This is a genomic window from Pseudomonas sp. PAMC25584, assembly GCF_058135675.1.
On record NZ_CM176870.1, the window covers coordinates 1876006 to 1929090 of the forward strand.

59 protein-coding genes and 2 pseudogenes (2 of these 61 cut by a window edge) are annotated in these 53085 nt (G+C 60.6%); 32 read left to right on the plus strand and 29 right to left on the minus strand.

All coding sequences use genetic code 11. The features are described 5' to 3' along the window. Both ACS5Q8_RS08685 and ACS5Q8_RS08690 read right to left on the minus strand, forming a co-directional pair. Window positions 1–337, minus strand: the beginning of a protein-coding gene (locus ACS5Q8_RS08685; protein ID WP_276197168.1) for an ABC transporter permease. The gene continues 2174 nt to the left of window position 1, outside the view; 337 of the gene's 2511 nt are visible here — the first part of the coding sequence; it begins with the start codon at window positions 335–337; its stop codon lies beyond the left edge, outside the window. After that, a complete protein-coding gene (locus ACS5Q8_RS08690; RefSeq protein WP_010176179.1) occupies window positions 337–1020 on the minus strand; it encodes an ABC transporter ATP-binding protein in 684 nt (227 codons plus the stop codon). The genes ACS5Q8_RS08685 and ACS5Q8_RS08690 overlap by 1 nt, the downstream gene beginning before the upstream one ends. A 10-nt stretch (window positions 1021–1030) precedes the next feature. Between ACS5Q8_RS08690 and ACS5Q8_RS08695 the strand changes: the two genes are divergently transcribed. From ACS5Q8_RS08695 to ACS5Q8_RS08705, 3 genes are all read left to right on the plus strand, one after another. Continuing rightward, the gene (locus ACS5Q8_RS08695) at window positions 1031–1636 is read left to right on the plus strand and encodes an arylesterase (protein WP_276197169.1); all 606 of its coding nucleotides are present in this window, start codon (window positions 1031–1033) and stop codon (window positions 1634–1636) included. A 58-nt stretch (window positions 1637–1694) separates the two neighbouring features. Next, complete coding sequence (locus ACS5Q8_RS08700; RefSeq protein WP_247401699.1) at window positions 1695–1988, plus strand: hypothetical protein; 294 nt, start codon at window positions 1695–1697, stop codon at window positions 1986–1988. An 86-nt stretch (window positions 1989–2074) separates the two neighbouring features. Further along, a complete protein-coding gene (locus ACS5Q8_RS08705) occupies window positions 2075–3043 on the plus strand; it encodes a L,D-transpeptidase family protein (protein ID WP_276197170.1) in 969 nt (322 codons plus the stop codon). A 139-nt stretch (window positions 3044–3182) separates the two neighbouring features. Here the strand turns inward: ACS5Q8_RS08705 and ACS5Q8_RS08710 are convergent, their stop codons facing one another. Beyond that, window positions 3183–3434, minus strand: coding sequence for an Lpp/OprI family alanine-zipper lipoprotein (locus ACS5Q8_RS08710; RefSeq protein WP_247401697.1), 252 nt, complete (start codon window positions 3432–3434; stop codon window positions 3183–3185). A 611-nt stretch (window positions 3435–4045) separates the two neighbouring features. Here ACS5Q8_RS08710 and ACS5Q8_RS08715 point away from each other — a divergent pair. Further along, window positions 4046–4327, plus strand: coding sequence for a GNAT family N-acetyltransferase (locus ACS5Q8_RS08715; protein ID WP_003189869.1), 282 nt, complete (start codon window positions 4046–4048; stop codon window positions 4325–4327). A 64-nt stretch (window positions 4328–4391) separates the two neighbouring features. Here the strand turns inward: ACS5Q8_RS08715 and ACS5Q8_RS08720 are convergent, their stop codons facing one another. Beyond that, window positions 4392–5468 carry a 3-deoxy-7-phosphoheptulonate synthase gene (locus ACS5Q8_RS08720; protein WP_247401696.1) on the minus strand — a complete coding sequence of 359 codons (1077 nt, stop codon included), beginning with the start codon at window positions 5466–5468 and terminating at the stop codon, window positions 4392–4394. A gap of 131 nt (window positions 5469–5599) precedes the next feature. After that, window positions 5600–6034: a PilZ domain-containing protein gene (locus tag ACS5Q8_RS08725; protein ID WP_247401694.1), complete on the minus strand. Its 435-nt coding sequence runs from the start codon at window positions 6032–6034 to the stop codon at window positions 5600–5602. On the opposite strand from ACS5Q8_RS08725, the gene ACS5Q8_RS08730 reads away from it, so the two are divergent. From ACS5Q8_RS08730 to cysB, 5 genes are all read left to right on the plus strand, one after another. After that, the gene (locus ACS5Q8_RS08730; protein WP_247401692.1) at window positions 6033–6419 is read left to right on the plus strand and encodes a YbbN family protein; all 387 of its coding nucleotides are present in this window, start codon (window positions 6033–6035) and stop codon (window positions 6417–6419) included. The genes ACS5Q8_RS08725 and ACS5Q8_RS08730 overlap by 2 nt on opposite strands. Further along, on the plus strand, window positions 6416–7369 hold the full coding sequence (locus tag ACS5Q8_RS08735) for a putative 2-dehydropantoate 2-reductase (RefSeq protein WP_276197172.1): 954 nt from the start codon (window positions 6416–6418) through the stop codon (window positions 7367–7369). The genes ACS5Q8_RS08730 and ACS5Q8_RS08735 overlap by 4 nt, the downstream gene beginning before the upstream one ends. A gap of 15 nt (window positions 7370–7384) precedes the next feature. After that, window positions 7385–8302 carry a 5'-nucleotidase gene (locus ACS5Q8_RS08740; RefSeq protein ID WP_276197173.1) on the plus strand — a complete coding sequence of 306 codons (918 nt, stop codon included), beginning with the start codon at window positions 7385–7387 and terminating at the stop codon, window positions 8300–8302. Between the two features lie 70 nt (window positions 8303–8372). Then, a complete protein-coding gene (locus ACS5Q8_RS08745) occupies window positions 8373–8873 on the plus strand; it encodes a universal stress protein (protein ID WP_276197174.1) in 501 nt (166 codons plus the stop codon). Between the two features lie 103 nt (window positions 8874–8976). Further along, complete coding sequence (cysB, locus tag ACS5Q8_RS08750; RefSeq protein ID WP_017849520.1) at window positions 8977–9951, plus strand: HTH-type transcriptional regulator CysB; 975 nt, start codon at window positions 8977–8979, stop codon at window positions 9949–9951. Window positions 9952–9956: 5 nt separating this feature from the next. Here the strand turns inward: cysB and ACS5Q8_RS08755 are convergent, their stop codons facing one another. Together ACS5Q8_RS08755 and ACS5Q8_RS08760 are read right to left on the minus strand one after the other, a co-directional pair. Then, entirely contained in the window at window positions 9957–10445 is a 489-nt protein-coding gene (locus ACS5Q8_RS08755) for a GreA/GreB family elongation factor (RefSeq protein WP_276197175.1), read from the minus strand. Between the two features lie 12 nt (window positions 10446–10457). After that, a complete protein-coding gene (locus ACS5Q8_RS08760) occupies window positions 10458–10826 on the minus strand; it encodes a hypothetical protein (protein ID WP_276197176.1) in 369 nt (122 codons plus the stop codon). Between the two features lie 132 nt (window positions 10827–10958). On the opposite strand from ACS5Q8_RS08760, the gene earP reads away from it, so the two are divergent. After that, window positions 10959–12092 (plus strand): elongation factor P maturation arginine rhamnosyltransferase EarP, encoded by a 1134-nt coding sequence (gene earP, locus ACS5Q8_RS08765; protein ID WP_465160079.1) that lies wholly within the window; start codon window positions 10959–10961, stop codon window positions 12090–12092. A gap of 49 nt (window positions 12093–12141) precedes the next feature. After that, window positions 12142–12714 carry an elongation factor P gene (locus tag ACS5Q8_RS08770; RefSeq protein WP_017849516.1) on the plus strand — a complete coding sequence of 191 codons (573 nt, stop codon included), beginning with the start codon at window positions 12142–12144 and terminating at the stop codon, window positions 12712–12714. 211 nt (window positions 12715–12925) lie between these two features. Here ACS5Q8_RS08770 and ACS5Q8_RS08775 read toward each other — a convergent pair. Both ACS5Q8_RS08775 and ACS5Q8_RS08780 read right to left on the minus strand, forming a co-directional pair. Then, a pseudogene (locus ACS5Q8_RS08775) lies at window positions 12926–13080 on the minus strand (MarR family transcriptional regulator); the annotation flags it as partial. Beyond that, window positions 13071–14021, minus strand: a complete 951-nt coding sequence (locus ACS5Q8_RS08780) for a LysR family transcriptional regulator (protein ID WP_253394318.1) — start codon at window positions 14019–14021, stop codon at window positions 13071–13073. The gene ACS5Q8_RS08780 and the pseudogene ACS5Q8_RS08775, both read right to left, overlap by 10 nt. A 108-nt stretch (window positions 14022–14129) precedes the next feature. On the opposite strand from ACS5Q8_RS08780, the gene ACS5Q8_RS08785 reads away from it, so the two are divergent. Continuing rightward, window positions 14130–14879, plus strand: a complete 750-nt coding sequence (locus tag ACS5Q8_RS08785; protein ID WP_276197917.1) for a sulfite exporter TauE/SafE family protein — start codon at window positions 14130–14132, stop codon at window positions 14877–14879. On the opposite strand, the gene ACS5Q8_RS08790 is transcribed toward ACS5Q8_RS08785, so the two are convergent. Beyond that, window positions 14869–15723: a LysR family transcriptional regulator gene (locus tag ACS5Q8_RS08790; protein ID WP_276197178.1), complete on the minus strand. Its 855-nt coding sequence runs from the start codon at window positions 15721–15723 to the stop codon at window positions 14869–14871. The two genes, ACS5Q8_RS08785 and ACS5Q8_RS08790, sit on opposite strands and share 11 nt — an antisense overlap. 97 nt (window positions 15724–15820) lie before the next feature. On the opposite strand from ACS5Q8_RS08790, the gene ACS5Q8_RS08795 reads away from it, so the two are divergent. Together ACS5Q8_RS08795 and ACS5Q8_RS08800 are read left to right on the plus strand one after the other, a co-directional pair. Beyond that, complete coding sequence (locus tag ACS5Q8_RS08795; RefSeq protein WP_276197179.1) at window positions 15821–16027, plus strand: DUF1127 domain-containing protein; 207 nt, start codon at window positions 15821–15823, stop codon at window positions 16025–16027. A gap of 45 nt (window positions 16028–16072) precedes the next feature. After that, window positions 16073–17296, plus strand: a complete 1224-nt coding sequence (locus tag ACS5Q8_RS08800; protein ID WP_465160080.1) for a winged helix-turn-helix domain-containing protein — start codon at window positions 16073–16075, stop codon at window positions 17294–17296. A gap of 31 nt (window positions 17297–17327) precedes the next feature. Here the strand turns inward: ACS5Q8_RS08800 and ACS5Q8_RS08805 are convergent, their stop codons facing one another. Continuing rightward, complete coding sequence (locus ACS5Q8_RS08805) at window positions 17328–18674, minus strand: class II 3-deoxy-7-phosphoheptulonate synthase (RefSeq protein WP_465160081.1); 1347 nt, start codon at window positions 18672–18674, stop codon at window positions 17328–17330. 125 nt (window positions 18675–18799) lie between these two features. On the opposite strand from ACS5Q8_RS08805, the gene ACS5Q8_RS08810 reads away from it, so the two are divergent. Next, window positions 18800–19555 carry a spermidine synthase gene (locus ACS5Q8_RS08810; protein WP_247406229.1) on the plus strand — a complete coding sequence of 252 codons (756 nt, stop codon included), beginning with the start codon at window positions 18800–18802 and terminating at the stop codon, window positions 19553–19555. Window positions 19556–19672: 117 nt separating this feature from the next. Here the strand turns inward: ACS5Q8_RS08810 and ACS5Q8_RS08815 are convergent, their stop codons facing one another. Further along, window positions 19673–20464 carry a crotonase/enoyl-CoA hydratase family protein gene (locus tag ACS5Q8_RS08815; protein ID WP_276197182.1) on the minus strand — a complete coding sequence of 264 codons (792 nt, stop codon included), beginning with the start codon at window positions 20462–20464 and terminating at the stop codon, window positions 19673–19675. A gap of 423 nt (window positions 20465–20887) precedes the next feature. Between ACS5Q8_RS08815 and ACS5Q8_RS08820 the strand changes: the two genes are divergently transcribed. Then, window positions 20888–22561 carry a DEAD/DEAH box helicase gene (locus tag ACS5Q8_RS08820; RefSeq protein ID WP_276197183.1) on the plus strand — a complete coding sequence of 558 codons (1674 nt, stop codon included), beginning with the start codon at window positions 20888–20890 and terminating at the stop codon, window positions 22559–22561. A gap of 71 nt (window positions 22562–22632) precedes the next feature. Here ACS5Q8_RS08820 and ACS5Q8_RS08825 read toward each other — a convergent pair whose 3' ends face one another. Next, on the minus strand, window positions 22633–23400 hold the full coding sequence (locus ACS5Q8_RS08825; protein ID WP_465160082.1) for a DODA-type extradiol aromatic ring-opening family dioxygenase: 768 nt from the start codon (window positions 23398–23400) through the stop codon (window positions 22633–22635). A 102-nt stretch (window positions 23401–23502) separates the two neighbouring features. On the opposite strand from ACS5Q8_RS08825, the gene ACS5Q8_RS08830 reads away from it, so the two are divergent. Further along, window positions 23503–24159 (plus strand): thiopurine S-methyltransferase, encoded by a 657-nt coding sequence (locus ACS5Q8_RS08830; protein WP_465160083.1) that lies wholly within the window; start codon window positions 23503–23505, stop codon window positions 24157–24159. Window positions 24160–24230: 71 nt separating this feature from the next. On the opposite strand, the gene htpX is transcribed toward ACS5Q8_RS08830, so the two are convergent. Together htpX and ACS5Q8_RS08840 are read right to left on the minus strand one after the other, a co-directional pair. After that, window positions 24231–25118, minus strand: a complete 888-nt coding sequence (gene htpX / locus ACS5Q8_RS08835) for a protease HtpX (protein WP_017849408.1) — start codon at window positions 25116–25118, stop codon at window positions 24231–24233. A gap of 304 nt (window positions 25119–25422) precedes the next feature. Further along, the gene (locus tag ACS5Q8_RS08840) at window positions 25423–26634 is read right to left on the minus strand and encodes a pyridoxal phosphate-dependent aminotransferase (protein ID WP_017849409.1); all 1212 of its coding nucleotides are present in this window, start codon (window positions 26632–26634) and stop codon (window positions 25423–25425) included. Between the two features lie 202 nt (window positions 26635–26836). Here ACS5Q8_RS08840 and msrB point away from each other — a divergent pair, with 202 nt between their 5' ends. The 3 genes from msrB (at window position 26837) to ACS5Q8_RS08855 (ending at window position 28303) form a co-directional block, all read left to right on the plus strand. After that, window positions 26837–27229: a peptide-methionine (R)-S-oxide reductase MsrB gene (msrB, locus tag ACS5Q8_RS08845; protein ID WP_426099420.1), complete on the plus strand. Its 393-nt coding sequence runs from the start codon at window positions 26837–26839 to the stop codon at window positions 27227–27229. A gap of 127 nt (window positions 27230–27356) precedes the next feature. Further along, entirely contained in the window at window positions 27357–27842 is a 486-nt protein-coding gene (locus tag ACS5Q8_RS08850; RefSeq protein ID WP_276197186.1) for a glutathione peroxidase, read from the plus strand. Beyond that, complete coding sequence (locus tag ACS5Q8_RS08855; RefSeq protein ID WP_443694776.1) at window positions 27839–28303, plus strand: MarR family winged helix-turn-helix transcriptional regulator; 465 nt, start codon at window positions 27839–27841, stop codon at window positions 28301–28303. Before ACS5Q8_RS08850 ends, ACS5Q8_RS08855 begins: the two co-directional genes overlap by 4 nt. On the opposite strand, the gene ACS5Q8_RS08860 is transcribed toward ACS5Q8_RS08855, so the two are convergent. After that, a complete protein-coding gene (locus ACS5Q8_RS08860; protein ID WP_443694777.1) occupies window positions 28284–30593 on the minus strand; it encodes a response regulator in 2310 nt (769 codons plus the stop codon). The genes ACS5Q8_RS08855 and ACS5Q8_RS08860 overlap by 20 nt on opposite strands. A 170-nt stretch (window positions 30594–30763) precedes the next feature. Here ACS5Q8_RS08860 and ACS5Q8_RS08865 point away from each other — a divergent pair, with 170 nt between their 5' ends. Together ACS5Q8_RS08865 and ACS5Q8_RS08870 are read left to right on the plus strand one after the other, a co-directional pair. Further along, the gene (locus tag ACS5Q8_RS08865; protein WP_253394336.1) at window positions 30764–31654 is read left to right on the plus strand and encodes an ATP-binding protein; all 891 of its coding nucleotides are present in this window, start codon (window positions 30764–30766) and stop codon (window positions 31652–31654) included. Next, on the plus strand, window positions 31651–32133 hold the full coding sequence (locus tag ACS5Q8_RS08870; protein ID WP_247398444.1) for a GAF domain-containing protein: 483 nt from the start codon (window positions 31651–31653) through the stop codon (window positions 32131–32133). Before ACS5Q8_RS08865 ends, ACS5Q8_RS08870 begins: the two co-directional genes overlap by 4 nt. Before the next feature lie 40 nt (window positions 32134–32173). Here ACS5Q8_RS08870 and ACS5Q8_RS08875 read toward each other — a convergent pair whose 3' ends face one another. From ACS5Q8_RS08875 to ACS5Q8_RS08890, 4 genes and pseudogenes are all read right to left on the minus strand, one after another. Then, the gene (locus ACS5Q8_RS08875; protein WP_443694091.1) at window positions 32174–35809 is read right to left on the minus strand and encodes a transporter substrate-binding domain-containing protein; all 3636 of its coding nucleotides are present in this window, start codon (window positions 35807–35809) and stop codon (window positions 32174–32176) included. A gap of 8 nt (window positions 35810–35817) precedes the next feature. After that, complete coding sequence (locus ACS5Q8_RS08880) at window positions 35818–36441, minus strand: response regulator transcription factor (RefSeq protein WP_247398450.1); 624 nt, start codon at window positions 36439–36441, stop codon at window positions 35818–35820. A 249-nt stretch (window positions 36442–36690) separates the two neighbouring features. Then, entirely contained in the window at window positions 36691–37083 is a 393-nt protein-coding gene (locus ACS5Q8_RS08885; RefSeq protein WP_276197191.1) for a response regulator, read from the minus strand. Between the two features lie 194 nt (window positions 37084–37277). After that, a pseudogene (locus ACS5Q8_RS08890) lies at window positions 37278–37411 on the minus strand (hypothetical protein); the annotation flags it as partial. A 228-nt stretch (window positions 37412–37639) separates the two neighbouring features. Between ACS5Q8_RS08890 and ACS5Q8_RS08895 the strand changes: the two are divergent. Next, window positions 37640–38992, plus strand: coding sequence for a deoxyguanosinetriphosphate triphosphohydrolase (locus ACS5Q8_RS08895; protein ID WP_465160358.1), 1353 nt, complete (start codon window positions 37640–37642; stop codon window positions 38990–38992). Between the two features lie 167 nt (window positions 38993–39159). On the opposite strand, the gene ACS5Q8_RS08900 is transcribed toward ACS5Q8_RS08895, so the two are convergent. The 4 genes from ACS5Q8_RS08900 to ACS5Q8_RS08915 all read right to left on the minus strand — a co-directional run bounded on the left by ACS5Q8_RS08900 (window position 39160) and on the right by ACS5Q8_RS08915 (window position 41461). Then, window positions 39160–40323 (minus strand): EAL domain-containing protein, encoded by a 1164-nt coding sequence (locus tag ACS5Q8_RS08900; RefSeq protein WP_276197192.1) that lies wholly within the window; start codon window positions 40321–40323, stop codon window positions 39160–39162. A 91-nt stretch (window positions 40324–40414) separates the two neighbouring features. Further along, window positions 40415–40756, minus strand: coding sequence for a hypothetical protein (locus ACS5Q8_RS08905; protein WP_247407241.1), 342 nt, complete (start codon window positions 40754–40756; stop codon window positions 40415–40417). Next, the gene (locus ACS5Q8_RS08910; protein WP_276197193.1) at window positions 40753–41142 is read right to left on the minus strand and encodes a phage holin family protein; all 390 of its coding nucleotides are present in this window, start codon (window positions 41140–41142) and stop codon (window positions 40753–40755) included. Before ACS5Q8_RS08910 ends, ACS5Q8_RS08905 begins: the two co-directional genes overlap by 4 nt. A gap of 4 nt (window positions 41143–41146) precedes the next feature. After that, window positions 41147–41461, minus strand: coding sequence for an ElaB/YgaM/YqjD family protein (locus tag ACS5Q8_RS08915; protein ID WP_276197194.1), 315 nt, complete (start codon window positions 41459–41461; stop codon window positions 41147–41149). A 346-nt stretch (window positions 41462–41807) separates the two neighbouring features. Between ACS5Q8_RS08915 and ACS5Q8_RS08920 the strand changes: the two genes are divergently transcribed. Continuing rightward, window positions 41808–43016 carry an ammonium transporter gene (locus ACS5Q8_RS08920; protein ID WP_465160084.1) on the plus strand — a complete coding sequence of 403 codons (1209 nt, stop codon included), beginning with the start codon at window positions 41808–41810 and terminating at the stop codon, window positions 43014–43016. Here the strand turns inward: ACS5Q8_RS08920 and ACS5Q8_RS08925 are convergent. Next, window positions 43003–44739 (minus strand): cation:proton antiporter, encoded by a 1737-nt coding sequence (locus ACS5Q8_RS08925; protein WP_443697144.1) that lies wholly within the window; start codon window positions 44737–44739, stop codon window positions 43003–43005. The two genes, ACS5Q8_RS08920 and ACS5Q8_RS08925, sit on opposite strands and share 14 nt — an antisense overlap. 145 nt (window positions 44740–44884) lie before the next feature. On the opposite strand from ACS5Q8_RS08925, the gene ACS5Q8_RS08930 reads away from it, so the two are divergent. From ACS5Q8_RS08930 to ACS5Q8_RS08940, 3 genes are all read left to right on the plus strand, one after another. Then, window positions 44885–45121 (plus strand): glutaredoxin family protein, encoded by a 237-nt coding sequence (locus tag ACS5Q8_RS08930; RefSeq protein ID WP_247397298.1) that lies wholly within the window; start codon window positions 44885–44887, stop codon window positions 45119–45121. A 74-nt stretch (window positions 45122–45195) separates the two neighbouring features. Then, on the plus strand, window positions 45196–45531 hold the full coding sequence (locus ACS5Q8_RS08935) for a transcriptional regulator (protein WP_247397301.1): 336 nt from the start codon (window positions 45196–45198) through the stop codon (window positions 45529–45531). A 71-nt stretch (window positions 45532–45602) separates the two neighbouring features. Next, window positions 45603–46493, plus strand: coding sequence for a pseudouridine synthase (locus tag ACS5Q8_RS08940; protein ID WP_247397304.1), 891 nt, complete (start codon window positions 45603–45605; stop codon window positions 46491–46493). Window positions 46494–46547: 54 nt separating this feature from the next. On the opposite strand, the gene ACS5Q8_RS08945 is transcribed toward ACS5Q8_RS08940, so the two are convergent. Further along, on the minus strand, window positions 46548–46769 hold the full coding sequence (locus ACS5Q8_RS08945) for a YgdI/YgdR family lipoprotein (RefSeq protein WP_247397306.1): 222 nt from the start codon (window positions 46767–46769) through the stop codon (window positions 46548–46550). A 79-nt stretch (window positions 46770–46848) separates the two neighbouring features. Beyond that, window positions 46849–47451 carry a molybdenum cofactor guanylyltransferase MobA gene (gene mobA, locus ACS5Q8_RS08950; RefSeq protein ID WP_276197197.1) on the minus strand — a complete coding sequence of 201 codons (603 nt, stop codon included), beginning with the start codon at window positions 47449–47451 and terminating at the stop codon, window positions 46849–46851. Window positions 47452–47527: 76 nt separating this feature from the next. On the opposite strand from mobA, the gene moaB reads away from it, so the two are divergent. Both moaB and ACS5Q8_RS08960 read left to right on the plus strand, forming a co-directional pair. After that, complete coding sequence (moaB, locus tag ACS5Q8_RS08955; RefSeq protein WP_276197198.1) at window positions 47528–48067, plus strand: molybdenum cofactor biosynthesis protein B; 540 nt, start codon at window positions 47528–47530, stop codon at window positions 48065–48067. Next, window positions 48051–49277 (plus strand): molybdopterin molybdotransferase MoeA, encoded by a 1227-nt coding sequence (locus ACS5Q8_RS08960; protein WP_426099415.1) that lies wholly within the window; start codon window positions 48051–48053, stop codon window positions 49275–49277. Before moaB ends, ACS5Q8_RS08960 begins: the two co-directional genes overlap by 17 nt. Before the next feature lie 129 nt (window positions 49278–49406). Here the strand turns inward: ACS5Q8_RS08960 and ACS5Q8_RS08965 are convergent, their stop codons facing one another. Further along, window positions 49407–49736, minus strand: a complete 330-nt coding sequence (locus tag ACS5Q8_RS08965; protein WP_276197200.1) for an EscU/YscU/HrcU family type III secretion system export apparatus switch protein — start codon at window positions 49734–49736, stop codon at window positions 49407–49409. Next, window positions 49733–51316, minus strand: a complete 1584-nt coding sequence (gene fliK / locus ACS5Q8_RS08970; RefSeq protein WP_426099413.1) for a flagellar hook-length control protein FliK — start codon at window positions 51314–51316, stop codon at window positions 49733–49735. The genes ACS5Q8_RS08965 and fliK overlap by 4 nt, the downstream gene beginning before the upstream one ends. A gap of 200 nt (window positions 51317–51516) precedes the next feature. Here fliK and ccmA point away from each other — a divergent pair, with 200 nt between their 5' ends. The 3 genes from ccmA to ACS5Q8_RS08985 form a co-directional block, all read left to right on the plus strand. After that, window positions 51517–52152 (plus strand): cytochrome c biogenesis heme-transporting ATPase CcmA, encoded by a 636-nt coding sequence (ccmA, locus tag ACS5Q8_RS08975; protein ID WP_253394355.1) that lies wholly within the window; start codon window positions 51517–51519, stop codon window positions 52150–52152. Then, the gene (ccmB, locus tag ACS5Q8_RS08980; RefSeq protein ID WP_017849435.1) at window positions 52149–52817 is read left to right on the plus strand and encodes a heme exporter protein CcmB; all 669 of its coding nucleotides are present in this window, start codon (window positions 52149–52151) and stop codon (window positions 52815–52817) included. Before ccmA ends, ccmB begins: the two co-directional genes overlap by 4 nt. 90 nt (window positions 52818–52907) lie before the next feature. Then, window positions 52908–53085 carry the 5' end (the start) of a heme ABC transporter permease gene (locus tag ACS5Q8_RS08985; protein ID WP_276197203.1) on the plus strand. The gene runs 578 nt beyond the window's last position, so the window shows 178 of its 756 coding nt (coding positions 1–178); its start codon is at window positions 52908–52910; its stop codon lies off the right edge, out of view.

A 53085-nucleotide genomic window follows, 5' to 3' on the forward strand; every position in this document is an offset into this window, starting at 1 on the left:
CCGCCTTGATGCTGGACAGCTGGATGCCGTTATCGGTGGCGATAACGCTGGAGAACTCGACGACGCGCGCGTGATCCAGGCCCAGTTCGGTCCCGGACCTGATTTGCTCGGGGCGCGCGGGTGAGCTGCCCTCGAGCACCAGGTCGGCGCCGAGAAACTCGGTGGCGCGCAACAGCATGGCGCCATTCAGGCGCGCGCCGAAGTAGCCGATGGCGGTGCTGGAGGCGACGGCCACTAGCAGGGCGAAGAACAACACGCGCAATTCGCCGGCGCGGGCATCGCGCAGCAATTGGCGCATGGCAAGGCTGAACAGGCGCAGCAGCGGCAAACGTGCCATCAAGGCTCCAGGGGCGCGACCATCAGGCCGGCTTCAAGGCGGATCAGGCGTCGGCAACGGTGGGCCAGGCGCTCATCGTGAGTGACCAGGACCAGTGTCGTGCCGCTTTCTTTATTCAGTTCAAACAGCAGGTCGCTGATGCGCTCGCCGGTATGGCTGTCGAGGTTGCCGGTGGGTTCATCGGCAAACAGCACGTCAGGTTCGGCGGCAAATGCGCGGGCGATCGCCACCCGCTGTTGCTCACCCCCGGAGAGTTGGCGTGGCGAGTGGGTCAGGCGTTGGCCCAGGCCGACCCGTTCGAGCAGGTGCCTGGCACGTTCGCGGGCGTCTTTGCGGCCGTCCAGTTCCAGCGGCAGCATGACGTTTTCCAGCGCGTTGAGGCTGTCGAGCAGTTGGAATGACTGGAAGACGAAGCCCACGTGTTCGGCGCGTATGCGTGCGCGCTGGTCTTCGTCGAGGGTGCTCAGGGCTTGCCCCGCGAGCGTGACTTCGCCACTGCTGGGCAGGTCGAGGCCGGCCAACAGGCCAAGGAGGGTGGATTTACCGGAACCGGAGGCACCGACGATAGCCAGGCTATCGCCCTTGTTCAGTTCCAGGCTCAGTTCGTGCAGGATAGTCAGTTCACCTTCCGCGCTGGGAACCACTTTGCTAAGGTTCCGCGCGGTGAGAATGCTTGCGCCCATGGAGAATCCGATGCGAATGTGGTTTTTGAGTGCTGGCCTGGCCTTGATGTGCATGGCCCAGAACGCAGCGGCGGGTACGGTCCTGATCGTTGGCGATAGTATCAGTGCCGGTTTCGGACTGGATACCAGTAAAGGGTGGGTAGCCTTGCTGGGACAACGGCTCAAGCACGAAGGTTTCGACGATGAAGTGGTCAACGCGTCCATCAGTGGCGACACCAGTGCCGGAGGCCTCGCGCGACTGCCGGCGGCGCTTGCAGAGCATAAGCCAGTCCTGGTGATTATCGAGCTGGGCGGCAATGACGGCCTGCGCGGACAGCCGCCGGCGCAATTGAAACAAAATCTTGCGTCGATGATCGAGCAGTCCCAGGCGGTCGGCGCCAAGGTGTTGCTGCTGGGCATGCAGTTGCCGCCTAACTACGGTCCGAAATACACCACGGCGTTTACCGGGGTCTACGCGGCGCTGGCCAAGGAGAAGAGCGTGCCGTTGGTGCCGTTTTTTCTCGAAGGCGTGGGCGGTCATCCCGAGCTGATGCAGGCCGATCAACTGCATCCTGCGGTCGGCGCCCAGGGCAAGTTGCTGGAAAATGTCTGGCCGACGCTAAAACCGCTGTTATGACGCTTTTCTACCGGCAGGCTTTCGGCTAAGGTGGCGCCCCCCCGATTTGGAGCCCTCGATGTCGCGTCCTGCCTGGTCCCTGTTTAATTACCAACTGATCGAGCCGGACGAACAGCTGGATCTGTTCGCCTGCCAGGAAGTCCGGGTGCATTTGGTCACGCGTCAATTGGAGCTGGGCGGCACGATCGATCGCACGCTCTGTGGCACGTTGTTGCCGGCTCAGCCACGCTGGTCGGCGGTGGACCGCTCGATCTTCCAGGACCAGCGCCTGTGCCCCCTGTGCCGTGCCATTCTGGAGTCGCAAAAGCGTGGCACGCCGCCGATCTGGCCGGAACTGCGCTTCGAGTTGTAAGGGGGGCTAAGAGCTTGCAGCTAGAAGTCCACTTCACGTATACAATCGTTTTTTACCTACACGTTGTTCTGCGAAGGATTTTCCGGATGTTGTCGCGCCTTTCCGTCGTCACCTGCTGCCTGTCTCTTGCCGCCCTGTGTGCGGCGGGTTCCGCAGCAGCCTTGCAGTTGCCCTTGCCGCCACCGGGTGAAGACATCGTTGGCCAGGTCCAGGTGATCAAGGCCAAGTACGAAGATACTTTTGCCGACCTGGGCAGCACCTACGACCTGGGCTACTCGGAGATGGTCGCCGCCAACCCGGGCGTCGATGCCTGGTTGCCGGGCGCTGGCACCGAGATCGTTTTGCCGACGCGGTTTATCCTGCCACCGGGCCCCCGCGAAGGCATCGTGATCAACCTTGCCGAGTACCGGCTCTACTATTTCCCCAAGGGCCAGAACGTGGTCTACACCTTCCCGCTGGGGATTGGTCGTGAGGGCTGGGGTTCGCCGGTCGCCCATACCACCATTGTCGCAAAAACGCCGAACCCGACCTGGACCCCGCCAGCCTCGATCAAGGCTGAGCATGCCGCTGAGGGCGACCCGTTGCCTAATGTCGTCCCTGCTGGCCCGGACAACCCTTTGGGCCCGTTCAAGTTCTCGTTGGGCACGCCGGGTTACCTGATCCACGGTTCCAACAAGAAGTTCGGTATTGGCACGCGTACCAGCCACGGCTGCTTCCGCATGTTCAACAATAACGTGCTGGAAATGGCCAGTATGGTGCCGGTGGGGACGTCGGTGCGGATCATCAACGATGCCTACAAGTTCGGTAACAGTGGTGGCAAGGTTTACCTGGAAGCGCATACGCCTCTGAACGATGACGGCACCCCCTCGGTGGTCGACAAGCACACGGCAGTGATCAACGCCCTGCTCAAGCGTGAAGACCTGGCCAATCATCTGCGGGTGAATTGGGATCAGGTGCGTGATGTGGTGGCTGCCGAAGATGGCCTGCCGACTGAAATCGGTATGCCGGGCCCGGCGCCGATGGTGTCGAGTACGCCGATCGACCTGCAGCAGTAAGCCTGCTTGGTCCAAAGCCCGCCTCGGCCTTGCGCCGCGGCGGGTTTTTTATTGCCTGCCGCCGCAGGGCTCGCGAAATTCCGGCAATAAAAAAGCCGATCCAAAAATGGATCGGCTTGATAACAACCCCGAAGGATTATTACTTCTTGCTAGCTTTTTCAAGCATGCGCAGAGCGCGCTCGTTAGCTTCGTCAGCAGTCTGTTGTGCTTTTTGAGCAGCAGCCAGAGCTTCATCAGCTTTACGGTAGGCTTCGTCTGCACGAGCCTGGGAGCGAGCTGCTGCGTCTTCAGTTGCAGTCAGACGAGCTTCGGTTTCTTTGGAGACGCTGCTGCAACCGGTAGCCAGAACTGCGGCCAGGGCGATAGCAGAGAATTTCAGAACGTTGTTCATCGTGTTCCCCTTCAAGGAATTTCAATTAGATAGCTACTATCTCAGAGTGAGCTAATAGCCGGCGTACATACTACTCATTACTTGTAGTAAGTAAACTGACCTAGCGCAAGAAGCAAAAAAAAATGCCGTGCCGAATCTACTTTAGCTAATCTTTTGGAGGATTGTATAAAAAGTGTTCGGTTTTTTGCAGTCTGCTGAAGATTGGACCCCGCCTGAAAGGGCCGGCCCGCATGTGTCAAGCCTCCTAAATAGATGAAAATCTATATATCGGGGCTAACACTTTTGTACAGGTTGACTTTGCCAAACCCTGCATCTTTTGCGCATGTAGAGGTGACTTTAACAGCGCCAGTTCGTCTCAAGCTTCAACTGCCGGCAATGTTCAGGCTTTCGGTCACCGATTGATCGAGGCCCTTTCTATATCCGCCAGCGCCCGGGAGGACGAGTGCGTCTTGAGCAATTTCAGGATTGCTGCCTACTATTCTCTACGTGCTGGTTGTAAGCGCTCAAGGTTTTCTCGTTGTCGAAACCGGCACGGGGTGGCGTAGATGTTCCTTCGCCGGAAAAACATCGGTAAGGTAGGGGTCAGAATCCAAGACCCGCGAGGAGTAGTGATGAGCGAGGCGTTGTCCATCCACCATGACCAGGCTGGTCATCAGTTCGAGACCAATGTGGACGGTCATCGTGCCTACCTGACGTATATGGACCTCGGGAAACAAACCTTGGACATCTACCGGACTTTCGTGCCCAACGCACTGCGAGGCCGTGGCATTGCGGCCGCATTGACCGAGGAAGCCTTGAAGTTTGCCGAAGAGGCCGGCTACACGGTGATCCCGTCGTGCTCTTACGTCGAACGCTACATGGAGCGCCACCAGCGCCATGCCGCCAAGCTGTAAGGCATCAACCGCAGCATAAAAAACGCCGGGCTTAGCCCGGCGTTTTTGTATGCCCAGATCAGACTCAGGTACGTTTGCGTAGGGGCAATACGTCCTTGAGCTTGGCGTGCATGCTGCGCAGAGTGGTCTCGGTGGTCGACCAGTCGATGCAGGCATCGGTGATCGACACACCGTACTGCAAATCGGCCAGGTTTTTTGGAATCGCCTGGCAGCCCCAGTTCAGGTGGCTCTCGACCATCAGGCCGATGATCGACTGGTTGCCTTCCAGGATCTGGTTGGCGACGTTTTCCATCACCAGCGGCTGCAGGGCCGGGTCCTTGTTGGAGTTGGCGTGGCTGCAGTCGACCATGATGTTTGGCTTGATCTTGGCCTTGTTCAGCGCCTGTTCGCACAGCGCAACGCTGACGGAGTCATAGTTGGGCTTGCCGTTGCCGCCGCGCAATACCACGTGACCGTAGGCATTGCCCTTGGTGGTGACGATGGAAACGCCGCCTTCCTGGTTGATACCCAGGAAGCGATGCGGGCTGGAGACTGATTGCAGCGCGTTGATCGCCACGGTCAGGCCGCCGTCTGTGCCGTTCTTGAAGCCCACGGCCGAGGACAAGCCCGACGCCATTTCGCGGTGGGTCTGGGATTCGGTGGTGCGCGCGCCGATGGCCGACCAACTGATCAGGTCCTGCAGGTACTGCGGGGAGATCGGATCAAGGGCTTCGGTGGCGGTGGGCAGGCCCATTTCGGCCAGGTCCAGCAGCAACTTGCGACCGATGTGCAAGCCGTCCTGGATCTTGAACGAGTCGTCCAGGTATGGATCGTTGATCAGGCCTTTCCAGCCGACGGTGGTGCGCGGCTTCTCGAAATAGACGCGCATGACCAAGTACAAGGTGTCGGACACTTCTTCGGCCAGCGCCTTGAGGCGCTCGGCGTATTCGTGGGCAGCCTTGAGGTCGTGGATCGAGCACGGCCCGATTACCACGAAGAGGCGGTGGTCGGTGCCGTCGAGAATGTCACGAATGACTTCGCGACCCTTGGTGACGGTCTGCAGTGCAGCGTCGCTCAGGGGTATTTCGCGCTTGAGCTGATCGGGCGTGATCAGGGTCTCGTTGGATTCGACGTTCAGGTCGTTGATCGGTAAATCAGCCATCGTGTTACTCGTCAGGGTCACGGGTGCCGGCCGCCAGCCATTCCCGTGCGGCGGAGCACAGCATGATTTGAATGCAGGGGGGAGGAACCTTAGCGCGTAATACCGGCCCGCGACAATGGGCAAGGCCCGCTTTAATCCAGCGCCGGCGCCACAAACGCCTCATGGGAGAACTCACCGGCGTGCCGCGCTACCCACTCGCGGGCCATGCTTTCGAACTGCTCGGGCGTCGACTCGGCGTCTTCGTGCTGGCGGCAGTAACGTTCTATCCGGCATGCTTGCTCACCCATGCGTGCGCCGAACAACGCATGTTCATCGGTGAACGAGATGCCGACACGATAGCCGTTTTCCACCTTGCGGCACCATGCCACATAGCCCGGATAGCGGGCCCCGGCGCCCAGGGATGGGATATGCAGATCAACCGCCGTACCCTTGCGCCAGGCACGCGGGCAATTGCAGGCGATGCCACCCAGGCCGATAGTGTGCAGGCGTTGGCGGGGAATGGGAGGGGAGGGACGTTGGATCAATAGGGCAGCGACATCATCAGGATGAGGTAAAAAACGACCCATGTACACGGACTCCGAGCACCGTCCAGTCGACGGCGGTGGCAGCAGTATAGTGAAGGAACAGGCATTGACCGACCTGGATATTGACCAGCAATTGCTGGGATTGCCAGGCATTTCGCTCGTGGTGTTCACCAGCGTGGGCTGTTCCAGTTGCCGTTGGGCGCATCAGCAACTACCGGGCTGGCATTTGCCGGTGGATCGGCTGTGCTGGGTGGATGCCGGGCACAACGGTGGTGCGGTGGAACGTTACCAGGTCTTTCATTTGCCGGCGTTGTTCGTGGTGTGCGAGGGTCAATTCCTTGGGCAAATACAGACACGCCTTACGCCTTCCGACCTTACCAACGCTATTCATCAAGCGCTTACCCGTACTCCAGAGGATTTGCCATGACCGCATTGTCACCACGCATTGGCATTATCGGCACCGGCGCCATCGGTGGTTTCTACGGCCTGATGCTGGCGCGAGCCGGCTTCGATGTGCATTTCCTGCTGCGCAGCGAATACGCAGCGGTCAGTGAGCGCGGCCTGCGTCTCAACAGCAGCGTGTATGGCACCTTGCACCTGAACCCCGTGCAGGCCTACGCCCGCGCCGCCGACATGCCGCCGTGCGACTGGCTGCTGGTGGGGACCAAGTCCACGGGCAATGTCGACCTGGCCCCGACCATCGCTCAGGTCGCGGCGCCCGACGCCAAGGTGGTGTTGCTGCAAAATGGCCTCGACGTCGAAGACAGCCTGCGTGAACACCTGCCGGCTTCCCTGCATCTGCTCGGCGGGCTTTGCTATATCGGCGTACACCGTTCTGCCCCCGGCGTCGTCGAGCATCAGGCGTTGGGCCGGGTCAACCTGGGTTATCACAGCGGCACCGCCGCCAACGACGAAGCGCGCCAGAAGGCGATTGTCGAAGCCGGCGCCGCGTTGTTTCATCAGGCCGGCATCGAGTCTCAGGCCATGGCCAACGTACACCAGGCGCGCTGGCACAAGCTGGTGTGGAACGTGCCTTACAACGGCCTCTCCGTGCTGTTGGGCAGCGGCACTACTGCGATGATGGCGGATGAGTCCAGCCGCGAACTGATCCAGGCGCTGATGGCCGAAGTGGTGAAGGGCGCCCACGCCTGTGGCCACGACATTGCGGCCAGCTATGCCGAGCAAATGTTCGCCATGACCGAAACCATGGACGACTACCTGCCCAGCATGTACCACGACCATCTCCATAAACGCCCGCTGGAACTGGCGGCGATCTACGCCCGCCCACTCGCCGCCGCCAAGGCTGCCGGCTGCGAGTTGCCGCGAATGCAGGCGCTGTATCAGGCCTTGAGTTTTATTGATCGGCATAACCGCTGATTGGGGGGAACCACCATGGCAAAGGGATTGGGCGACAAGCTGGTACTGGCGATTTCATCGCGGGCGCTGTTCGACTTGAGTGACAGCCACAAGGTCTACCTGGCCCAAGGCGTGGAGGCCTACCGCAAATACCAGATCGAGCACGAAGAAGAAACGCTCGAGCCGGGCGATGCCTTCCCGCTGGTCAAGAAACTCCTGAGCCTCAACGCCAGCCTGGGCCGGGCCCGGGTCGAGGTGGTGCTGGTGTCGCGCAACAGTGCTGACACCGGCCTGCGCGTGTTCAATTCGATCCAGCATTACGGCCTGGACATTTCCCGCGCCGCTTTCGTAGGAGGGCGTAGTCCATATCCTTATTTGGCGGCGTTTGGATGCCATCTGTTCCTTTCGACCCATGCTGAAGACGTGCGCAGTGCGCTCGATGCCGGGTTTGCGGCAGCGACGATTCTGTCAGGCGGCGCGCGCAGGGCATCGAGCGAGGAGCTGCGGATCGCATTTGATGGCGATGCGGTGTTGTTTTCCGACGAGTCGGAGCGCGTTTATCAACTGGGTGGGCTGGAAGCGTTCCAGGCCAGCGAGCGCGAATCGGCACGCCAGCCGTTGCATGGCGGCCCCTTCAAGGGCTTCCTCGCGGCGCTTAACTTGTTGCAGCGTGAGTTCCCGGAAGAGGCGTGCCCGATCCGCACCGCGCTGGTCACCGCCCGGTCGGCGCCGTCCCACGAGCGGGTGATTCGCACCTTGCGCGAGTGGGATATCCGCCTGGACGAGTCGTTGTTCCTCGGCGGCCTGGAAAAATCTGCGTTCCTGGAGGCGTTCGCCGCCGACGTTTTTTTCGATGACCAGGCCGGCCATTGCGAGAAAGCCAGGGAGGTGGTGGCCACCGGGCATGTGCCCCATGGCATCAGCAATGAGGTGAAGATTCAGACGTCGAGCTAAGTCAGTCGGATTCCCCGAGGCGCTGCTAAGCTCATTCAATCTCCGCCATCCTGGCTGTCCAGGAGGTTTTATGATCCGGTCGATGCTGTATGCCACGGACCTCGGTCTGTATGCGCCTTATGTGATGCAACATGCGCTGGCACTGGCGCGAACGTTCAAGGCTGAGCTGTCGGTGATTCATGTGGTCGAACCCATGGGGCTGTTCGCCGAATCGGTGTTGCAGAGCTACCTTGATGAAAAGGCTCTGAACGAATGGCAGAGCCAGGGCCTGAGCACGGTGATGGCGACGATCGAGCAGCGGGTGCTCGACAGTTTTCGCGAGGAGCTGGTGGACGGCGAACAAGACTTGCAATTGATCCACTCGGTGCGGGTGATCCAGGGTGACCCGTGCGAGGTGATTCTCGACCAACTGCGTAAACTTTCCGTGGATCTGTTGATCGTAGGCAGTCACAGCCACGCAACTGCCGCGGCCACCCCCCTTGGGCGCACCGCTGCACGGGTGTTGCAGCTGTCTCCGGTGCCGGTTTACCTGGTGCCGTCGTTACAACGTCAACGCAGTGATGACGTGTGAAGGGAAGGGTCGATAAAAAGTTCTAGATTTATCTGTCTAACCTTTAATATAGTTATATACCGTCGCTGATACCCGTGGCGTCTATCTGCTTTGAGGGACACATATGAAGCTTCAACAACTGCGCTACATCTGGGAAGTGGCGCACCACGATCTCAACGTTTCCGCTACCGCTCAAAGCCTCTACACCTCGCAACCGGGTATCAGCAAGCAGATCCGCCTGCTCGAAGACGAGCTGGGTGTCGAAGTGTTCGCCCGCAGCGGCAAGCACCTGACCCGCGTCACCCCAGCCGGTGAACGCATTATCACCACTGCCGGCGAGATCCTGCGCAAAGTCGAGAGCATCAAGCAGATCGCCCAGGAGTTCTCCAACGAGAAGAAGGGCACCCTGTCGATCGCCACCACCCATACCCAGGCCCGTTATGCATTGCCGCCGGTGATCCGCGATTTCATCAAGCAATACCCGGATGTGGCCCTGCACATGCACCAGGGTTCGCCGATGCAGATTGCTGAAATGGCCGCCGACGGCACCGTCGACTTCGCGATTGCGACTGAGGCCTTGGAGTTGTTCGGCGACTTGGTAATGATGCCGTGCTATCGCTGGAACCGTTGTGTGGTGGTGCCGCAAGGCCACCCACTGGCCAAGCTGCCGAAGCTGACCCTGGAAGCCCTGGCGGAATACCCGATCGTGACGTATGTGTTCGGTTTTACCGGCCGCTCCAAGCTCGACGAAGCCTTCAGCCATCGTGGTCTCACGCCCAAAGTGGTGTTCACCGCAGCCGACGCCGACGTGATCAAGACTTACGTCCGCCTGGGCCTGGGCGTGGGGATCGTCGCCAAGATGGCGGTCGACACCCAGCTCGATAAAGACTTGGTCGTGCTCGACGCCAGCGAGTTGTTCGAGTCCAGTGTGACCAAGATCGGTTTCCGTCGCGGCACGTTCCTGCGTGGTTTCATGTGCGACTTCATCGAGAAATTCGCCCCGCACCTGACGCGCGAAGTCATGGCCAAGGCGATCCAGTGCCACAACAAGCAGGAACTGGAAGAGTTGTTCGACGGCGTAGAACTGCCCGTCCACTGAGTGGTTTATTTGGCCTCGGTAACCGTAAAGTGTTGCCGGGCGCCCGCCACTAGAATCTCCACCTCATCACCTTCGAACTTGCCCAGCAGGCTGTTGCCCAGGGGCGAGCGCGGGGTGATGACGGTGACCGGTTGCCCCACCACCTCCACTTTCAAGCCCGCCGCATCCGGCGCCAGGAACAACCATTGCTGGCGACCGTTTTCGTCTTCCAGGCCCACTAGCGCGCCGACTTCTATCCCCCGTTGTGCATCGTATGCACGCAGCTGCAGTTGCAGGTTCTGGCACAGCGTCAGCGACTGCTTGATCTCCTCGACCCGCTTGGCCTGTCCGGCCGCCAGGTATGACGCTTCCAGCCCGAGGGTGTCGTATTTGTTTTCCGCGATGTTTTCTTCATGGGTCGCGGTTTCGTAGGCGGTCTGCGCGGCGCGCTGGGCGATGTCGAGGTCGACGCTGAGTTTTTCCAGGATCAACTGGAGGACGGCGTGTTTATTCATGGTTGGGTTTGATCATTCGCAAAATTGCAGGACATTCGCCCGGCTCTTTTCATTGGGCGCGTTCTGGTCCTGTTGCAGCCAGAACTGGCATTTGGGGTTGGACAGGTTGCGCGCGTTGTTGCGAGCCTGATCCAGGGTTTGCTGTTGTTCCTGCTTGCGCAGGTTCTCTTGATACTGCTCAAACATGCGGTTCGGCGGTTCCGGTGCAACCGGCGTGGGTTTGCCGAGTTGTTGAACGGCCTGGGCGACGGGCGCCAGGCTTTGCGGGAACAGATAACGAGACGCCAGCCAGGTGGTCAGCGCAATGGCGATAAACCCCAGCCACACGCCCAGGGCGATGGCGAGACAAAGCTTGAACAGCGACAGCGGGCGGTCAGACATGGCGGTCTCCTGGCGGGCATTTGCGGTGTGGCGGCGATTGTCGCACAGCCACCGTGCAGAATAATCGCGATCAAGCCTTCTGCATCGGGGCATTTATGCGGACAATCGAGCCTTTGAGCGTTGGAGCCCGGAATGAAAGCCCGCTGGGATATTTTTTGCAGCGTCGTCGACAACTACGGCGACATTGGCGTGACCTGGCGTCTGGCCCGGCAATTGGTAGTGGAGCACGCGTGTGATGTGCGCTTGTGGGTCGATGACCTGCGGGCCTTCGAGCGCATGTGCCCGCAGATTGATGTGCAACGGGAGCAGCAATGGCAAGAGGGCGTCGACGTGCGTCATTGGCCAGCGCAGTGGTCGTCCACGCCATCGGCGGATGTGGTGATCGCCGCGTTTGCCTGCCAGTTGCCGCCTGAGTATATGGAGGCGATGGCCGAGCGCGAGCGTGCGCCGTTGTGGATGAACCTGGACTACCTGAGTGCCGAAGACTGGGTGGTGGGGTGCCATCGCCTGCCGTCGGTGAAGTTCAAGGGCGTGCAGAAGTACTTCTTCTTTCCCGGCTTTCGGTCGGGCACCGGTGGCCTGTTGCGTGAGGCGGGGTTGCTGCAACAGCGCCAGGCGTTTCAACAGGATGCGCGCGCACAGCAACAATTCCTGCAAAGCCTGGGCGTATTTCCCGCAGCCGATGCGCGGTTGATGTCGCTGTTCGCCTACGAAAATGCCGCGCTTGCCGGTTGGCTGGACGTGTTGGCGACGGACGGGCGTGCGACTCATCTGTTGGTGCCGGAAGGGCGCATCCTCGGCGACATGCAGCGCTGGCTCGGCGTGGATCGGCTGGCGGCGGGCGATGTTTATCAGCGCGACGCCCTGACCGTGCAGGTGCTTCCGTTCGTGCGCCAGGAGCAATATGACCGCCTGCTGTGGTGTTGCGAGTTCAACGCCGTGCGCGGCGAAGACTCCTTTGTTCGCGCTCAATGGGCCGGGCGCCCGTTGCTGTGGCACATCTATCGTCAGGACGAAGACATCCACCTGGACAAGCTCGACGCCTTTCTGGAGCTCTACACAGCAGCCCTCTCGCTGGAGGCAAAAGCCGCAGTGGTGGCTCTTTGGCATGCCTGGAACACCGAGGGCGATATGGCCCAACCTTGGAAAATGCTGCTGGCACACTGGCCGGAAGTGGCTGCACACGCCGAAACATGGTGTCTGGAACAGGGCTTGCAGGCGGATCTTGCGACGGCGCTGGTACAGTTTTATGAAAGTTGGATATGATACGCCACCTTGATTTTTGTAAACCCCATCCAAATTTCGGATATACGCAATGAAAACTGGTAAAGAACTGAAACCCGGTATGGTAATCCGTATCGACAACGATCCTTGGTTGGTTCAGAAAGCTGAGTTCACCAAGTCGGGCCGTAACAGCGCGATCATGAAGACCAAGCTGAAAAACCTGCTGACTGGTTACAAGACCGAAACCGTTTACAGCGCCGATGACAAGCTGGACGACGTGATCCTCGACCGTAAAGAAGCGACCCTGTCCTTCATCAGCGGCGACGCTTACACGTTCATGGACACCACCGACTACACCATGTACGAGCTGAACGCTGAAGATATCGAAGCCGTTCTGCCGTTCATCGAAGAAGGCATGACCGACGTCTGCGAAGCTATTTTCTTCGAAGACCGCCTGGTTTCCGTAGAGCTGCCGACCACTATCGTGCGTAAGGTTGCCTACACCGAAGGTTCCGCTCGCGGCGACACTTCGGGCAAGGTCATGAAGCCTGCCAAGCTGGCTAACGGTACTGAACTGCAAGTGGCCGATTTCATCGAAATCGACGACCTGATCGAGATCGACACCCGTGAAGGTGGTTCGTACAAAGGTCGCGCCAAGAAGTAATTCTGGCCCCTCCGATACGAAAAAAAGCCCGACCTTGAGTCGGGCTTTTTTGTGGGCGTTTAGTTGTCACTTCAGGTGTGGCTTCAGCATCATCCGATGCTTGCCGCACCGCCGGCACTTGGCTGGACGGCGCGCAGTTGACGAGCAGTACGGGTCAGACGGTGACGTGCAGGCGCACGTCGACGTTGCCACGGGAAGACTTGGTGGCAGTGTCGCCCAGGCTTTGCGCGTGACTGAGCAAGCTCTCGGCTTCCAGGTGCTTGAGCAAGGGGGCAGGCAGTGCGGATTGCTGATTTCGCCGACGGTCAAACCATCCTCTTCCCACAGCATCAACATGGCCAGTTACTGCGGATAGGTCAGACCAAGCCGCTTTGCAGTGCCAGGTCCCAGGGCGGCACCGGGCTGAAGCGGGATTTAAGGTATTCGAGCAACAAGCGGCTGCGCGCATTCGGCTGTTGTTCCAGGCGCAGCGCGTAGATGCCGGTGGTTTCCGGACTGGGCAGGCCGTTTTCGCAAAACAGCGGCAAGAGTTCGCCGCGAACCAGATATTCACTGGCCAGCCAGGTGGGCAGGTGCGCGATGCCCAGCCCGGCCAGGGCGCCGGAGAGCAGGGCTTCGGCGTTGTTGGCGCTCATGCGGATGCGTTGCGGGCGATAGGTGGCGCGGCGCCCGTCCAGTTCGAAGCGCCAGGCGAACATTGGCGCCAAGCCATCCCAGTCCAGCCCGTCGTGTTCGCTGAGGTCTCGCGGATGGGTCGGCGTGCCACGGTTTTTCAGGTAGGCCGGGCTGGCACAGGCAATGCGCACGATACTGGCCAGCGGCGTGGCGATCAGCCGGGTGTCGACGATATGCCCGGCGCGCAGCACCAGGTCGACCTTGCCCAGGTGTGCGCCCTGCATGTCCACAAAGCTGTCGATCAAATGCAGGTGTACATCCAGCCCAGGGTAGACGTTCAGGAAGTCGGCGATCACCGGCGCCAGATGCCGTCGACCGAACGCCGCCGGTGCATCTACGCGTATCAAGCCCTCCGGCGCATGGCTCAAGGACACCGCTTCCGCCCGTGCCAATTGCAACTCGGTGACGATGCGCCGCGCACGCTCGGCGAACGCCAGGCCGGCCGGTGTCGGCAGCACCGCATGGGTGCTGCGCTGGAACAAGCGGCTGCCCACCGAACTTTCCAGGCTATCGATACGCCGGGCCACTGCCGAGGGCGTCAGCGGATGGCGACGTGCGGCGGCGGAAAAACTGCCGGTTTCCAGCACATCGAGAAACAGGCTGAGTTGATCGGTCAGGATATTCGGGTTCATCGGTCGACGCTTATGCGAGATTGGCACAGCCATTGTGCGTTGCTGTGCGTATCCGCGCCAGAGCGGACTGCGTAGCATGCAAGGCCTGGGATTGTGGAGTAATGCGTGGTGTTGGATTTAGCGATGTACCTGGTATTAGGCGCGGCATTGGGCACGGTGGGCGGCCTGTTTGGCATTGGCGGCGGGTTGATTGCCATCCCGGTGCTCGGCGTGCTGTTCGGCCTCGATCAGCAGATCGCCCAAGGCACTGCGCTGGTGATGGTGGTGCCCAACGTGATGCTCGCGCTGTGGCGTTATCACCAGCGCAATCGCATTGAATTGCGCCACGCGTTGCCGCTGGGGGTGATGGGTTTCAGCTTTGCCTGGCTCGGTTCGATCTGGGCCGTGGGCCTGGACGCCGGCGCGATGCGCATCGGCTTTATCGCTTTCCTGGTGGTGCTGTCGGCCTACAACCTGTTGCGCATGTTCACGCGCAATGCACCGCCGACGGCACAGATGCGGTATCCCTGGCCGTGGCTCGGCGTATTGGGTGCGGTCTCCGGCTCTATGGGCGGCTTGTTCGGTGTCGGTGGTGCGGTGGTCGCCACGCCGGTGCTGACCAGCGTGTTCGGCACCACCCAGGTGGTGGCCCAAGGTTTGTCCCTGGCCTTGGCGTTGCCCAGCACCGGGGTGACCCTCGTCACCTACGCTTGGCACCACGAGGTGGACTGGATGGTCGGCGTCCCCCTGGCGGTCGGCGGCCTGCTCAGCATCAGTTGGGGCGTGAAGGTCGCCCACGCCCTGCCGGAGCGCCTGTTGCGCGGTTTGTTCTGCGGTTTCCTGGTGGTGTGCGCGGTGATGCTGACGTTTAAAGTTTGAAGCCTTCGATGATGTATTCCGCCAGGCAGTCGGTGATGGGCGATGTCATCAGCGGGTTACGCAGCAAGCGCAGATTCATCGACGGCAAGGGTGGAAAACCGTCGTCACTGCCGAGCACGCGCAGGTCATCGGTCACCAGGCTTTCCATGCTGACCATCGCCGCCAGGCCAGCGCTGACCACGGCCTGGATCGCCGCCCCGTTGGAGCTGTGGTAGGCCAGGCGATAATCCCGACCGGCCGCATCCAGTGCGGCACGCGCCCATTGGGTGTAAAGGCAGTCGGAGCCGGACATCGCCAGCGGCAGGGCATCGTGCTCGTCCACGCAGAAGCACGGCGCCGCCGCCCACACCATGCGCTCGGTGCGTAGCAGTTCGCCGAGATCATTGCCGGGCTCGCGGCTGATCACCGTCAACGCCAGGTCGCGCCGTTGCATCAGCACCGTTGACGCCTCGCAGTGCATTTCGATCTGGATCAACGGGTATGCCTTGGAAAACTGTTTCAGAATCCCTGGAAGGAAGCGCATCACATAGTCGTCCGGGGTGCCGATGCGCACCAGCCCGACCATATGCGGTTCACGCAAGGTGTTGAACACCTCGCTGTGCAGTTTCAGGATGCGCCGCGCATACCCCAGCAGCACCTGGCCCTCGGGCGTCAGCCGCACTTGCCGGCCGTCGCGTTCGAACAGCTTGCGCTGCAGCACGTCTTCTTCCAGGCGCTTCATCTGCATGCTGACCGCCGATTGGGTGCGATTGACCTGCTCGCCGGCACGGGTAAACCCGCCCTGATCGGCGATGGCGACGAAGGTGCGCAGCACATCGGTGTCGATGCTCGGGTACGCGGTCAATTGATCAATCCTTGAGATGTATTACATAAGAAACATTCGTTGGATTGATCATATCCCCCGGCACACACTCGCGTCATCCCCAAGGGAGGGCGAGAAGATGAAAGGTCAAACAGGTTTTGCAGGATTGGCAAAGCGGCCGCTTTGCGGGCTGCTCCAGGCGGTTGCGCGGTGGCAGGCATTGCATCATGAGCGTCGGTTACTGGCGACACTGAGCGATGCGGCTCTCAAGGATATCGGGCTCAACCGCGCCGACGTGGAGCACGAAACCCATCGGCATTTCTGGGAAGACCCGCTGCGAAAATGACCGAAGATGCAGTAGGGTAGTCGCCAAGTTCATAGGGAGATGCCCATGCTCGCCGACCTGTCTTTTTCCCTCAAGCAAGCGCGGCGCATGGCACTGGCCGCGCAGGGGCTTTCCGGGCGCCAGGCGCCCGCGTTGATCAAGGCCACGCACCTCAACCGCTTGATCGAACGCCTGGGCGTGGTGCAGATCGATTCGGTCAATGCCGTGGTGCGTTCCCATTACCTGCCGTTGTTTTCCCGCCTGGGCCAGTACGCCCCGTCATTGCTTGAGCAGGCGGCCTGGAGCCAGGGTCGACAGCGTTCGTTGTTCGAATATTGGGGGCATGAAGCCTCGTTGTTGCCGATGGCACTGTACCCCTTGATGCGCTGGCGCATGGAACGGGCAAAACAGGGCCAGGGCATCTATGCGCAGATGGCGCGTTTTGGTCGCGAGCAGCAGGCCATCATCCAGCGCGTCTTGAAGACCGTCGAACAACAGGGCGCCCTGGGCGCGGGCAGTCTGTCGACCCGCGAAGAGCGCGCCGGCCCCTGGTGGGACTGGAGTGATGAAAAGCACGCGCTGGAATGGCTGTTCGCTGCTGGCCTGGTCACGGTTGCCGGTCGGCGCGGGTTTGAGCGGCTCTACGATTTACCTGAGCGCGTCATTCCCGGCGACCGGCTTCACCAGGCCCCGCTGAGCGAGGCCGAGGCTCAGCGCGGTTTGCTGCTGCACAGCGCGACCGCGCTGGGCGTCGGCAGCGAAAAAGACCTGCGCGATTACTTCCGTCTGGAGCCTGCCGACACTCGCAGCCGCTTGGCCGAGCTGGTCGAAGACGGCCAATTGCTGACGTGCCGGGTGCAGGGCTGGAAGCAGCCTGCCTATTGCCTGCCGGAGCCGAAAGTACCGCGCAAGGTGCCGGCCAGTGCACTGCTGTCGCCGTTCGATTCGCTGATCTGGGAGCGCAGCCGCACCGAGCGACTGTTCGATTTCCGTTATCGGCTGGAGATCTACACCCCTCAAGACAAACGGGTGTACGGCTACTACGTGCTGCCGTTTCTGCACAACGAGCGCATTGCCGCGCGCGTCGACCTGCGCGCCGAACGTGCGCACGGGCGCCTGGCCGTGCATGCGGTACACGAAGAAGAGCCGGGGCTGGATGAGGAGGGGATGCGTGCGTTGGCGCTGAACTTGCGGCAAATGGCCGACTGGCTGGGCCTGGAACAGGTGCAGCTGAATTGCCAGCGGCCGAGTGGCGGCCGACTAAGGGCGGCGATGCTCACACAACTGTAGGAGCGAGCAAGCTCGCTCCTACAGAATGGGGTCATCTTTTTACTTGCTTCAACGTTTCGGCGATCAGGAACGCCAGCTCCAACGACTGATCGGCATTCATCCGCGGGTCGCAGTGGGTGTGGTAGCGGTCCGACAAGCCGTCTTCGGTGATGGGCCGCGCGCCGCCGATGCATTCGGTGACGTTCTGCCCAGTCATCTCGATATGAATCCCGCCGGCATAGCTGCCTTCGGCCTCGTGTACCTGGAAGAACGCCTTCACCTCGCCGAGGATCTGCGCAAAGTCGCGGGTCTTGTAGCCGCTGCTGGCCTTGATGGTGTTGCCGTGCATCGGGTCGGAGCTCCACAGCACCTGCTTGCCCTCGCGCTGTACGGCGCGAATCAGCGCCGGCAGGTGGTCGCCGACCTTGTGGGCACCCATGCGTGCAATCAGGTTCAAGCGGCCGGGGTCGTTGTCCGGGTTGAGGATGTCGATCAGGCGGATCAGGTCCTCCGGGTTCATGCTCGGGCCGACCTTGACCCCGATCGGGTTGTGTACCCCGCGCAGGAACTCGACGTGGGCGCCGTCCAACTGACGGGTGCGATCACCGATCCACAGCATGTGGGCCGAGCAGTCGTAGTAGTCGTTGGTCAGGCTGTCGCGGCGCACGAAGGCTTGTTCATAGTTGAGCAGTAGCGCTTCGTGGGCGGTGAAGAAGCTGGTTTCGCGCAGTTGCGGCGAGCTGTCCATGCCGCAGGCGCGCATGAAGGCCAGGGTTTCGTCGATGCGGTTCGCCAGTTGGCTGTACTTCTCGGCCAGTGCGGAGTTGGCGATGAAGTCCAGGTTCCACTTGTGTACCTGATGCAGGTCGGCAAACCCGCCCTGGGCGAAGGCGCGCAGCAGGTTCAGGGTGGCGGTGGACTGGTGGTAGGACTGCAGCAGGCGCTCGGGGTCTGGCACGCGGTTTTTTTCGTCGAAGCCGATACCGTTGACGATATCGCCACGGTAGGCCGGCAGGGTGACGCCATCGATGGTTTCATCGTTGGACGAGCGCGGCTTGGCGAACTGGCCAGCCATGCGCCCGACTTTCACCACCGGGCAGCCGGCGGCGAAGGTCATCACGATGGCCATCTGCAGCAGCACCTTGAAGGTGTCGCGGATTTTTGCGGCGGAAAACTCGGCAAAACTCTCGGCGCAGTCGCCACCTTGCAGCAGGAAGGCGCGACCCTGGGTCACCTCGGCAAACTGACGGCGCAACTCGCGGGCCTCCCCGGCAAACACCAGCGGCGGGTAGCTGGCCAGGCTCTGCTCCACCTGCAACAGGTGCGCAGCGTCCGGGTACTGGGGTTGTTGCTGGATCGGCAGGGCGCGCCAGCTGTCGGGGCTCCAGGGTTGGCTCATCGTGAACTCGATAGGGTGATTGACGGTCGGGCGTCAATGTTATCAGCAATTAGTGCGTGACCTGTTGCCGCTGGTTGGCCGACAATCGCGCCTTTGCCGTGGGGTTAGACCCTTTAGGAGTTGAGATGACCGAGGAGCGTGTCGAGCGCCTGCTGGCCGAGGTCCATGATGACTTCGGCATTGTCCGTGTGCTCGAAGTGGCCGATTACCGTTTTCTCGAGTTTGGCGACGCCATCGAGCAAAGCTGCGTGTTCACCGCCGACCCGAGCTGGCTGGAGTACGACTATACCCGTGCGATGCTGATCGGTGCGTTGTGCCATGAGCAGCCGGAGAGCGCGTTGTTCCTCGGCCTGGGCGCCGGCACGCTGACCCAGGCGTGCCTCAAGTTCCTGCCGCTGGAGGATGTCGAAGCCATCGAGTTGCGCCCCGACGTGCCGCGTCTGGCCATTGAGTACCTCGGGCTGGACGACGATCCACGCCTGTACATCCGCATTGGCGACGCTCTGGAATTGCTCGAAACCGCTGAAACGGCCGACCTGATTTTCGTCGACCTGTACACCGACGTCGGCCCCGGCGTCGGGCACCTGGCCTGGACCTTCCTGGAAAATTGTCAGAAGAAACTCAACCCCGGCGGTTGGCTGGTGATCAACCAGTGGGCCACCGACGATGGCAAGCCCTTGGGTGCGGCCTTGTTGCGCGGGTTGTATCACCGGCATTATTGGGAGCTGCCGGTGAAAGAGGGCAATGTGATCCTGCTGGTGCCTTCGGAGCTGGATCAGGAGCTGGACCATGCCGCGCTCTCAGCTCGCGCCGAGGCGCTGGCGCCGCGACTGGGCTATTCGTTGCAGGCGCTGATCAAGGCTATTCGGCCAGCCACCTAGTTGTCTGCGCGGGCGTCATCGCGAGCAAGCCCGCTGCCACATCGACCGCATTCCTTCAGGATGTGCTCGGTCAAATGTGGGAGCGGGCTTGCTCGCGATGACGCCCGCGCAGACAACTCAAATTCCCCTGAATACCCCTGGGCGCTTCTCGAGCATGGCGCGCACGCCTTCCTTGGCGTCTTCGCTGTTGAGCAATTGCTCGACCACTGGCGGTAATGCGGCCGCCGCGACGGCTTCGCCCTCCAGGCGCGCCAGGCGGGCCGACATCAAGGTGGCCTGCACGCCGAGCGGTGCCTGGCGTGCGATGCGGCTGGCCAGTTCGATGGCGCGCGGCAGCAGGTCTTCGCTGGCCATCACCTCCTGCACCAACCCTAGGCGCAGGGCTTCGTGGGCATCGAACTCATCGCCGGTGAGCAGCCAGCGCATTGCGTTGCCCCAGCCGGCAATCTGATGAAAGCGCAACGTCGCACCGCCAAATGGAAAGATCCCACGTTGTACTTCCATCTGCGCGAAGCGGGTGTTGCTCGCGCAGAGATTGATATCCGCCGCCAGCATCAGCTCGATACCAAGGGTCAGGCAGTAGCCCTGGGCGGCGACGATCACCGGTTTGCTGACCCGTGGGCCGGCGAACACGCCCCAGGGATCGCAGCCCCCGAGTGGCGGTTGCCAACCTCCTGCCATCACCCCACTGACGTTGGCCAGGTCCAGTCCGGCGGTGAAGTGGTCGCCGTGGGCGAACACCACGGCCACCCGCGCATCGTCATTTCGATCAAATTCGCCATAGGCCCGGCTGAGTTCGTTGAGTAGCTCCAGGTTAAAGGCATTGCGCTTGGCGACTCGATCCAGGCCCAACAGCAGGACATGATCCTTGTATTCACGGCTGACGAGGCTGCTGCTGGCTTGATTCATCGGGTGTGCCCTCGGGCGCAGGGAAGGGTTTCGGACCAAAGGGTCTGAGTGGACGGGTGAACCGTTTAAGCGTTTTAACCAACAAGGCCGGGCACTTGAAAAATAGACCTTGGCGCTCATCTGCGCAAAGACGGTGAAGCAGCGCGGTTTATCGGCGCTTTGCGATAAAAAAAGCTCCCTTTTTCAGCTATTTCCGGTATAGTGCGCGCCGGCCTTTAACCGGGCCGCGTTTAGGTAGCGCAATTCCCCGAAGTCAGCTTCGGCTGCACGTCCGTACAGCGGACTCTTCCTTGACGAATCTTTTTCATTCATTCGTTTTCGCAAATCCCCGCCGACAAAGCAGCCAGGGCGACTCTTGAGTCTCAACACGGCACGCGCAGCTTTGGAGCATGGGTCTTTGCGGATGCACTTAGAGGCAGACCCATGACCCAGGAAACCGGCGGCTTCGCCGCTTTTAATCTTAACCCGAACATTCTTGCTGCCGTCATTGCGACTGGCTACGAAGAACCTTCGGCGATTCAGCAGCAATCGATCCCGATCATCATGGCCGGCCATGACATGATTGGCCAGGCGCAAACCGGTACCGGTAAAACCGCCGCGTTCGCCCTGCCTATCCTGCACTGCATCGATCCTGCTAAGCGCGAACCGCAAGCCCTGATCCTGGCGCCAACTCGTGAGTTGGCGCTGCAAGTAGCAACCGCTTTTGAAACCTACGCCAAGCAAATGCCGGGTGTAACCGTTGTTGCCGTTTACGGCGGCGCGCCGATGGGTCCACAACTCAAGGCTATCCGTAACGGCGCACAGATCGTTGTCGCCACCCCGGGCCGTCTGTGCGACCACCTGCGTCGTGACGAGAAAGTCCTGTCGACCGTGAACCACCTGGTTCTGGACGAAGCTGACGAAATGTTGAAACTGGGCTTCATGGATGACCTGGAAGTCATCTTCAAAGCGCTGCCAGCAACCCGTCAGACCGTGCTGTTCTCGGCCACCCTGCCGCAGTCGATCCGCGCCATTGCCGAACGCCACCTGCGCGATCCGCAACATGTGAAGATCCAGACCAAGACTCAGACCGTTACCGCGATCGAACAGGCTCACCTGTTGGTTCACGCTGACCAGAAGACCTCGGCTGTATTGAGCCTGCTGGAAGTTGAAGACTTCGACGCCCTGATCATGTTCGTGCGCACCAAGCAAGCGACCCTGGACCTGGCCAGTGCCCTCGAAGCCAAAGGCTACAAAGCCGCTGCGCTGAACGGCGACATCGCCCAGAACCAACGTGAGCGCGTGATCGAGTCGCTCAAGGATGGCCGTCTGGACATCGTTGTGGCGACCGACGTTGCTGCGCGTGGCCTCGACGTTCCGCGTATCACCCACGTGTTCAACGTTGACATGCCTTACGATCCAGAGTCCTACGTTCACCGTATCGGCCGTACCGGCCGTGCCGGTCGCGAAGGTCGCGCACTGCTGCTGGTGACGCCACGTGAGCGTCGCATGCTGCAAGTGATCGAGCGTGTGACCGGTCAGAAGGTTGCTGAGGTCCGCCTGCCGGATGCCCAGGCCGTTCTCGATGCCCGCATCAAGAAACTGACCAACAGCTTGTCGCCGCTGGTGGCTGACGCTGAATCGACCCACGGCGAGCTGTTGGATCGTCTGACTGCCGATATCGGTTGCACCCCGCGTGCCCTGGCTGCAGCCCTGCTGCGCAAGGCGACCAACGGTCAGGCCCTGACCCTGGCAGCGATCGAGAAAGAACGCCCACTGGTACCGAACAACGCTCCGCGCGGTGATCGTCCAGAGCGTACTGGCGACCGTCCGGACCGTGGTGATCGTGAGCGCCGCGCTCCGGTGCCATTGGCCGAAGGCCGTGCTCGCTGCCGTACCGCGCTGGGCGCGCGTGACGGTATCGCCGCCAAGAACCTGCTGGGCGCTATCCTCAACGAGGGTGGCCTGGCACGTGAAGCCATCGGTCGCATCCAGGTCCGTGACAGCTTCTCCCTGGTGGAGCTGCCGGAAGACGGTCTGGAAAAACTGCTGACCAAGCTGAAAGACACTCGCGTTGCCGGTAAGCAGCTCAAGCTGCGTCGCTACCGCGAAGATTGATCTGCCTCTGGGCTGATTGATCGCACATAAAAAATCCCCGACTGGTTTGGGGATTTTTTTTGCCTTGGTTTTCAGCCGAAGCGATAGATGTCCATGCCCAGCGCGCCCATGGTGAAGCCTTGGTGCGCCACGCTGAAGTCGCCTCCGGCGCCCCGCGCAAAGTAGAGCGGCAGCAAATGCTCATCGCTGGGATGGCTGCGCACGGCGTTGGGCGCCTGGCGGCGATAATCGTGCAATGCGGCCTCGTCGTTGGTCGCGAGCTTGTCCACCATCCAGTCACGGAACGCCCGCGCCCACGGTTCGATGCTTTCGGGCCCGGCGTGCCAGTCCAGCTCACCGAGATTGTGGGTGATGCTGCCGGAGCCGATCAGCAACACGCCTTGTTCACGCAGGCCGGCGAGGGCGTGACCGACCCGGGTCTGCAGGGCAGGGCCCATACGGCTGGGCAAGGACACTTGCACCACCGGGATATCCGCCGCCGGGTACATCAGCGACAGCGGCACCCAGGTGCCGTGGTCTAGGGGGCGGCGCTCATCGATGCGCGCACTCAAGCCATCGGCGTGCAGTAACTCGACGATGTCGCGCGCCAATTGCGGGTCGCCCGGCGCTGGGTACTGCACGGCAAACAGTTCGGCGGGAAAGCCGCCGAAGTCATGCAGGGTTTCCGGTGCGGCGCTACCGCTGACCAGCAATTCCTGGCTTTCCCAGTGCGCCGACACCACCACAATCGCCTTCGGCCGTGGCAGTTCAGCCGCCAGGCGCTGAAGGGCCGGGCCGCTGGCGCCGGGTTGCAGGGCGAGCATGGGCGAACCATGGGAGATAAACAGAGTGGGGAGCATAAGAAGGGCCCTCAGGGTTAACATGCCCTATCTTCAATCAGATCAATGATCTAAATCTAATATAAGTTTTAGCGCTTTTTGATCGAATTTTTAGGGTGATGTATGGACTCTCAGTTTTGGCGGGAGCGCTGGGCGCGCAACCAGATCGGCTTTCACTTGCCCGAGGTCAACCCGTACCTGCAACGGCACTGGCCGCGGCTGGCCCTTGCGCAAGGGGCAAAGGTGCTAGTGCCTTTGTGTGGCAAGAGCCTGGATCTGGTATGGCTGGCGAGCCAAGGGCATCGTGTGCTCGGGGTGGAGCTGTCGGAGCAGGCGGTTGAGGCATTCTTCAGCGAGCAGGGGCTGACACCGCGTATCAGCCAGCACGGCGTGTTCAAGGTGTACCAGGCGGATGTGATCGAGGTGTGGTGCGGTGATTTTTTCGCGCTGGACGCGGATGCGTTGCGCGATTGCACGGCGATTTATGACCGCGCGGCGTTGATCGCGTTGCCGCCGCTGATGCGGGCGCGCTACACCGAGCACCTCAATGTTCTTCTGGGGGCTGGTTGTAAGGGGTTACTGATTACCCTCGACTATGACCAGGCGCAAAAGGCCGGCCCACCGTTTGCGGTGACCGATGATGAGGTGAAATTGCTGCTGGGGGCGCACTGGGCGCTCGAAGTCGTTGAGGAGCAGGACGTCCTGGGTGAGAGCTGGAAGTTCGTTCAAGACGGCGTAACCCGGTTGGAAGAGCGAGCCTACCAACTCACAAGGCGCTGATTAGGGGGCTGGCGAGGCGCCCACAAAAAAGGGGCGATCAGATCGCCCCTTTCCGTTTCGCTGCCAAGCGGTCAGCCGCGACGACGCAGTGCGTCAATCCGCTCTTCCAGCGGCGGGTGGCTCATGAACATGCGTGCCAGGCCCTGCTTGATGCCGCCGTTGATGCCAAAGGCGGTCAGGCTGTCCGGCATATGCACCGGCAGGCCCTGTTCGGAGCGCAGGTGCTGCAAGGCTGCAATCATCGCCCCGGTGCCGGCCAGGCGGGCGCCGGCTTCGTCTGCACGGAATTCCCGCTTGCGCGAGAACCACATCACGATCGCGCTGGCCAGGAAGCCCAGCACCAGTTCAGCGAAGATGGTCGCCACGTAGTAGGCAATGCCGCGGCCTTCTTCGTTCTTGAAGATCACCTTGTCGACGAAGTTGCCGATGATCCGCGCGAAGAACATCACGAAGGTGTTCACCACGCCCTGGACCAGCGCCAGGGTGACCATGTCACCGTTCGCCACGTGGCCGATTTCGTGGGCCAGCACCGCCTTCACTTCATCGTAAGAGAAGCGCTCCAGCATGCCCTGGCTCACTGCAACGAGCGCGTCGTTCTTGTTCCAGCCGGTGGCAAAGGCGTTCGCTTCATAGGCCGGGAAGATCCCGACCTCGGGCATCTTGATACCGGCCTCGCGGGACAACTGCTCGACGGTCTGCAGCAACCATTGCTCATGCCGGGTGCGTGGCTGAGTGATGACCTGGGTGCTGGTGCTCATCTTCGCCATCCACTTGGAGATGAACAGCGAGAACAGCGAGCCGGCAAAACCAAAGACCGCACAGAAGATCAGCAGCTGATTGAGGTTCAGATCAACCCCGTTGGCCGCCATGAACCCGTTGAAGCCGAAAAGGCTCAGGGTGATGCTGGCAATCAGCACGACCGCCAGGTTAGTGGCCAAGAACAGCAGGATGCGCATCATGGTTGTAGAGTTCTCCTCATGCTAAATATGTCGCGTACTGCGGGGTATATAAGGTGCGGCCTGGGGTGATTCAACCGAGCGACTATTTCAAACTGTGTCCTACAGCCTGAAGGTAGAGTCTTGAAGGGAATTTCCCACCTGCAATCCTCCGTCTGATCAGCCTCTTGTTGCCCCGCGGCCCTTTGATTATAGGGGGCAAGCGCCGGGAGAGGGGCAACCGCAGTGCTGCGCGGGAGAATGGGCAGAGAAGTGTTGCCAGATAATCGCTGTACGACCAGATCGCGGTCGTACAGCGGCATAGTCGTTACTGGCGATAGGACTTGAGGAAGTTGCCGATGCGACCGATGGCCATGTCCAGGTCATCCACACGCGGCAAGGTCACCACGCGGAAGTGATCCGGCCACGGCCAGTTGAACGCCGTGCCTTGGACCACCAGCAGCTTTTCCGACAGCAGCAGGTCGAGCACGAACTTCTCGTCATTGAGGATCGGGCAGACTTTCGGGTCGATGCGTGGGAAGGCGTACAGCGCGCCCATCGGCTTCACGCAACTGACGCCGGGAATATCGTTGAGCAGTTCCCAGGTGCGGTTGCGTTGCTCCAGCAGGCGGCCCTGTGGCAGTAGCAGGTCGTTGATGCTCTGGTAACCGCCCAGGGCGGTCTGGATCGCATGCTGGCTCGGTACGTTGGCGCACAGGCGCATATTGGCCAGCATGTCGATGCCTTCAATGTAGCTCTGGGCGTTGTGCTTGGGCCCGGAGATGGCGACCCAGCCGGAGCGGAAACCCGCCACGCGGTAAGACTTGGACAAGCCGTTGAAGGTCAGGCACAGCAGATCCGGCGCCAGGGAGGCGGTGCAGATGTGGACGGCATCGTCGTAGAGGATCTTGTCGTAGATCTCGTCGGAGAACACCACCAGGTTGTGCTGGCGCGCTAGCTCGAGCATGCCCAGCAGCACTTCCCGCGAGTACACGGCGCCGGTGGGGTTGTTCGGGTTGATGATCACCAGGGCTTTGGTGTTCGGGGTGATCTTGGCCTTGATGTCGGCCAGGTCCGGGAACCAGTCGGCGCCTTCGTCGCACAGGTAGTGTACCGGGCGGCCACCGGCCAGGGTCACCGCAGCGGTCCACAGCGGGTAGTCCGGTGCCGGCACTAATACTTCGTCGCTATTGTTGAGCAAGGCCTGCATCGACATCACGATCAGTTCGGACACGCCGTTGCCCAGGTAGATGTCCTCGATGCCGACACCTTCGACCTGCTTCTGCTGGTAATACTGCATCACCGCCTTGCGCGCACTGAACAGGCCTTTGGAATCGCTGTAGCCCTGGGCGGTGGGCAGGTTGCGGATCACGTCCTGGAGGATTTCGTCCGGCGCTTCGAAACCAAAGGGCGCCGGGTTGCCAATGTTCAGCTTGAGGATGCGATGGCCTTCCTCTTCCAGGCGTTTGGCGTGCTTGAGCACTGGGCCGCGAATGTCGTAGCAGACGTTGGCGAGCTTGTTCGATTTGCTGACCTGCATGGCGATGTGATCCTGAAAATGAACGATCCAGACGGTGCGGCGCCTACCGTGCTGAGAATCCTGCGTTGGTCGCACCCATAAATACGTTTGAATGCAGCTAACGCGGGTGCCAGACTGCCGGGTTGAAGAGGCGCAATCATACGTGCCGCCTGATCCCTGGAAAAGACACAGATCAGGGTTTTTCAGTTGCCGAGGTGTACTGATGGAAAAGCTGCAGAAAACCATTGATGAATGGAAAGCGATGCTCGATCCGGAGCAATACAACGTGTGCCGCCTGAAGGGCACCGAACGGCCGTTTTCCGGCAAGTACAATGCCACCAAGACCGACGGTGTGTATCACTGCGTCTGCTGCAATGAGCCGCTGTTCGACTCTACGACCAAATTCGATTCCGGCTGCGGCTGGCCTAGCTTCTACGCACCGATTGGCGAAAACGCGATGATCGAGATCCGCGATATCAGCCACGGCATGATCCGCACCGAAGTCACCTGCGCCAAGTGCGATGCACACCTGGGGCATGTGTTCCCGGACGGCCCGGAGCCGACCGGCCTGCGCTATTGCATCAATTCGGTGTGCCTGGACCTCGTACCGCGCTGAGCATGAGTCGCCCCTGTGTCTTGTGCAGGGGCGATGTATACCGGGTTATCAGTTTGATCAATTCAATTGCGCACAATTAAATTGCTCGCTATGTTTTCCCTTCTTTCCCCATATTCGAGGCATTGCCATGAGCGACAACCTGCTGAGCATCCCTTGCACCACCATCAAGGGTGAGCAAAAGACCTTGGCCGACTTCGCCGGCAAGGCCATTCTGGTGGTCAACACCGCCAGCAAATGTGGCTTCACCCCGCAGTACAAAGGCTTGGAGCAACTCTGGCAGCAGTACAAGGACCGGGGCCTGGTGGTGCTGGGGTTTCCGTGCAACCAGTTCGGCAAGCAGGAACCGGGCAACGAAGGTGCGATTTCCGAGTTCTGTGAGCTGAATTTCGGCGTCAGCTTTCCGTTGTTCAAGAAGATCGACGTCAATGGCAGCGCTGCCCACCCGCTGTTCGTGCAGTTGAAAAAGCAGGCCCCGGGTCTGCTGGGTTCCAAGGGCATCAAGTGGAACTTCACCAAGTTCCTCATTGGTCGCGACGGCTTGGTGGTCAAGCGCTTTGCGCCAACCACCAAGCCCCAGGAGTTGACCCAAGAGATCGAAGCCCTGCTCAAATGACCGACCTGCCCACCGTGTCTCTGGCCCTGGATAACCAGCTGTGTTTCAAGCTCTACGCCGCGTCGCGGGCGGTGACCCGCGCGTACAAACCAATGCTCGATCAGTTGGGCCTGACCTACCCGCAATACATAGTGATGCTGGTGTTGTGGGAATGGCACCACGCAACCCCGGACCAACCCACGGTCAAGGCCCTGGGCGAGCGCCTGATGCTCGATTCGGGCACGTTGACGCCGCTGCTCAAGCGCATGGAGCAGCTTGGGTTAGTGAGGCGCCAGCGCAGCGCGCAGGATGAGCGTGAAGTGCATTTGAGCCTGAGCCAAGCCGGTGTGCAACGGCGCGACCAGGCCCATCAATTGAAAACCCGCTTGCTGTGCGACAGCGGTGTCGACCTCAACCAGGCAGACGCCCTGCGCGAGGGCTTGGATCAATTGCTGGCGCAGATCAGAGACTTGTCGTCTTAGGCACCCACAGGTCCAGCAACGCGTTGAGTTCTTCGCGGCGAAACGGCTTGGCCAGGTAGTCATTCATCCCCGCTGCCCGGCAACGCTCGCGTTCTTCCGACAGCGCGTTGGCGGTCAAAGCCACAATGGGCAGGTCCGGCCAACGCCCGCTGCGACGAATCTGCCGACTGGCCTCATAGCCATCCATCACCGGCATGTTGCAGTCCATCAGCACCATGTCGAAGCGCTGTTCTTCGAGGAACTTGAGCGCTTCGCCACCATGGGCGGCGACGATCACTTCGCAGCCCAACTTGCTGAGCATGCCCTTGGCCACCAGTTGATTGACCGGGTTGTCCTCCACCAGCAGGATGCGTGCCCGGTGGGCGAGTGGCGCGGCGTCCAGCGGGATCGGATCTTGGATCAAGCGCGGATCGCTGCGCAGATTGCGTTGCAGGATCTGGTACAGCGCGTTGCGGCTCAAAGGGCGTGCCTGTTGCTGCAACGGCGCGAAGGCCGCGACTTCCTCGCTGGGCATGAAATTGCCATAGGCGGTCACCAGCAGGATCGGCGCCGTGATGGCCGGCCGCAGGCGAAACAGGCACTCCGGGCAATCTGTGATTAGCAAATCAGGGGTTTTTCCGCTCAAGTCCTCATCAAGAGAATAGCAATGCGGCGTCAGCCCCCAGTGAGGTAGCAGGGTGCTGAGCAGCTCCGTCAGGCCGTTGTCGCCGTTGGTGATTACAATGACTTCGCCCACCAACGGCGCGAGCCGGGTCGCGGGCAAATGGGCGGGCAGTGGCAGGTCGGCGCAGAACTGGCTGCCGAAGCCGACTTCGGAGCTGATGCTCAGCCGGCCGTGCATTGCTTCGCACAGGTTATGGGTCAACGCCAGACCCAGACCGGTGCCGCCAAACTGGCGGGTGATGCCCGCGCCGGCCTGTGTGAACGGCTGGAAGATCTTCACCTGCGCGTCCTGGGCAATGCCGATCCCGGTGTCGCACACTTCGACTTTCACTCGACCGTCCTGGGCGCTGAGGCGCACATCCACCCGACCGAAGCGCGTGAACTTCAAGGCGTTGGACAGCAGATTACTGACGATCTGTCGCACACGTGTCGGGTCGCCGAGCACCTGGGCCGGAAACTGCGGATCAATCAGGCACGTCAGTTCGACACTTGGCGCGGCGTTCTGCGACAACAGGTTGGCGGTGTCTTCCACCAGCGAGCCGAGGTCGAACGGGATGCGCTCCAGCTCCAACTGGCCCGCGTCGAACTTGGACAGGTCGAGGATATCGTTGAGCAGTTCCACCAGCACCTTGCCGGAATCATGGGCGATCGACAGTTGCTGGCGCTGTTCCGCGTTGAGCGGGCTGTCCAGCGACAGCGCGATCATGCCCAGCAACCCATTGAGTGGCGTGCGGATTTCGTGGCTCATATTGGCCAGGAACGCCGCCCGCGCTTGAGCCATGCCGAGGGCGGTCATTTTCGCCGCTTCCAGCTCATCGTTGGACTGACTCAAGCGTTGATTGCTGGCCTTGAGCTCCAGCGTGCGCGCCGAGACGATATCTTCCAGTTGCCCCAGGTATTCGGTGAGGCGGTCTTCGGCATGGCGGCGTTGCTGGATCTCGGTTTCCATGCTGTCGAATTGCTGGTTGGCAACGCTGACCAGCACGCCGATTTCATCGCGTTCATGCCCAGGCGGGCAATCCAGGCGTGTCTGTCTGCGCGTGCTCAGCTCGCGAATGATGCGCACCAGGGGTTGGGTCAGCATCACGTAGAACAGGCCCAGCAAGATGCCGCTCAGCAGCAGGCTGCGCGCAAACCCATTGAGCAGGGTTATCTCGGCGCGGCGCAGGAAGCGGCTGCCAAAAGCGTAGGTGTCTACGTCCAAGTGCAGTGCGCCAAGGGATTCGTTGGGCATATGGCTGAGAAACAGCCGGTCTTCGAACTGGCGGTTGGCGCCGAACAGGAAATCGCTGAGGGGCCGGTAGGGACTTTCCTTGCTCGGCCGTTCGACGTCGGCCAGCACCGTGCCGTTGTTGTCGGTCAACTGTGCGTGAATGATGGCGGGGGAGTGCAATAGGCCGAGGGTCAATTCCTGGGCCAGTTCGGCGTCGATGTTGTAGGCGATGCGCGACGCCGGGTTGTGGCTGATTTCAATCAGTGAACGAATTTCACGGTTGATGGACGCGTCTTCGCTGGCATAATCAATGCCTATCTGGATCAGGCTGAGCAAGGTTCCCAAGACGAGACCGACCAGCACAGTCGATCTGGCTTGTTTGTAAGACAAGCGGTGGGTGAACTTGATATTCATCGAGTGTTGAACCACTTCACGTTTCCCTTCGCCCGGCAAGCATAGTTGAACATCCACAAGCTCACGCTTGCCCGGCACGAATCGTCAGTTTTTTGGAGGGTAGCCCGGAGTGCTTAGCCACAGGGTTGCCAATACGCCATCTTTTACAAGAACTTGCCAGAGGAATAGTCGTGGATTCTCGATTGAATGCCTTTCTTGAGCGTGCCGACGCCGTACTCGCACGCCTGGAACCCTTGTTGCCCGCCCCACGCCAAGTCATTGACTGGAACCAGTGTCTCGCCGCCCGTTGGCAGCGCGAAGGCCGCAGCGGCTTCCTGTTGCCGCTGGAGGTCAGCCTGGATATGCGCCTGTCCGATCTGATCGGTGTGGACAAGCAGCGTGAAACATTGGCGCGCAACACCCAACAGTTCCTCGACGGCCTGCCCGCCAACCATGCGCTGCTGTGGGGCTCGCGCGGTACGGGGAAATCGTCCATGGTGCGTGCCTTGCTCGCCCAGCATGCCAGCGCCGGTTTGCGCCTGATTGAAATCGAACGCGATCACTTGGCCGATCTACCGCGAGTGGTCGAACAACTGCTCAAGCTGCCGCAGCGCTTCATCCTGTTCTGCGATGACCTGTCGTTCGAGGCCGGTGAAGGCGATTACCGTGTGCTCAAGAGCGTGCTGGACGGTTCCCTGGAACAGGCGCCGGAAAACGTGCTGCTGTATGCCACGTCCAACCGTCGTCACTTGGTGCCGGAAAACCAGAGCGACAATGACAACTGGAAGCGCGTGGATGGCGAGTTGCACCCCAGTGAGGCGGTGGAAGACAAGATCGCCTTGTCCGACCGTTTTGGCCTGTGGCTGTCGTTCTACCCGTTCACCCAGGAACATTTCCTCGACGTGGTGGAGCACTGGATCGGCGAGCTGGCGCGCAAGGCCGGCCTGCAGTGGCAGCGTGATGAAGCCCTCGATATTCTCGCCGTGCGCTGGGCCACCGGGCGTGGCAACCGCAACGGCCGTTGCGCGTATCAATTCGCCCGTTACTGGGTGGGCCTCAAATTGCTGGAGCGTCAACCATGATCGATTTGCAACAGGCCGGCACCGGCCTGGATGGGTATGCCATGTTGTGCGCGCAGTTGGAGTCGCTGCTGGCCGATGAGCGGGATTTCATCGCCAACAGCGCGCAGTTCTCTGCGTTTTTATTCAACCAGTTGGATGACCTGAACTGGGCCGGTTTCTACCTCAACCGTCATGAAGAGTTGGTGTTGGGGCCGTTTCAGGGCCAGATCGCATGTGTGCGCATTCCGTTCGGTCGTGGCGTGTGCGGCGCGGCGGCCGCGTCGCGCCAGACCCAGCGGGTGGAGGATGTGCATGCGTTCCCCGGGCATATCGCCTGTGACAGTGCGTCGAACAGCGAACTGGTGGTGCCGCTGGTCAAGGATGGCCAACTGATTGGCGTCCTTGACCTCGACAGTCCGTCGCTGGCCCGTTTTACCGCGCAGGACCAGGCCGGTATCGAGCAGTTGGCGGCAATTTTCCTGCGCTTGACCGACTGCTGATCGACCGTTGCGGGGGGCGAGCCGGCCGGTTCGCCCCTGCCTATCCTGGAGAACCCCGGCCGTTGAGTTGCATGTGCAGCAGGCGCTCCAGTTCCAGCATGCACTTTTCCAGGGTCTTGATGCCGGTTTCGATCACCGCCCGATCATCGTCGCGGGCGCAGGCCTGCTCCAGCGCTTCGCATTGCGCCGCCAGCACACCGGCCTGGACGATGCGCGCGGCGCCCTTGATCTTGTGGGCCTGCTCGATGATGTCCTGCGGTGAGGCCTGCTGGGCCCACAGCGTGACCAATATCTGGCGATCGTGACAACTGCTGCTCAGCAGTTCCTCAAGCAGCCGCCGACTCAGTTGTGGGTCGCCGCCCGTCAGCGCATCCAGGTTGCTGAGGTCTAGCCGCGAGCCGGACGGCTGGGGCGCGATCTGCGCCAGTTGCCGTTCCAGCGCTGTGAGGCTGATCGGTTTGAACAGGCAGTCGTTCATCCCGGCTTCGGCGCAGCGCAGTTTCTCTTCGGGCTGGGCATTGGCGGTAAACCCCAGCACCACGCAGGGTGTCAGCTGTTCCCGCTGTTCGTACTCGCGGATCGAGCGGCTCAACTCGTAGCCGTTCATGATGGGCATGTTGCAGTCGGCGATCACCAGGTCGAAGCGCGCCTGGCGCCAGGCCTGGAACCCGGCGGCACCATGCTGGGCAGCGGTGAACTGGTGGCCCAGGTAACCTAGCTGCTGGCACATCAGCAGGCGATTCGCCGGATGATCATCCACCACCAGCACGTTGAGCACCGGCGCCGGTGCGGGCGCGGCCGGCTTGGGTTCGTCCGCGGCCTGGATGGGCTGCAGGCAGTTCATCTTCAGGCTGACATGCACCTGGGTGCCGACCATGGGCACGCTGCTCAGGCTGAGTTGCCCGCCCATCATCGCGCACAGGCTGCGGCAGATCACCAGCCCCAGGCCCGCGCCGCTGCGGGCCAGGTGCCCGGAATTATCGGCCTGGGCAAAGGGTTCGAACAGGCGCAACTGGTCGTCGCGGCTGATACCGATCCCCGTGTCTTCAACCACCAGCTTCATTTCGACCTGCTGCGGCAATTCGGTGGCTTGCACCTGCACCTTGATCTTCACCTGCCCGCGCTCGGTGAACTTGATCGCATTGCTCACCAGGTTGGACAGCACCTGCTTGAAGCGCAGCGGGTCGATCAGCACATCGGTGTCATCGAGCTCAGGCTGGAACTCCAACAGCAAACTGAGGGTTTTCTGGCGCGCCAGGCCGTCGAATACCCGCACCACCGACTCAATCACTTCCCGCAGGTTCACGCGTTCCGGTGCGAGGCTCAGGCGACCGGATTCGATCCGTGCAATGTCCAGGATATCGCCGATCAGCTCCAGCAGGTCCTTGGCAGAGTGGTAGGCCACTTCGATCGCCGGACGGTCAAGGTGTCCCTGGTCAGCGCGCTTGAGGGTCAGCTCCAGCATGCCGATCACCGCATTCATGGGCGTGCGGATTTCGTGGCTCATGGTCGCAAGGAAGGTGCTCTTGGCGCGGTTGGCTTCGTCGGCACGCTCCTTGGCGGCCCGCAGCTCATCGAACAACTGGCGTCGTTCGCTGATGTCGATCCAGCCGCCGATGACGCCTTGGACTTCGCCGGTGGAGTCGCGGTAGGGCAGTATCCAGTGGTAGATCGTCAGTTTTTTGCCATTGATCAGCAGGGTGCGATCTAGGATCAGCGGGTTGCCCTCGGCGACCACACGCAGATAGTCGGCGTGATACTGAGCCGCTTCGGTTTCCAGGGCCGTGCTCATCTGCATCGCACTTTTGCCGATGACCTCTTCGCGCTTGACGCCGAACACTTGCAGGTAGCTGTCGTTGCAGGTCTGCAGCAGGCCATCGCGGTCGCGCACGTAGATCGGGTGCGGGGTTTCATTGACCAGCGCGCGCATGAATTCGAACTGGTCGTTGAGGGCGCGTTCGGCCATCTTGCGGTGTTTGATCTCCCTGCGCATGTACGCGTTCCAGGTCAGGGAAATCAGCAGCAGCAGGCCGGTGACGATGATGATCTGGGCAATCAGGTGGTGGTAATTGCGCCAGTAGCTGTCGGAGGCGGCGGTGTAGCCTCGCCAGCGGCTGTTGATCACACCGAGTTCATCGGGGGCGATGCTGAGCAGTGCCTTGTCCAGGATCGAGCTCAACTCGGTGGCGCGCCGTGACGTGGCCAGCGCGAAGGTCGCGGGGAGGGTGCCGATGCTGCTGCTGATCTGCAGTTTGTCCTGAAACACTTGGGAGGACAGGAAATAGTTGGCGATCACCAGCGAATTCACTGCGCCTTCCACGTGCCCTTGGGCCAGCAGTTCCGAGGCCTTGAAGGTGTCGCTGGTTTCCACCAAGTGAACGTGCGGGAACTCCTTGCGCAGAATGGTTTCCAGGGGGTTGCCTTGGGTGATCGCCAGGCGCTTACCTGCCATCTGTTCAAGATTCGATGGCGCGCCGGGCTCTTTGCGCGTCAGCAGTACGTAGGAGTTTTCCAGATAGGGACGACTGAAGTTCAGTTGAGCTTCCCGTTCCGTGCTGGGAATGATGGCGCCGATGAGATCGGTTTTGCCGGCGTCGACTTGCTCGATCATCGCGTTGACATCACGCGCGCGCTGGACCTCGAAGCGCAACCCGGTGCGCAGGCGGATCAGCTCCAGGAGGTCGGCCGTGATACCGCGGAAGTTGCCGTCGGCATCGAAGAAGGTCAATGGCGCGAAGGTTTCGTTGGCGATCACCCTGACCACCGGGTGCGCCTTCAGCCAGCGCTCCTCGCGTTGCGTCAGTTGCAGTTTTTGCGCAGTGAGCAGGATATCGCTGCCCGCACTCCAGCGTTTGGCAATGCTGTCCTGCTCATTGGTCGGCACTGCCGCCAGCACGGCGTTGAGGATGCTCAAGAGGGTGTGCTGGTCCTGGCGCACGGCGAAGCTGAAGCCATAGGCCTCGTGCTTGCCGAAGTTGGCCATGCGGATATTTTTCAGGTAGCCCTTGTTGATCATGTAGTGGGTGGAAATGGTGTCGCCAAGAAACACGTCCGCCTGGTCGAACGCCACCGCATTCAGGGCGTTCTGATAAGACGGGTAGGCGCGAATCATCGCTTCGGGATACAACTTCTCGACTTCGCCCAGGGGCAGGTAGTGATAGACCAGGCTCAGACGCAGCCCCGCCAGGCCGTCACTGAGGCTGCGGGTTTCACCTTCGCGCGTCACCAGCACTGGCTGGTCCACGGCATACGGTGCTGAAAGGGTGAGCAGCGGGTTGGCGGCCTCAAAGCCATTGGACGAGCCCAACAGGTCTATTTCACCGGCTTCGAGCGCCTGGATGGACGCTTCCCGGTTGGGGTAGCGCAGCACTCTGACCGGTAACGCCAGCGCCTTGGCCAACAGCCCGGCGTAATCGGCGGTGAGCCCCTCATAGTCGCGTCCGCTGGACGTGAGGTCGAAGGGCGGGTAGTCGGGAGCCGCAGTGCCGAGCACCAGTTCGCGTTTGTTCTGCAGCCACTGGCGTTGCGTCTTGTCGAGTTGAGTGTCCAGTTGAACGGCGCCTGCGCGGCTCAATAAGGTGAAGTGTTCCGGTTCCGTTTGAACAGCGAGCACAGAGGTGCTCAAGCACACGCCTGCGCTCAATATGATCAGATAGTCCTTTATACGCCTGGGCATCCGCTTTCTCACACTAGCGCGTTTCGTTTTGCCAACTCGATAAGTTCTACCAAGGACTTGGCTTTGAGTTTTTGCATAAGCCTCTTTTTATAGGTGCTGACCGTTTTGTTACTGAGAAACATACCCTTTGCAATTTCCTTGTTGGTGCGACCTTGTGCAAAAAGTTGCAAAACCATTAACTCACGGTCATTCACTGCCTTAAATAATTCCAGTTCCTGGGAGTTGCCTTCCGGGCCGCCGGCATTCAATGCCTGGCTGGGGAAGTAGTTGTAGCCGGATAATACCGCGCGTATCGCACTCAGCAGTTCACTCAGGTCGCCCTCCTTGCACACATAGCCATCGGCGCCCGAGCGCATGCAGCGTGTGGCGAACAGCGTTGGACATTGAGCCGTCAGAATGAGGGTTTTCATCGATGTGTTCATTGCGTTAAAACGGCACAGCACTTCGAGGCCATCAAGTTTCGGAATACTGATATCCAAAATGATCAAGTCTGGAAGGCATTCGCGAACCATTTGTATCGCATCACAACCATTATCCGTTTCGCCGACGACTTTATAGCCTTCGTGTTCCAACAACATTCGAATCGCCAACCTGATAACAGGATGGTCGTCAATGATGAAAACTGTGTTCATAATTACATTCCATGCAAGTGCAAATAAAGCGGGCACATTAGCTCAGAAGGCGAGGGGGTAGCATGAAGGTCAGGGGGTGTAAGTACAGAACAGGAAAATTCCTACATCAAAAAAAGTATTGCCTTACGATCTATCAAGGCTTTGTGGGCGTTTGTGTCAGAATTCGGTCTGCAGCGAGGAACACGACCTCTGTCCACGTTTTAGGCGCTTTTTCTGGTAAGTTTTTCCTATAGGTGGGTGTTTAAATTCCTACATGTTTAGCGGGTTTATCAGTGTCATTAATTCGTCCCGGTTTAATGGTTTTGATAAATAGCCAAGTAACGGTAAGTTGCGTTTTAATGCTTGAGCCTTCAGATTCGCCAGTTCGAGTAGGGGCAGCCCGCTCAGCAAGATAGCCCCTGCGATAAAACCTCGACGACTGGCGATCTCGACTAACTCAAGCCCGGGCAGATCAGGCAGGCATTGGTCGCACAGCATGAGGTCGAAGGGCCGCTCAGACTGGATCATCAACCGGATCGCCTGTTCGGCGTTTTCCGCCAGTGTCAGGTGCTCGAAGCCGAAGCTGTTGAGCAGACACCGGGTTGCCAGGAGCTGAAAGGGGTGATCCTCCACCAGCAGGATGCGAAGGCAATTCTTGAACATAGGAAGGGCACACGGTAAGTCAAGCGGCGATTGGGCGGGGCGTAGGAAGGTGCCCCATGCCCTTTAAGAGCGTGCGTGATTATTCATCGGGTGTTTGTACTGATTCGATCAGGCCGCTCTGTTCCCCTCGTAGGTAGATTCTGTTCAGGGAACAGGCCGCTGGATCAGTCATCTATTGCGGGCTGGAACGCCCGGTCGATTAGTGCGTAGCAGATGTCGTCCGCAGCCTCCATCAAGTGCACCGAGGGGGGGCGCGGGCTCAGCGTTGTTCTTCCCGTTGCGGCAGACCGAGATTGTGGGCGATCTGCTCAAGGATCGGCAATCCACTACATGCAACTAAGCAATTAGTTTGGATTTTCTAATACAATTTTGGTTTGTGTCATGTGTGGCGTGGTTGAGTACTTCGCGCTGTCACAATATTACAATGCTGGGTTCTTAGAGTTGCGATCACTTTAGCTCGATTTTTTAGACTGAATTTTTATGGTTGGTTGAATTTTTGCTATTTGCGGAAGATAACTATAGTGTTGGAGTTTTTGCGGGGGGTTCTATGGGAAGCATGAGCTGGGACAGGTTGCTGAATAATACTCGCCTTGGTGGTCGGCCTCCTAAATCTGAGCTAGGCCGCTCACCTTTCCACTCAGACCATGACAAGGTCATCTTCTCCGGGGCTTTCAGGCGCCTTGCAAGAAAGACACAGGTTCATCCTCTCGCCACTAATGACCATGTTCATAATCGCCTCACACATAGCTTGGAAGTCGCTTGTGTCGGTCGGACGCTGGGCGTGAGAGTGGGCCAAGAACTTCTAAATGAAAGACTTATCCCTGAGCAACATTCAGCTTCTGATATTGGTGATATTGTCCAAACTGCTTGCCTGGCTCATGACATTGGCAATCCTCCCTTTGGACATACTGGTGAAGAAGCTATTCGTCACTGGTTCTCCAATGATGTCGGGGCAAAGATGATTGAGCAGTTGCCATTCCATGAGGCTACTGACTTGCGCAGGTTTGAAGGTAATGCCCAAGGCTTCAGGGTTTTAACGACCTCGGAATATCATCCCAATGAAGGGGGAATGCGTCTGACCTATGCGTCACTCGGGGCTTTCATTAAGTATCCTTGGCTGGCGGGTGATGCTGTTAACTTGCAAAGGCCTATCCAGAACAAATATGGTATTTACCGCTCTGAGTTGGAGTTGTTCAATGAAGTGGCCGATGCGACTGGTTTGATAAAGTTGGGTGAAAGTTGGCGGTGCCGCCATCCTCTGGCTAACTTGATGGAGGTCTCTGATGACTTCTGTTACGCCATTCTTGACTTAGAAGATGGTGTGGAAATGGGGATACTTGAGTGGGATAAGGTCTTTGAAATCTTGTGCCTTGTCCTTGGTGACCACCAGAAGGATCAGCTTGTCAAAGAAATCCAGGGCATGAAGGTTGGCCGAAGACTCTCTATGGTGCGTGGAAAAGTCATTTCAGCTTTTGTAGATGCCGGCGCGACAGCGTTCATGAACAACCACAACGAAATCATGAATGGCAAGGTGTTAGGCATCTTGGATCTTTGCGATAAGAACGTGCGTGACTGTGTCACCGCCGCCAAAGGTCTTGCTCGTGATGAAATCTTCCAACATCCACGGAAAGTTGAGTTGGAAATTGGAGCTTATAGCACGATCTCTACGTTGCTTAGCGTTATCTGCTCTGCTGCTTTGGATTACGTCAAAAAGGGCGGTGTAGCTGATTCTAAGACTAGAAGGGTGGCTGAGCTTATTGGCCTGGATTTGAAAGCGCTAGATGATAATGTTGGCGTGTCAAAAGAGTACGGCGCAATTATGCAGGTTTTGGATTACGTGAGTGGTATGACGGATAACTATGCTATCCACTTGGCTCGCCAATTCAGTGGAATGGGTGGGGAGCGTTGAGGTGTGAGTACTGATCTATTTATTTTGTTATCGCTATCTAGCGGTGGAACGTGCCGGAGAAAATGATGCGGTCGTGGTCCTTGTGAAACGGGCTACGGCTTAACGCTTCTCTGTGCGGAATGACCCGCCCAGCTTCCCGGTGCCGGGTGGGCGGGGCAAGCGAAAATCTACAGGCCGACCGCGTCGATATCGATTAACAGCAAGCGCTGGCCGTTATCGAAAAATTGTCCGGCGGTCAGGCAATACTGGTTGGTGGTGGCATCGCGGTAGGTTGAAGACAGCGTCAGGCGACGCTCATCCCAGCCTTCGGCCAGCAGATGGTAGAAGTATGGGCGCCATGACCAGTTGTGGCCTAGGTAGCGGCTGTCAGCTTGCCAGGCATCCTGGCGCCATTCGAAGTTGGGGGTCAGTTGGGTGCCGTGCCGGTCGCACTGGTAGAAGCGCAGCAGCCAGGGAAAATCCGGTAATTGCGGCAAATCGCTTAGCGGTGCCTGGCCCTGGGCCCAGGTCTGGAGGATTTTCATCAGTTCGGTCAATTGCTGGCGCAGCTGCATGACGCGTCCGCGTTCGGCGAGTTTTTTCTGCACGTAGGTGCTACGCAGTTGGGCAAAGCGCGGCACGAAAGCATCGGTGGCGAACCAGTCCAATTGCGCCTGGGCAAACAGATAACCCTGCACGTACCGCGAGCCGCACTCCAGCGCAAAGCTCAACTGCGCCTCGGTTTCCACGCCTTCGGCAATGATCCAGCAGCCGGTTTTTTCCGCCATTTGCGCCAGTGCCCGCACGACCTCACTGCTGGGGCCACCTTTTGCAGCTTCCTGAAACAGGCGCATGTCCAGCTTGAGAATGTCCGGCTGCAACGCCAGTACGCGATCGAGTTGCGAATAGCCGGCGCCGAAGTCATCGATGGCGATGCGTGCGCCGGCCTCGCGATAGCGCGCCACCACGTCGGCCAGGCGTTGGATATCGCCGCCCAGTTCGGTGATCTCGAACACGATGCGCTGTGGGTCGACGCCGTGGGCCTGCACTTGTTGCAGGCTGGGCAAGGCTTGGCCGGCACGCAGGCGATTGATCCAGCGCGGCGAGATGTTCAGGCTCAGAAACCAGTCCTGCGGCGCCTCGTGCAGACGACTCAAGGCGTCGTCGCGGATCTGCCGATCCAGGCGGCGCAAGGCCACGCCTGGGGTGCGCGGGTCAGCGAACAACGGGCCCACGGACAGCAGGCGGCCGTCAGCCTGGCGCAGGCGGCCTAGGGCTTCGACGCCGGCAATGCGCCCGGTGGCGGTGTCAATGAATGGCTGGAAGCAGGCGAGCGGTTGCCCGTCGATCACGGGGCCTCCTTAAAACGTTGGTAAGAAAAGGCCCGGCCTTCGCTGACGAGGGCCGGACCGATGGTGTTTGCAAGAATGCAGCCAGCAGGCCTCAACCTTTGCGTGAGGCGCCCTGCATGGCCAATTTGATCAGCGGGATCAAGCCGGCGCCCAGCCGCACCAGGCGGGTCAGACTGCTGATACTACCGCCCTTGGCGCCCTTGCCAGTGAAAAAACCTATCAGCGTCACTGCCGCCACGCCCCACAGCGGCGCGTGCTTGATACCCAGGCTGTCCTGCCAGTTCTGGCCCATGTTGCGCACTTTGTGCAGGGGCGCCATCAGTTGCTGGGACTCATGGCGGATTTCCTGACGGTGCATTTCCATGCGCAGGCGGATCAGCGCCTTGCGCATTTCCTGGCGCGAGTGGGTGTGCGGGAATTCAGTCAGGCTCATGGCAGCAGGCGCTCCCGGTCATTGGCCAGCTCTTCGAGCGTGGCGTGGAACGGCGTGGATTCATCGAACACCGCCGCCTTCAAGCGCACACCGCAGAACACAGCGGCCAGGGTATAGAACACACAGAGGCAGATGATTCCGGTCAGGCGGTAGCCAGTGTCCCATACCAGAATCATCACCAACGTCGACAACCCCACCAGCAACAGCAGGGCAAACACCAAGGCCAGCCCGGCAAACAGCAGCAGGCTGACGGTGCGGGCCTTCTGCTCCTGCAACTCGATGCCGAACAGTTCGACATGGCTGTGCAGCAAGCCCAGTACGGCTGCGCCCAGGCGTCGGGACGTTGAACTTGGGCCCGTGGACGAGCCGGATTCGCCGATAGACATAGGATTAGCGCCTTGTAGCAAGCAGGCCGATCAAAAAGCCCACGCCAGCGGCAATGCCCACCGACTGCCAAGGGTTGGCCTGCACATAATCTTCGGTCGCGGTGACGGCTGCCTGACTGCGGTCGCGCAAGGAATCTTCGGTCAGTTGCAGGGTTTCACGGGCCTTGAGCAGGCTGTCGTGGATCTTGGCGCGCAGCTCGTCGGCCTGGTCGCCGGCCAGGATGGCGGTGTCGTCCAGCAACTTTTCGGTGTCACTGACCAGGGTCTGAAAATCCGCCATCAGTATTTCTTGAGCAGTCTGTGCTGTTTTGCCGGCCATGGTTATCTCCGTGAGTGGCTGATCGGTACGTGTGGTTTCGAGTCACCGGCATCGGTGAAGGTTCATTGCAATTGTCTGGTACAGCTTTTGCTTTGCCTTGGTGCGCAGGCCCCGAGGCCTGCGCTGAATCTGGGCGGTTGGGCCGCAAGCCGGTGAAAACCTTACCCTATATAACTGAAACTCGCGGAAAAACCCTGTCGGGAATGGCCGTCTGTGCTGATCGCTGCGCTAAAGCGGTTCACGCCCTCTGAAGAGGGGTGGGACCGGTGGTGCCAATTTAGTGCGCGAAACGCTGGCTTGAACCGCTTTGGTGCTTTTTGCCTTTATCGCAGGCCTGCCAACCTCCATGGAAAATCTGCAAAGTGCAGTGGACACCCTCGTCCACAGTTCTAACACCCTATTTATTCTGATCGGTGCGGTCATGGTCCTCGCCATGCACGCCGGCTTTGCCTTCCTCGAAGTCGGCACCGTGCGCCAGAAGAACCAAGTCAACGCCCTGTCGAAAATCCTCAGTGACTTCGCGATCTCCACCCTGGCCTATTTCTTTATAGGCTATTGGATCTCTTATGGCGTGAGCTTCATGCGACCGGCGGCGGTGATCAGTGCCGATCACGGTTACGGCCTGGTGAAGTTTTTCTTCCTGTTGACCTTTGCCGCGGCGATTCCGGCGATTATTTCCGGGGGCATTGCCGAGCGTGCACGATTTGTTCCGCAACTGTGCGCTACCGCGCTGATCGTGGCGTTTATCTACCCGTTTTTCGAAGGCCTGGTGTGGAACGGCAATTTCGGCGTGCAGGCCTGGTTGCTCGCGACCTTCGGTGCCAGCTTCCATGACTTCGCCGGTTCCGTGGTGGTACATGCCATGGGCGGCTGGCTGGCGTTGGCGGCGGTGCTGTTGCTCGGACCACGTAACGGGCGTTATCGCGAAGGTCGCCTGGTGGCCTTTGCGCCGTCGAGCATTCCGTTCCTGGCGCTGGGTTCGTGGATTCTGATTGTCGGCTGGTTCGGCTTTAACGTGATGAGCGCGCAGACCCTGAATGGCGTCAGCGGCCTGGTGGCGGTTAATTCGTTGATGGCCATGGTCGGCGGCACAGTCGCGGCGCTGGTGATTGGCCGCAATGACCCGGGTTTTCTGCATAACGGCCCGCTGGCCGGGCTGGTGGCGATCTGTGCCGGCTCCGATCTGATGCATCCGGTGGGTGCATTGGTCACGGGCGTTGTCGCCGGCGGCCTGTTTGTGTGGTGCTTCATTGCTGCCCAGGATCGTTGGAAGATCGACGACGTGCTGGGTGTCTGGCCGCTGCATGGCCTGTGTGGCGTGTGGGGCGGGATTGCCTGTGGCATCTTCGGCCAGACCGCCCTTGGCGGGTTGGGCGGGGTCAGCCTGATCAGTCAATTGATCGGCACCGCGTTGGGTGTGGGTGTGGCGTTTGCCGGCGGCCTGCTGGTGTACGGCGTGATCAAGCGCGTACACGGGCTGCGCCTGAGCCAGGAAGAGGAGTACTACGGCGCGGACCTGTCGATCCATAAGATCGGTGCGATCAGTCAGGATTGATCGGCGCCTCTTCGTCAGGGGTCGCCCGCGGGTAAAAGCCGTGTAGCAGACGGTAGCGGTTATGCCGCACGTCATCGACCCGCGCTTGCACCTGCTGGTCTGGTATGCCCAGCAGGATCAGGGCGTGGGAGGCGAGCATCAGGCTCGACTCCAGAAGTTCGGGCACCACTTCGCTGGCGCCCGCGGCTTTCAGCTCGGCCAATTGGCTGTCGTCGCGTGTGCGCACCAGGATCGGTACGTCGGCGTTGATCCGGCGGGCCTCCTTCAGTACCACGAGAGCGACCTCCGTGTTATCCACGGCAATCACCACCAGGCGCGCACGTTCCAGGCCGACCGCACTGAGCAGGGCGCCACGACGGCAGTCGCCATAATGCACGCTGCTGTCTTCGGTGGCGGCTTCTTGCACCCGTTCCGGGTTGTCATCCAGTGCAATAAACGCCTGTTGTTCACGGTGCAGAAAGCGCCCGATCGATTGCCCGACGCGGCCATAACCGCAGATCACCGCATGATCACGTAACTCAGCGTTGAGCGCGGTGATGGCTTCGAGTTGCACCTGTTGGTTGGGCTTGCGGTGCAGGCGCAGGGCAATGCTCGGAGCCGCCCGCAGTAACAGCGGGGTCAGCAGCATCGAGCAGAATGTGGCGGCCAGCAGCAACCCGTTGAGCTCATCTGGTATCAGCCGGCTCTGCTGCATCTGCGCCATCAGCGCAAAACAGAACTCGCCGCCCTGGGCCAGGGCCAGGCCGCTGCGCCAGGCAGTTTCTCGGTCGCTGCCGCGCAGTTTGACCAGTGCCGCGACCACGCAGCCCTTGGTCAGCATCAGCGTTAGGGTCAGGCCGAGGATCAGCAGGCTGTGGCTGATGAACAATTGCAGGTCGATGAGCATGCCGATGCTGACGAAAAACAGCCCCAGCAGAATGTCGCGAAACGGTCGGATATCTGCTTCGATCTGATGCCGGTAATGGCTTTCCCCCAGCAGCATGCCGGCCAGGAACGCGCCAAGCGCGGGGGAGAGGCCCAGCAGGTGAGTGAGCCAGGCGGTCAGCAACACAATCACCAGCGCCAGCAGCACAAACAGCTCGGCCGAATGGGAGGCGGCGACTTCACGGAACAAACGCGGCAATAACCAGCGGGCGGCGAGCAGCAGGCCGACGAACAACAACAGCGTCTTGCCCAGCGTCAACGGCAGGGCCCAATACCAGGCCTGCTCGCTGCTGCCGGCGAACACCGGGACCAGGGTCAGCAGCAACACCGCGACCACATCCTGGAACAGCAGCACCCCAATCGCGTTCTGGCCATGGCTGCTGAAGATTTCCCCGAGGCTGCCCAGCTCTTTGCTGACGATGGCCGTGGACGACAACGCCAGCCCCGCACCGAGCAGCAGGGCGATGTTCGGCGACACGCCAAAGGCCATCAGCAGGCCCCCCAGCAGCACCCCGCACCCCAGCACCTGCAGGCTGCCCAGGCCAAACACCACGCGGCGCAGGGCGAACATTTTGCTCAGCGAGAACTCCAGGCCCAGGGAAAACAGCAGGAACACCACGCCCAGTTCGGCGAGGTCGGGCAGGTCTTCGCTGTCATTCACCCAGTCGAGGGCGGTCGGCCCGACTGCCAGGCCCACGCACAGGTAGCCCAGCACGGGCGGCAATTGCAGCCGGCGAAACAGCGCAATCACCACCAGGGATGAGGCCAGAATGATCAGCAGGTTGGCGAACACAAGCATCTCCGTTGTAGGGGGGCGGACAAAAAGCCGCGAGAGTCGCTGAATCAGTTATAGGACGTGGTGACCTGGGTCAGGGTTTATCGGCTCGCCAGCGCTATTGAGTCGGCCTAAAATGGGCGCCTATTCCTGATCAGGTTCTATCGTCATGCCTCCTGAATGCCAGTTGTTCACTACTCTGGGCTGCCATCTGTGTGAGCTCGCCGAAGAAGAAATCATGCCGTTGGTCGAACATGGGTTGATGGTGGAACTGGTGGATATCGCCGATTCCGAAGCCCTGTTCGAAGCCTACGGCCTAACGATTCCGGTGCTGCGCCGGGTAGACACGGGGGCTGAACTGGCTTGGCCGTTCGACACCGAGCAAGTCGTGTCCTTCCTACTCTAGCGCTTGGGCGATGGCAGCTTTCTCAATATTGGGTTACTGTATGTTTGTACAGCGATTGAATAGAGGGAACGCCCGTGGTGAATGTTGAACAACTGAAAAGCAGCGTTAATCGCATGTCCGCCGATGTCGTGCGCGACGCGGTGAACGAGCTGCGCCTCGATGGCCTGGTCACGGAAGGCAAGACGCCGTTTAACAAAGTGCATTTCAATACCTGCTTTGCCGAGATCGAGGCGCTGTTCCAGCGCGCCGGTTATCACAGGCAGTTGGATGTGGTGGGTTACCAGGGCTTGCTGTACGCGCTGTATGATCCGGGCCGTTGGGAAGCGGTGGACGTATTGCGCTGGCTCAAGGAATTTACCGACGCCGCCAGTGCTTCGCCGATCCTGCGGGCACAATTGGCCAAGGCCTGAGATCCGCCCTAGGCTCAATCCCGCTCCATGCGGGATAATGCCGGCCTGTTTCCCAGGCTTCGAGCATCTGCATGTCCACTTCCGGTTTTTCTGCGTCCCAGCATCAAGCCAGCACCTTGTACTTGCCGCCTGGCCCTTGGGCGACGGTGCTCGATTGCCTGTGCGAGCATTTCCCGGCGATCGGCCGCGCGCAGTGGCTGGACCGCATCGCCCGTGGCCGCGTGCTGGATCTGCAGGGCAGTCCGATCCGCCTGGACCTGGCCTACAAGGAAGGCCTGTGCATCTACTACTTCCGCGAAGTGCCGAACGAAAAAGTCATCCCGGTGCAGGAAACCATCCTGTACGCCGACGAGCACCTGGTGGTGGCGGACAAACCGCACTTTCTGCCCGTCACCCCAGCCGGTGAGTACGTCGAGCAAACCCTGTTGCGCCGCCTTATTCGCCGCCTGGACAACCCGTCCCTGGTGCCCCTGCACCGCATCGACCGGCACACGGCGGGGCTGGTGCTGTTCTCGGCTAACCCGCGAAGCCGCTCGGCCTATCAGCAGTTATTTCCCACTCGCAAAATCGACAAATTCTACGAGGCTATCGCCCCAGCCTTGTCGAACCTGACCTTCCCCCTGGTCCATAAAAGCCGCCTGGTGGATGGCGAGCCATTCTTTCGCATGCAGGAAGGGCCAGGCACCAGCAACACCGAAACGGCCGTGGAAGTGCGCGAAACCCACGGCGATTTATGGCGCTATGGCCTGTTCCCCGTGACCGGTAAGAAGCACCAGTTGCGGGTACACATGACGGCCCTCGGGGCGAGTATCTGCAATGATCCGTTCTACCCCGACGTAATCAAGGATGCCGTTGACGACTACGCCAATCCCTTGAAGCTGCTCGCCCAAGGCGTGCGTTTTATCGATCCGGTAACGGGTGAAGAACGCAGTTTCCGCAGCCAAATCACCCTCGACTGGTAACCCCGGAAACGACAAGGCCCGCGCGAGGCGGGCCTTGTGTGCAAGCGTTGCGGCTTACAGGTCTTTAACGGTACGCACTTGATCTTTGTTGATGCGGGTACGCTTGCCGTCAAGCTGTTCGAATTCGTAGAAGCCCGAAGCCTTGTCGAATTGTGGGGTGTCGACAGCCTGGATTTCGCGACCGTCATTCAGGGTGATCACTGTTGGCGAGGCGCAACCGGCAAGGGTAGCGAGGCCCAGTGCAAGCATGAGAGCGGCGATGGTCCGTTGAGTCATGAGTGTGTCTCCGAGAGAATTCTTTTTGAGTGCTGACAGTGTGACGCGTGGCGCGTCGACAAAGTTCCTTGTGCGAGGTTCATTCTGACATGCCAGGCCCTGTGTGTAACAGCGCAGGCGTGTTCAGGTTGGCCAGGCGCGGATCATCTGCCGGGCATTCCAGCCCGACGCCACCCAACTGCAGGAAAATCTTGCGCGGGCTGCGCTCACCGGCTTGCCAGGCCTGTTCTACCGCGCTTTGCAGGTAGGTGGGGATGATGCAGATCAACGGTTCCCAGAATTCTCCGTGGCGTACCATCACCGGCAGCCGCGGATTGCGCTGCGCCGTCTCGCGCAGATCGGCGAGCAGTCGGGCGTCAAGGTGCGGTACATCGCACGGTAAGATCAGCACGTGCCCATGGCGGGCGGTACTCAATCCTGCGCGGATACCGGCCAGCGGTCCGGGGAAATCCACGCTGTCGTCACTCACCACCTGGTCGGCATAGGGCGCGTACCGCTCCAGGTTGCGGTTGCACGAGATGATCAGGTCGTCGGTCAGTGGGCGCACCAAGTGTTGCAAGTGCGCAATCAGCGGCTGGCCGTGCCATTCCAGCAAGCCCTTGTCTTGTCCGCCCATGCGTTGGCCGCGCCCACCGGCCAACAGCAGAATTGAACAGGGTAGGGTCGAAGAGTCGTCGGGCATGTGGGTTCCGCTGCGGCAGGTAAATAGGGGCCTGTGATATAACATCGGGCTGTTCCTTCGACAACCGGACCGTGCCATGAACGCCAAGGCAGATGCGCCCTTCGTACCTCTGAATATCGCTGTACTGACCGTCAGTGACACCCGCACCCTGGACACCGATACCTCGGGCCAGGTTTTTGTCGACCGCCTGATCGCCGCCGGCCACCTCCTGGCCGAGCGCGTGCTGCTCAAGGACGACCTCTACAAGATCCGCGCCCAGGTGGCCCACTGGATCGCCGAAGACGTGGTGCAGGTCGTACTGATCACCGGCGGCACCGGCTTCACTGGCCGCGACAGCACGCCCGAAGCGGTGAGCTGCCTGCTGGACAAGCAGGTCGATGGCTTTGGCGAGCTGTTCCGTCAGATCTCCGTGGCCGACATCGGCACCTCCACCGTGCAATCGCGCGCCCTGGCCGGCCTGGCCAACGGCACCCTGGTGTGCTGCCTGCCGGGTTCCACCAACGCCGTGCGCACCGGCTGGGACGGCATCCTCGCCGAGCAACTGGACAACCGTCACCGCCCCTGCAACTTCGTACCGCACCTGAAACAGGCCGAACCCTGTGAATCCCGTGGATAAGCCGGGCAAGACCGGCGCCTTGATGCCGGTGGAAGAAGCCCTGCAACGCTTGCTCGAGATAGCCGAGGCCGCGCCGATTCGTGAGCGGCAGGTGTTGCCCCTGGCCGCGTGCGATGGCCGCATATTGGCGCAGGATCTGATCTCCACCCTCGACCTGCCGCCCTGGCCCAACAGCGCCATGGACGGTTACGCCCTGCGCCTTTGCGACTGGGCCGGCGAGCCGTTGGTGGTGAGCCAGCGCATCTTCGCCGGCCAAGCACCCGCGCCATTGGCCGACGGCACCTGCGCGCGTATCTTCACCGGGGCGCCCGTGCCGGAAGGCGCTGACTGTGTGGAAATGCAGGAAAACGCCGTGGTCCACGCCGATGAGCGGGTGAGCTTTACCGAGCCGTTGCATATCGATCAGAACATTCGCCCGCAAGGGCAGGAAACCACCGTCGGCGAATTGGTGTTGGCAGCGGGCACGCGCCTGGGCCCGATCGAGCTCGGCCTGGCCGCATCCCTCGGTCTCGACCATTTGGCCGTGGTACGCCGCGTGCAGGTCGCGGTGCTGTCCACCGGTGATGAGTTGATCGAGCCCGGTTTGCCCCTCGGCCCGGGGCAGATCTACAACAGCAACCGCCGCGTGCTGTGCAGTTGGCTGGAGCGCCTGGGGTGTGAAGTGATCGATGCCGGCATTCTTCCGGATGACCTGGAACAGACGCGCGTGCGCTTGGCCGGCCTGGGCGTAGTTGACCTGATCCTGTCGACCGGCGGTGTGTCGGTAGGCGAGGCGGACTTTCTCGGCATTGCCCTGCGTGAAGAGGGCGAGCTGGCCTTGTGGAAGCTGGCGATCAAGCCCGGTAAACCGCTGACCTTCGGCCATTTTCGTGGCGTGCCGGTGATCGGCCTGCCGGGCAATCCGGCATCGACGTTGGTGACGTTTGCCCTGTTGGCGCGCCCCTATCTGCTGCGCCGCCAAGGTGTGGCTGAAGTCGAACCGCTACGGTTTGAGGTGCCGGCAGGGTTCGTCTGGCCCAAACCGGGCAATCGCCGCGAGTATCTACGCGGGCGTATCGAGCAGGGCAAGGCGATCATCTATCGCAACCAAAGCTCCGGCGTGCTGCGCAGCGCGGCGTGGGCGCAAGGGTTTGTGGAGGTGTTGGAAGGGACGACGCTGGCGATCGGCGACCGGGTGAATTTCATTCCCCTGAGCGAAGTCCTCAACTAAACACCGATTCAAGTGTGGGAGGGGGCTTGCTCCCGATAGCGGTGGATCAGCCAACAAATAAGTGACTGACACACCGCCATCGGGGGCAAGCCCCCTCCCACATTTGGATTGTTGTCTGTCTGGGGCTACTCAGTAATCGTCGCCACGCTCGGTCACATCGCGCTCCACCGGCGCGGCGTCCGGGTCATACCCCACCGGAAACTTGCCCTTCAACGTCCAGGCAAAGGCAATGATCTCGGCGATCGTGCGGTACAACTCTTCCGGGATACTGTCGCCCAACTCCATGCGCGCCAGCAGCTTCACCAGCTCGGCGTTTTCATAGATGGGCACTTCATTTTCCCGCGCCAGCTTGAGGATCGCTTCGGCCAGGGCATCGTCGCCCTTGGCGGTCAGGGTCGGCGCTTGTTGGCCGTCATACTTGAGCGCGATGGCCTGGCGCGGCGGGTTGGCGTTGTTCATGCGGTTTCGTCCACCCAACGTTGCTCCAATCCGGTTTTCGGCCCGCGTGGCGGGGTGCCGAGGTGGCAGTCGAGGTCGCCGACATTGATGCCCGACGTCACCAGGCGCTCGCGCAAACTGCCCAAGTGACTTTCGATCAAACTGGCGGTGAACGGTCGAGTCGCCCACAACTGGCTCGACAGTTTGCCCTGAGACAATTGCGCCTGGACCTGTAACGGGCCCAGCGGCTCCATGTCGAAGGCCAGTTCCACGCGCCAGAGCATCTGCTTGGGGTCTCTTTTGTCTTTGCGTTCGGGCTGGTCCTTGTCCGGCGCGGGGTCTTCGCGCTGGAACTTGACCTGCAGCGGCACGATGTCCTGCAGGGTACGCATGGGAATTTCCAGCTGCCAGGTGGTTTGCAGGCGGCCATCGGCAGTGGTGCCGGTCTGTTCCAGGCTCGACAGTTGATGGCTCTGTAGTCGCGAGATGGCACCGGCGGCCAGGCGCAGCAGGTTTTCCAGGTCGCCTTCGCCCTCCAGGCGTTGCATCAGCCGCTGCGGCAATGGAAAACCGACGGGTGCCTGGCGCGCGCTGACTTGCCCGAGGGTGTTCAGCGGGCTGCGCACGAAGTTGGGCAGCATCTGGGCCAGGGTGTTGGCGGCGAGTATGGCATTGAGGTTGGTGCTGGCGGGCAGGGCGGGCAGCAGATCGGCGACCAGGCGCAGCAGGGCACCTTTTATATCCAGCGGTGGAATTTGCGGGGTTTGCCCGATCAATAATTTGGCTTCAAGAAACGCGCCGCTGTTCTGGATCACTTGAGCCAGCACCTTGGGATTGCTGACCTGTGCCAGGTCGGGCAGCGCGGCGAGCAAACGGTCGGCGGCCGCGCGCAGCTCGACGGAAGTGCTGTCGTCCTGGGGCAGGGTTTGCAACGCGGTGAACACTGCATCCAGCGAGCCCTGGCGACTTTGCTGGGTGGCGAGTTGCTGGGTCACGGCCAGTTGATCCTTGAGCCCGCTCAAGGGCACGAAGTTCAGGGTCTGCGCATCCTGCACCACGGCGCTGAGCAGGCTGCCGATACGCAGGGGTTGCGGGCTCTCCACGGTCAGGGTCGTACCGGCCAGGGCGTTGTTGAGCACCGTCACCAACGAGCGGTAGATCGTCGGTTGCGTGGTGCCTTGGGGCAGCATTTGGCTGGTCAGGACTTTGGCTTGCAGCAAGGTGCCTGCCGGCATTTGCGTGGTGTCGATGCGAGTGAGGGCGGCGACGTTGGCACTCAAGGCTTGCTGCAGGCTGAGGGTCAGGTTGCCGGCAGGCGTCTGGCTCACCGCCACATTGCTGCCCAGCGGCAAGGGTTGCGGGCTGCTGGCCTGGACCAGCGTCTGGCGGCCACCGTCGAGGGTCAATTTGAGCAGCAACTGAAAGGATTCATCGCCTTGTTTAAGTGCGATGACTTCGGCGTTCGCGGTTTTTCCCGGGTCGATCAAGCCGATCTGCGGCTCCAGCAGTTTCAGCAACTCACCGGTCGCTGGCGCCGGCGCAGGGGCCGGCCCGGCTGTCGGGGCAGGAGGAAGCGTAGGAAGGTTGATCTCACCGGTCATCGTGCGCGTCGTCTCTGGGGAAATAGCCCTCTTTAGCGTAGGGCATCGCATGTATAATGCGGCCCGTCTGCCATGAGAGCGGTAAAAACCTCACAACTATTTGATCCAGCTCTCTAAAATCGGTCGCCAAAGTCGTTATTGTGCTTCTTTCTATAACGGCCGCCGCACCGCCGACTTGAACCGTAAAGGCCCGCGATCTTTTGACCAGCCCTCTTCTTGAAGCCGTAGCGCTTGCCTGTGAACGCGACCTGCGCCTGCTGTTCGAGCACCTCGACCTGCGCCTGGCGGGCGGTGACATGGTGCAGATCAGTGGTCCCAACGGCAGCGGCAAGACCAGCCTGCTGCGTTTGCTGGCCGGGTTGATGCAGCCTACGGCGGGCGAAGTACGGCTCAACGGCAAACCGTTGAACGAACAACGCACCGAGCTGGCCCGCAATCTCACCTGGATCGGCCACGCCGCCGGGATCAAGGACGTGCTGAGCGCCGAAGAAAACCTCAGTTGGCTCAGCGCCCTGCATCATCCGGCCAGCCGCGAGGCGATCTGGCAGGCACTGGCCGCCGTCGGCCTCAAGGGCTTCGAAGACGTGCCCTGTCACACCCTGTCCGCCGGCCAGCAGCGCCGCGTGGCCCTGGCGCGCCTGTATCTGCCCGGCCCGCCGCTGTGGATTCTCGACGAACCTTTCACCGCCCTCGACAAACAAGGCGTCGCCCAGTTGGAAGAACACCTGGCCCGGCATTGCGAGCAGGGCGGCCTCGTCGTGCTGACCACGCACCACAGCCTGACGCGCCTGCCCGCCGGTTACCGCGACCTGGACCTGGGGCGGTGGTCGGTATGAGTGTGTTCGCCCTGTTGGTGGCCCGCGAGGCGCGGCTGTTGTGCCGTCGCCCGGCCGAGCTGGCCAATCCGTTGGTGTTCTTCGCGATTGTCATCGCGTTGTTCCCGCTGGCGGTCGGCCCCGAGACTAAACTGTTGCAAACCTTGTCTCCGGGACTGGTGTGGGTGGCGGCCCTTTTGTCCGTGCTGCTCTCGCTGGACGGGCTGTTTCGCAGTGATTTCGAGGATGGTTCCCTGGAACAGTGGGTCCTTTCGTCGCACCCCCTGCCGCTTCTGGTATTGGCCAAGGTACTGGCACACTGGGCGTTTTCCGGCTTGGCACTGGTGTTGCTCTCGCCGTTGCTGGCAATGATGCTAGGGTTGCCCAGCGAATGCCTGCCGGTGTTGCTCATGTCCTTGTTGCTCGGCACGCCGGCGCTCAGCCTGTTGGGCGCGGTGGGCGCGGCGCTGACGGTAGGTTTGAAGCGCGGCGGCCTGCTGCTGGCCTTGTTGATTCTGCCTTTGTATATCCCGGTGTTGATCCTGGGCAGCGGCGCTTTGCAAGCCGCGCTCATGGGCATGCCGGCGACCGGTTACCTCTTGTGGCTTGGCAGCCTGACCGCCCTGGCGGTAACCCTGACACCCTTTGCCATAGCGGCCGGCCTGAAGATCAGCGTCGGCGAATAATGAAGTCTGGTTACGTGTAACCGGTTCTTCAACATAAGAAAGACCCTACGCTTCTTGCAACCACAAGACGCAACCGTGATGGAAACAGCAATGAACTGGACCTGGTTTCACAAGCTCGGCTCGCCCAAATGGTTTTACGGCATCAGCGGCAAGCTGCTGCCGTGGTTGAGCGTCGCCGCCGTATTGCTTATCGGCCTCGGCCTGGTCTGGGGCCTGGCCTTCGCACCGCCGGATTACCAGCAGGGCAACAGCTTTCGCATCATCTATA

What these genes read in the sequence shown, in the direction of transcription:
- ACS5Q8_RS08690 (WP_010176179.1), bottom strand. Translation starts at nt 1,020, where the DNA reads ATGGGCGCAAGCATTCTCACCGCGCGGAACCTTAGCAAAGTGGTTCCC.
- ACS5Q8_RS08695 (WP_276197169.1), top strand. Translation starts at nt 1,031, where the DNA reads ATGCGAATGTGGTTTTTGAGTGCTGGCCTGGCCTTGATGTGCATGGCC.
- ACS5Q8_RS08700 (WP_247401699.1), top strand. Translation starts at nt 1,695, where the DNA reads ATGTCGCGTCCTGCCTGGTCCCTGTTTAATTACCAACTGATCGAGCCG.
- ACS5Q8_RS08705 (WP_276197170.1), top strand. Translation starts at nt 2,075, where the DNA reads ATGTTGTCGCGCCTTTCCGTCGTCACCTGCTGCCTGTCTCTTGCCGCC.
- ACS5Q8_RS08710 (WP_247401697.1), bottom strand. Translation starts at nt 3,434, where the DNA reads ATGAACAACGTTCTGAAATTCTCTGCTATCGCCCTGGCCGCAGTTCTG.
- ACS5Q8_RS08715 (WP_003189869.1), top strand. Translation starts at nt 4,046, where the DNA reads ATGAGCGAGGCGTTGTCCATCCACCATGACCAGGCTGGTCATCAGTTC.
- ACS5Q8_RS08720 (WP_247401696.1), bottom strand. Translation starts at nt 5,468, where the DNA reads ATGGCTGATTTACCGATCAACGACCTGAACGTCGAATCCAACGAGACC.
- ACS5Q8_RS08730 (WP_247401692.1), top strand. Translation starts at nt 6,033, where the DNA reads ATGTACACGGACTCCGAGCACCGTCCAGTCGACGGCGGTGGCAGCAGT.
- ACS5Q8_RS08725 (WP_247401694.1), bottom strand. Translation starts at nt 6,034, where the DNA reads ATGGGTCGTTTTTTACCTCATCCTGATGATGTCGCTGCCCTATTGATC.
- ACS5Q8_RS08735 (WP_276197172.1), top strand. Translation starts at nt 6,416, where the DNA reads ATGACCGCATTGTCACCACGCATTGGCATTATCGGCACCGGCGCCATC.
- ACS5Q8_RS08740 (WP_276197173.1), top strand. Translation starts at nt 7,385, where the DNA reads ATGGCAAAGGGATTGGGCGACAAGCTGGTACTGGCGATTTCATCGCGG.
- ACS5Q8_RS08745 (WP_276197174.1), top strand. Translation starts at nt 8,373, where the DNA reads ATGATCCGGTCGATGCTGTATGCCACGGACCTCGGTCTGTATGCGCCT.
- cysB (WP_017849520.1), top strand. Translation starts at nt 8,977, where the DNA reads ATGAAGCTTCAACAACTGCGCTACATCTGGGAAGTGGCGCACCACGAT.
- ACS5Q8_RS08755 (WP_276197175.1), bottom strand. Translation starts at nt 10,445, where the DNA reads ATGAATAAACACGCCGTCCTCCAGTTGATCCTGGAAAAACTCAGCGTC.
- ACS5Q8_RS08760 (WP_276197176.1), bottom strand. Translation starts at nt 10,826, where the DNA reads ATGTCTGACCGCCCGCTGTCGCTGTTCAAGCTTTGTCTCGCCATCGCC.
- earP (WP_465160079.1), top strand. Translation starts at nt 10,959, where the DNA reads ATGAAAGCCCGCTGGGATATTTTTTGCAGCGTCGTCGACAACTACGGC.
- ACS5Q8_RS08770 (WP_017849516.1), top strand. Translation starts at nt 12,142, where the DNA reads ATGAAAACTGGTAAAGAACTGAAACCCGGTATGGTAATCCGTATCGAC.
- ACS5Q8_RS08780 (WP_253394318.1), bottom strand. Translation starts at nt 14,021, where the DNA reads ATGAACCCGAATATCCTGACCGATCAACTCAGCCTGTTTCTCGATGTG.
- ACS5Q8_RS08795 (WP_276197179.1), top strand. Translation starts at nt 15,821, where the DNA reads ATGAAAGGTCAAACAGGTTTTGCAGGATTGGCAAAGCGGCCGCTTTGC.
- ACS5Q8_RS08800 (WP_465160080.1), top strand. Translation starts at nt 16,073, where the DNA reads ATGCTCGCCGACCTGTCTTTTTCCCTCAAGCAAGCGCGGCGCATGGCA.
- ACS5Q8_RS08805 (WP_465160081.1), bottom strand. Translation starts at nt 18,674, where the DNA reads ATGAGCCAACCCTGGAGCCCCGACAGCTGGCGCGCCCTGCCGATCCAG.
- ACS5Q8_RS08810 (WP_247406229.1), top strand. Translation starts at nt 18,800, where the DNA reads ATGACCGAGGAGCGTGTCGAGCGCCTGCTGGCCGAGGTCCATGATGAC.
- ACS5Q8_RS08815 (WP_276197182.1), bottom strand. Translation starts at nt 20,464, where the DNA reads ATGAATCAAGCCAGCAGCAGCCTCGTCAGCCGTGAATACAAGGATCAT.
- ACS5Q8_RS08820 (WP_276197183.1), top strand. Translation starts at nt 20,888, where the DNA reads ATGACCCAGGAAACCGGCGGCTTCGCCGCTTTTAATCTTAACCCGAAC.
- ACS5Q8_RS08825 (WP_465160082.1), bottom strand. Translation starts at nt 23,400, where the DNA reads ATGCTCCCCACTCTGTTTATCTCCCATGGTTCGCCCATGCTCGCCCTG.
- ACS5Q8_RS08830 (WP_465160083.1), top strand. Translation starts at nt 23,503, where the DNA reads ATGGACTCTCAGTTTTGGCGGGAGCGCTGGGCGCGCAACCAGATCGGC.
- htpX (WP_017849408.1), bottom strand. Translation starts at nt 25,118, where the DNA reads ATGATGCGCATCCTGCTGTTCTTGGCCACTAACCTGGCGGTCGTGCTG.
- ACS5Q8_RS08840 (WP_017849409.1), bottom strand. Translation starts at nt 26,634, where the DNA reads ATGCAGGTCAGCAAATCGAACAAGCTCGCCAACGTCTGCTACGACATT.
- msrB (WP_426099420.1), top strand. Translation starts at nt 26,837, where the DNA reads ATGGAAAAGCTGCAGAAAACCATTGATGAATGGAAAGCGATGCTCGAT.
- ACS5Q8_RS08850 (WP_276197186.1), top strand. Translation starts at nt 27,357, where the DNA reads ATGAGCGACAACCTGCTGAGCATCCCTTGCACCACCATCAAGGGTGAG.
- ACS5Q8_RS08855 (WP_443694776.1), top strand. Translation starts at nt 27,839, where the DNA reads ATGACCGACCTGCCCACCGTGTCTCTGGCCCTGGATAACCAGCTGTGT.
- ACS5Q8_RS08860 (WP_443694777.1), bottom strand. Translation starts at nt 30,593, where the DNA reads ATGAATATCAAGTTCACCCACCGCTTGTCTTACAAACAAGCCAGATCG.
- ACS5Q8_RS08870 (WP_247398444.1), top strand. Translation starts at nt 31,651, where the DNA reads ATGATCGATTTGCAACAGGCCGGCACCGGCCTGGATGGGTATGCCATG.
- ACS5Q8_RS08875 (WP_443694091.1), bottom strand. Translation starts at nt 35,809, where the DNA reads ATGCCCAGGCGTATAAAGGACTATCTGATCATATTGAGCGCAGGCGTG.
- ACS5Q8_RS08880 (WP_247398450.1), bottom strand. Translation starts at nt 36,441, where the DNA reads ATGAACACAGTTTTCATCATTGACGACCATCCTGTTATCAGGTTGGCG.
- ACS5Q8_RS08885 (WP_276197191.1), bottom strand. Translation starts at nt 37,083, where the DNA reads ATGTTCAAGAATTGCCTTCGCATCCTGCTGGTGGAGGATCACCCCTTT.
- ACS5Q8_RS08895 (WP_465160358.1), top strand. Translation starts at nt 37,640, where the DNA reads ATGAGCTGGGACAGGTTGCTGAATAATACTCGCCTTGGTGGTCGGCCT.
- ACS5Q8_RS08905 (WP_247407241.1), bottom strand. Translation starts at nt 40,756, where the DNA reads ATGAGCCTGACTGAATTCCCGCACACCCACTCGCGCCAGGAAATGCGC.
- ACS5Q8_RS08910 (WP_276197193.1), bottom strand. Translation starts at nt 41,142, where the DNA reads ATGTCTATCGGCGAATCCGGCTCGTCCACGGGCCCAAGTTCAACGTCC.
- ACS5Q8_RS08915 (WP_276197194.1), bottom strand. Translation starts at nt 41,461, where the DNA reads ATGGCCGGCAAAACAGCACAGACTGCTCAAGAAATACTGATGGCGGAT.
- ACS5Q8_RS08920 (WP_465160084.1), top strand. Translation starts at nt 41,808, where the DNA reads ATGGAAAATCTGCAAAGTGCAGTGGACACCCTCGTCCACAGTTCTAAC.
- ACS5Q8_RS08925 (WP_443697144.1), bottom strand. Translation starts at nt 44,739, where the DNA reads ATGCTTGTGTTCGCCAACCTGCTGATCATTCTGGCCTCATCCCTGGTG.
- ACS5Q8_RS08930 (WP_247397298.1), top strand. Translation starts at nt 44,885, where the DNA reads ATGCCTCCTGAATGCCAGTTGTTCACTACTCTGGGCTGCCATCTGTGT.
- ACS5Q8_RS08940 (WP_247397304.1), top strand. Translation starts at nt 45,603, where the DNA reads ATGTCCACTTCCGGTTTTTCTGCGTCCCAGCATCAAGCCAGCACCTTG.
- ACS5Q8_RS08945 (WP_247397306.1), bottom strand. Translation starts at nt 46,769, where the DNA reads ATGACTCAACGGACCATCGCCGCTCTCATGCTTGCACTGGGCCTCGCT.
- mobA (WP_276197197.1), bottom strand. Translation starts at nt 47,451, where the DNA reads ATGCCCGACGACTCTTCGACCCTACCCTGTTCAATTCTGCTGTTGGCC.
- moaB (WP_276197198.1), top strand. Translation starts at nt 47,528, where the DNA reads ATGAACGCCAAGGCAGATGCGCCCTTCGTACCTCTGAATATCGCTGTA.
- ACS5Q8_RS08965 (WP_276197200.1), bottom strand. Translation starts at nt 49,736, where the DNA reads ATGAACAACGCCAACCCGCCGCGCCAGGCCATCGCGCTCAAGTATGAC.
- fliK (WP_426099413.1), bottom strand. Translation starts at nt 51,316, where the DNA reads ATGACCGGTGAGATCAACCTTCCTACGCTTCCTCCTGCCCCGACAGCC.
- ccmB (WP_017849435.1), top strand. Translation starts at nt 52,149, where the DNA reads ATGAGTGTGTTCGCCCTGTTGGTGGCCCGCGAGGCGCGGCTGTTGTGC.